Raw genomic sequence first — 57671 nt, forward strand, 5'->3', positions numbered from 1 at the left:
ACGCCGTTGTCAAGTGGCTCGGCTTCGAATGTCACCATGCTGTCATCTGGATTGGTGTCGCCGGGATAGGGAGTGACATTGAATGGCCTGATACTGTCCAACGGTGCACCTTCGAGTGAGAACGGTGATATATACACGTTGTAGCCGGAGATCATCCCCAGTCCGTGAGTCCGCCAGGCGACAGTCATCTTGCCGTACGCCACATCGACATGCAAGTCGTATGGGAGCATCCGTGGTAGCGGGCTTGGCTCCATGTTGAGGGGCGTAAGAACCGTTTTCGGCTTGGGGCCGCATCCGGTATCGAGAAGCAGAAGTGCGAGGAGGACGGCGAATAACGATACACAGGTGTATTTGCAGATCATAGAGTTCCTCTCGATCAGTGTCAGAAGCGCGGCGGAGCGGTAAGCTGACGCGGGCTGAACTGCTGGTAAATGCGGCGGAGGTTTGATTCGTTGGGGCGATTGAAGGTCACAGCCAGCTCGTAGAAATGATCGGCCCGCGTCTGGTACTCGGGCGCGTTTGTCTGGGCGGCGAGCCATTTGTAGTACACCGCGGCGAGCAGACATATGGTGAAGTCAGTCGGATAATACGTGGAGAGCGTATCGACCATAGGCTGACAAGCCCGTAGGTTTGAGGTCGCCAGGAGATAGTGCTTTTCAAGCAAGGCCGCCTTGTTTCGCGGATGGTTCATCAAAAAACGATCGAACGATACCAGCGCGCTGTCCGGCCTCTTCTTATACAACCAATCGACACCTCGTTCGAACTCCGTTTCGACGTAGTTCAAGGCCGATGGATTGCCGAAGAGATTCTCCACCCGCACCAGCGACATGAGGTTGTCGCGAAGCCAGAAATTCTCGATCAGGCGCCCTTTGGCCAGCTCAGGAGACTTTCTCGCGAGCATTTGCCAATCGGTTGCGGTGACGGCCAGATGCGTGACAGGGTACTGCGATAACAGGGCGCGAGTGTCCTGCATGTCGGGTGTAAGGAAAAAGGGAAAGGCCCGAATGTGACTATTGAGTGTGACGGCCGGACCGTACTGGCCGCTGACAACAGCATCCTCGCCCACGATCTCGTGAATCGTCGCATTCGCCTCGGCGATACCGTAGGTTCGATTGGACCACCATTGTTGCACAAGACGGGCGTCGGAGAACACTGACAAGACCAGCGCCGCTGCGATTGTCACTCCGGCAATCCAAGGACCGATGGTCACGGTCCGTCTCCAGAAGAGCGCATATGCTGCCAACGAGAGAAGCAGGGCCGCCGGTAGTGCGTACCACACCAGGCGATAATACTCTGCGGCGTCACCGGTTCTGACCATAAAGAGAACAAGCACGTGGGTAGACGCATACCAAAAGGTCATGAGCAAGAGAAGGAAGCGCCACCAGGCAAGCCGTTTGACCGATCCGATTTTCGTATGTGCCAGATTGGCAAGAAATTCTGCGGCCAGGAGTGACATAGGAACAGCGAGAACGAAAAGATAACGCAGCGGTCGGTAGTTGAATGGCGACAGCACGATGATAGTAGTCGTCAGCCAGCCGAGCATGAATATCGAAGATCTGTCGGGCGGTTGCTCTCTTGAGCTGGAAAGTAGCCGGGAAATCACCGCAAGAAAGGCAAGCCCGCTGATCACCGGCGTCAGACGATGAAGGTCCTTCCTTGCGAACGACATCAGGTTTTCGAAAAACCCAAGCGGCAAACTGAATCCATGCGGTGAGCCGTGTTCTCCGGCCCCGTGTTCCCAAAGAAACGACAGGACCCCTTGCTCGCGATAGAAGGCTACAACAAACAGGAGCGACACCAACAGCGTTGGACCAAACAGCCAAAGAGTACTTCTGAGTCTCTCCCTCTTCTCGGTAACGAGCAGGTACCAGAGCGGGCCGGCGATCAGCAGCAGGCCGAACAGCTTGCCGAGGAATGCACACAGGGCTACTAAGATGCCGACCAGTAGTTTGCCCCAGCGTGCATCGAACCACCGTGTGTAGACCCAGAACGCGAGGGCAGCCAGGAATAACAGGCCGTTCTCGGTGAACGGTTGTCGTCCGTACACCGACACGAGATAGCTGGTACACAGAAAGAACGCTGTAAAGAGTACCGTTTCCGGCCGTTTCACTCTCGACAGAGCGACGATGAAAATCATTAACGCCAGTATATTCAGGATTACCCCGGCCAGATCGGACACCGCACGCGAGACACCATGCGCCTGGAACAGCAAGTAGCTGAGTCCGGACACTAATGACACTTTGAATGCGGTCCAATGGTGATAGCCAAAGGGATTCCAGGTGCCAAAGAGCGCGGCATTCCGAGCATGGAGAGTGAGATAGGCGCCATCGGTGGTGAGGTCCTGGCTGCCGTCGGCAAAATAGGCCGGTGGGTCGGCGCGAAGGTCATAGAGGCGGAGGAATGTGGCAACAGCAAAGAGCGCCAACAGCAACAACGCAAAGCGCGTTTTACTCACAGGCAAAACTCCGATGAACAAAACGCGCCAACATCGGTCATCAGTTCTCAGGTCAAGACGGTGTCAGTCGATCTTCCGCTCCGGCGGACCATCGTATGTGAACGGCATCGGGCCGAGTTTGCGCATCGGTTTCTCGCGAGTCAGCTCTTCATAGGCATGGGCCAGCAGACCGGGTGTGCGAGAGATGATGAAGAACCCCTTGCCCAGCCGCCAGTCGAACCCCATGTCCGAAATGACCGCCGCGATGGCGCCATCGACATTGATCGGAAGCGCCTTGCCGAGTTTCGTGGCCAGCGTTTTTTCCAGAGCTTTGCACAAGTCGATATGTCGTCCACTGTAGCCGTGTCGCGCCGCGATTTCGAACAGTTTGCCCGTACGAGGATCGACATTGTGCAATCGATGGCCGAAGCCGGGCATCCGCTTTTTGGATTGCTCGAGCCAGTCGACTATTTGCGATGCAAGTGTCTCGACTGAGGCGTCTTTCTTTGACCATTCTTGCAGAATTTTCGCAGATTGCTCGATCGCGCCGCCGTGCGTGTCACCAATGACCAGCACACCACCGGCGATAGCGGCATTAAGCGAGTTACCACCGGAGAGAACGGTTCGGGTGCCGAGCACCGATGGCGGCGATGCACCGTGGTCGATAGAGGAAACCAGTATGGCGTTCATCAAAGCCGCCTCAGCTTTGGTCGGCAGTTCCCCTTTCAGAATCAGATATACGGTTTCGGCGTACGATAGATGCTCCATGATGTCGGCGATATCATAACCGCGCACGCGAATCTTGCCGGGACCGATATCGGTGATGGCTGTTTTCCACTCAACGTCTGACATAGACAAACCTTCCCGTTCATGTCTCTAATTGGCAGCGGCCGTGTCTGGCGGCGTGTTCTGCCGTGCAAAATCAACCCACACCGTTTGCAGCGAATCAACCGGTATGTAAAACAACTGCTCGACCATCTGATCGAACGGTTTGTCGGACTCCCACATCGTTTTCAAGCGCGCGGCTCCGTAGTAAGCCAGAATATAAGCTACGAACGAGGCCGCTTCGCCGGACTGTAACCGCTCGGTGTCGCTGTTGACGGCTGTGTCGCCGACCAGTTTCGCAAGCGGGATAAGAGAACTGTCGTCAACGTATCCCGTGGTGGTCTTGTGGTAGTTTTGACCGGAGAAATCAAACAGCGAGCGAATGCCGTGTTTGAGGAACGGAAACGCGGGCTCACGTTTTTCCCAGTACGGCAGGAGCCAGTCGACCAGTGTCGGGCCCAGGAAGCTGGGGAGCCAGAAGTAAATGACATGATCTTTCACGAAAGGGTATTCCTGACCGGTCATATCGCGCCCCTGTCCGTAGCCGGTGTAATAGAAGATAACGATAGTGTCTTTAGGGGGATCCATTCCCAGGAGCGAGCAGATTTTCGTCGTCGCCGTTACGTAATTGGTCGCAATTTCGGGGAATTGACTTTCGAACACATGGTCCGGCGGATAGTAAATCTTGACGTTTTGTAACGTGTATGTTTTCCAGTCAGCATAACTGGGATCATTGAAGACAGATGTCTCGTCCTTTCCCTTGCCGCAACCAACGCCAATAACGACAGCTAAGGTCATCAGAAGTGCGGAAGCCACTAATACCAGACCGAGCCGCTTGCGGTTACCCAACGACAACGCGACGGAGAATCGGACCAAGCCAAATCCTATTTTCTTATAACTCAATAACATATAAGAGCATAATGAGCCGGTGGCAGGCTGTCAACCAGATTCAAATCGTTAATTTTTTCACAATACGGCTTGACTTCACGGACCGGGATGGCGATATTTCCAATGGAGAGAATTAGGACGATATTTGTTCTAATTCGACACTGACATGTTGACCAGTGCTGAGGCTACAGGGACCGACATCGCAGACCTCGGAGAGTCTATGACTGATAATGAGATAACATTCCCGGGTCCAGTTTTCAGCAAGCACGTCATTATCATTGTTGGAGGGTACGGGAGCGGCAAATCGGAGATTTCAGTCAACCTCGCCCGACTTTTGACGAAGACCGGTTCTGGTCCTATCGCAATCGCGGATCTGGATATAGTTAATCCGTATTTTCGATCACGGGAGGCCGCCGCCGAGCTTGAGGCATTCGGGGTCAAGTGCCTGATTCCGGCCGGCGAACAAGTTCATTCGGAACTCCCCATTATCATTCCAGAGATTCGCGCGGCTATCGAAGCGAAGACCGGCACACTGATACTTGACGTTGGTGGTGACGATGTCGGCGCGCGGGTGCTGAGCTCGCTGGCTGATGCGTTCACACGGGGAGAGTACGAGCTTCTGCTGGTACTCAATGAGCGACGCCCGTTCACCGCTGATGTAACCGGCGCGCTGAAGATGATGGCCGATATCGAAACGGCCTGTCGGCTGCAGTTCAGCGGCATCATATCGAACACTCACCTGATGGATGACACTACTGCCGAGACAGTAATGGCGGGGCTACGGCTCGCCCAAAGAGTGAGTGATCAAACCGGTTTGCCGGTTCGATTCCTGAGTGTAACGAAGGAATTGGCTTCTCTATTGAGTGGTTCCGAACTTCAAGTCCCAGTGCTGCTGCTGGACCGCGCACTGACTAAACCCTGGGAGCGGAAAGGGTCCACCTGGACCGATCCAAAACTGAGGATAGATCGCCGATGCCAGGGGTTGTAATAGACAAGAATCATTGCAAGGGGTGCGAGCTCTGCGTGAAAGCATGTCCGCAGAAGATCCTCTCGATGTCCAAGGAAATCACGCTGCGCGGGTATTTCTATGCGCAGATGCATGACCCCTCGCGCTGTATCGGGTGTCGCCTCTGCGCGATTACCTGTCCGGATGCGGCGATTACCGTGCATCACAACGGGCAGATGTACGTGCTGTACGATTATTGAGAGGGGGACGGACGGTTGATATGGCCAAGATTCTGATGAAAGGAAACGAAGCAATCGCCGAGGCCGCGTTGCGCGCCGGAGCGAACAATTACTTTTGCTACCCGATTACCCCTCAAACCGAGGTCGCCGAGTATCTGTCCAAGAGGATGCCTGAAGTTGGCGGCGTGTTCCTTCAGGCAGAGAGTGAAGTGGCAGTCGGCAACATGTTGTACGGCGCTTCAGCCACCGGGAAACGGGTCTTCTCTACCTCATCGAGTCCCGGCATCAGTCTGATGCAGGAGGCAATCTCGTATATCGCAGGCGCGCAATTGCCGGTGGTGTTGATAAATATCATGCGGGGCGGGCCCGGACTGGGTGGCATTCTTCCGGCACAATCCGATTATTTCCAGGCTACCAAAGGGGGGGGGCACGGTGACTACCGAGTATTGGTGCTGGCGCCATCGACCATCCAGGAAGCAGTCGATCTGACCATGCTGGCGTTTCATCTGGCGGACAAGTACCGGAATCCGGTCATGTTGATAGGGGACGGGATGATTGGCCAGATGATGGAACCGGTCGAGTTTCCCGAAACGTACAAGGAATCACCGCTTCCGGAAAAGACCTGGGCGGCGACCGGCGCCAAGGGCAGGCGGCCGTTGATTATCAAATCACTCTTCCTTGATCCGGTCGCACTCGAGAACAACAATATCCAGTTGTTCAAGAAATATGAGCAGATGAAGTCCGAGGAAGTGCGATACGAATTATACAAGGTCAAACCGGACAACCAAATTCTGATTGTGTCGTACGGTACCATGGCCCGCATTTGCCAGACGGCGATTGACGAGCTCGAAGGGGATGGCGTTTCGGTTGGACTGTTCCGTCCCATCTCACTTTTCCCGTATCCGGAGAAAGAGTTGAAGGCGGAGGTTGACCGCGCCAATATCAAAACGGTGCTGACGATCGAGATGAGCATGGGACAGATGCTCGAAGATGTCGAAAAGGCGGTGTGCGGAGCCAAGCCGGTGAAGTTCTTCGGCCGCACCGGCGGCATTGTGCCATCGCCGGAAGAAGTTAAAGAGCAGATTCTCAGACTGGTGACCACTGCAAGCGGCAAAGGGTTGCCCACAAGAAGGGGCGGTGAAACGTGGATAAGCTGAAGACGACATTCGAGCGCCCGGAGTCACTGCAGGATGTGGTCACCCATTACTGTCCCGGCTGCACGCACGGAGTGATACACCGGCTGGTCGCGGAATCGCTTGACGAGCTTGGATTGCGTGAGCGTACGGTGGGCGTGGCGCCGGTGGGCTGCTCGGTGCTGGCGTACAATTACTTCAATACGGACTTCCTGGAATCGCCGCACGGACGTGCTCCCGCGCTGGCCACCGGCTTCAAACGTCTGCGACCGGACATGATCGTATTCACATATCAGGGGGACGGGGACCTGGCTTCGATCGGCATGGCGGAAATTGTGCACGCGGCCAATAGGGGTGAAAAATTTACTACCATATTCGTGAACAACGCGATATATGGAATGACCGGCGGCCAGATGGCCCCTACGACAATGCCCGGGCAGATTACGACCACCTGCCCGTTCGGACGGGATGTGGCACAGACAGGTATGCCAATACGCATGTGCGAACTGCTTTCGAGCCTGATGACACCATTGTATCTCGAACGAGTGGCTGTGCACTCCCCCATGCATATCATACAAGCCAAGAAAGCGATCAAGCGGGCGTTTCAATATCAGGCAGAGGGGCGGTGCTTCTCGCTAGTCGAAGTACTCTCCACCTGTCCGACCAACTGGGGGCTGACACCGTCAAGCGCGACCGAATGGGTGAAACAGAATCTGGAGCCGTACTACCCGATTAAACGCTTCAAGACGCCCGACAACTCGGGGGCCGACTGATGCGGCAGTACGAGGTCACTTTGGCCGGATTCGGCGGTCAAGGGATTATGGTCGCCGGGCAGCTTCTCGCCTACGCCGGTATCAAGGAGGGCAAGAACGTGGTCTGGATACCATCGTACGGCCCGGAGATGCGCGGCGGCACGGCCTATTGCACGGTTGTCATTTCCGACAAGCGGATCGGCTCACCGATTATCAATACGCCACAGGCAGTGTGCGTGTTTAACCGGCCATCGTTTGACAAGTTTGTGCCGAGGGTGAAACCGGGCGGGCTGATAATCGTGAACTCCTCCCTCATCAATGTGAAAAGCGACCGGACCGACCTCCAGCAGGTGTACATTCCGGCGAGCCAGATGGCAATCGATGCCGGCAACGGCAAGGCGACCAATATCACGGTCCTCGGAGCGTTCATCGGTGCAACCGGACTGGTTTCGTACGAGACCGTGAAGAAAGTGATTCACGAAAAGCTGGGTGGGAAAAAGACGATCCTCGAGGTGAACCTTACCGTGTTGGAGCAAGGATACAAGTTCGCACAAGAGTCGCTCGGAGTAAAGGCTCGGGCATGAATCACGATCTGAGCAAACTCCCGGAGATTTTCGGCCGCCATCCGCAGAGCGCCGAGTCGCTGATCATGGTGCTTCAGGATATCCAGAAAGAATTTCGGTACCTGCCATGTGAAGCGCTAGTTGCGACGGCGAAGCAGCTCGATGTGTCTCTCAGCAAAGTGTTCTCGGTAGCGACGTTTTATAACGCATTCAGTCTGAATCCCAAGGGGAAGAACGTAGTGCGGATTTGTGTCGGCACGGCTTGTCATATCCGGGGCGCCAAGCTGATTCAGGACCAGATTGAGAACGCCCTCAAGCTCAAAGCCGGGCAAACCAGCGAGGATGGCGAGTTCTCGATTGAGGTAGTGGCCTGTGTCGGCGCCTGCGCCATGGCGCCGGTTGTCATTGTAAACGAAAAGTATCACGGAGGGGTCAATGTCTCCGGCGCCAAACGACTTGTGAAGGTGGACAAGCGTGCGAATTGAGTCGCCCAAAGAGCTGACGCGCCTTCAAAAGGAGTACACGCAAAAGCAGGCTGCGTATCCGCACAAGGTGATTGTCTGTTGCGGCACCGGCTGTCTGGCCAACGGCGCGCGGAAGATTGTTGATGCATTCGAAAAGATTCTAAGCGAACGCAAGGTGAAGGACTTTTCGGTCGAGGCGGTAAAGGAAACCGGCTGCCATGGGTTCTGCGAGCAGGGGCCGCTGGTGGTGATTGAACCGGAAGGAATATTCTACACGCGAGTCAAGGCCAAGGATGTGCCGGCGATAGTTGAGAAGTCGATTGAGGGGCGGGAGATTATCGACAGCCTGTTGTATGCCGATCCCACTAACGGCCACAAGATAGAACACTATCCCGATGTCAAATTCTTCTCTCATCAGAAACGGATTGCGCTGCGGAATCTGGGGAAGATTGCCGCCAACAGCATTTACGAATATATCGCGGTTGACGGCTATCAGGCGCTGGCGAAAGTTCTACTGCAAATGACACCGGACCAGGTGATAGATCAGATCTCGAAATCAGAGTTGCGCGGACGCGGCGGCGGCGGATTCCCGGCCGGCAAAAAGTGGCGCACGTGCCGTGACGTGAAGTCGGACGTGCACTATGTCATCTGCAATGGCGACGAAGGGGACCCGGGCGCATTTATGGACCGGAGCATCATGGAGGGGGACCCGCACGCGGTGCTGGAAGGGATGATGATTGCGGCGTTCGCGGTCGGGGCCCGACAGGGGTATATATATGTGCGCGAAGAATACCCGCTGGCGGTGATTCACTTGCAGAAAGCGATCAGTGACTGCCGCGAGGTGGGGCTGCTCGGGGCGAATATCCTTGGAACTGATTTTACATTCGATGTCAGGATTGCCCGTGGTGCGGGCGCGTTCGTATGCGGGGAATCATCGGCACTGATGAAATCGGTGGCAGGTGAAGTGGGCGAGCCGCGCGCCAAGTATGTTCGCTCGGTGGTCAAGGGGCTGTATGACCAGCCTACCGTGCTTAACAACGTTGAAACGTATGCCAATGTCCCCCTGATAATCCGCCACGGCGCAGACTGGTTTCGCAAAATTGGCTCCCCCAAAAACACCGGCACCAAAGTTTTCTCCCTTGTCGGGAAAGTGCGCAACACCGGCCTGATCGAAGTGGAAATGGGGACAACTCTCCGCGAGATTATATTCGATATCGGAGGCGGAATTATCGATGGCCGACCGTTCAAGGCGGTGCAAACCGGCGGGCCATCGGGAGGGTGTTTACCCTCATCCAAACTTGATCTGCCGGTTGATTTCGATTCGCTGACCGCGGTCGGCTCGATGATGGGGTCCGGCGGTATGATTGTCATGGACGACAAGACCTGCATGGTGGATGTCGCCCGATATTTCCTCCATTTCCTTGTTGCCGAATCATGCGGCAAATGCACGCCGTGCCGCGAGGGGTTGTATCAACTGCACGCACTTACCGAGAAGGTCTGCAACGGCGAAGGGACAGAGGCGGACCTGGAAAAGATGGAGCAACTCTCCAAGATGGTGGTGGTGGGTTCGCTATGCGGGCTGGGCAAGTCGGGGCCGAACCCGCTTATGTCGACAATCCAGTATTTCCGCGATGAATACCTCGCGCATATTCGAGACAAACGTTGTCCGGCGGGGGTCTGCCGCGCGCTGATCAAGTACGAAGTTATCGAAGACAAATGCACCGGCTGTGTCGCCTGTATTACCGCCTGCGCCTACAATGCGATCACGGGCGAAAAGAAAAAGCCGCACTTCATCCACCAGGACAAGTGCGAGAAATGCGGCGCCTGCGTGGCGGTCTGCAAACATGACGCGATTCTGGTTTCGTAGGATGACACTATGGTCACGGTGACGATAAACGGCAAATTAGTGAAGGCGACCGACGGCGAAATGCTTCTGACGTTGCTTCGCCGCGAGAAGATCGATATCCCGGCGCTCTGCCAGCACGACGCGGTGGAGCCGTATGGTGCGTGCCGGTTGTGCATGGTAGAGATCACCAAACCGGAATGGAAAGGCTGGAGCGACTATGTCACCTCCTGCCTCTACCCTGTCGCCGACGGCTTGATCGTGCATACCCACTCCCCCATTGTGATCGAACTGCGCAAGACGATTCTGGATTTGATGCTGGCGCGCAACCCGCAGACGCCGCTCGTGCAAAAGCTGGCCGCCGATTATGGCGTGATGAAGACCAGCTATCAGGAAGTACCGGAGCCGAATGATTGCATCCTGTGCGGTCTCTGTACGCGTATCTGTGACACGATGGGGTTCAAGGCGATTTCGGCGGTCAACCGGGGTCATGGCAAAGAGATCGCCCCGCCGCTCAAGCAGGCCCCGCCCGACTGCGTGGGGTGTCTGGCGTGCGCGCTGAACTGCCCGACGAAGTATATCAAGTTCACCGACAACGGCACGACGCGTGTGATCTGGGAGAAGTCGTTCCAATTGATCAAAGACGCCAAAACCGGCCAGCCGACAATCACACGCGAATTCGCCGATTATCTGATCGCACATCGGAATATCCAGGCTGACTATTTCGATATCAATGATGAGTCACATCGCAAAGAGACGGCGCTCAACATGGGCAAGATCGCACAGTGGCAGCGGGAGGAACAGTCGTGAACTACCGCTTTATCGTGACGCCGGTCCTTTGCACTGGTTGCCGAACCTGCGAGCTTGCCTGTTCATTTACGCACGCGATAGATGGCAAGCCCGGCCGAAGCCGCATCTATCCGCTCGCGGCAGGATTCAAGGATCTGTACGTGCCGGTGGTCTGTTTCCAGTGCGAAGACCCGGCCTGTGTCAAGTCATGCCTCGTGAACGCGATCTCACTTGACGAAGCGACCGGCGCTTACGAGATCAATCACGACAAGTGCGTGAAATGCATGGCGTGTATCGCGGCCTGTCCGTTTGGTTGTTCGCTGTTCGACAAGCAGCATGATTTAGTGATCAAGTGCGATCTGTGCGGTGGCGACCCCGCCTGCGCCCACTTCTGCCCCACCAAAGCGCTGACCTGGACAGAAATCCCGGCAGCGAAGGTGAAGGTGGCGGGGTAAAGGGCTTGATGGGTACCGCACAGCTTGCTGTGCGATAGCTTCGATCCGAATACATACCGTCAGTGACTTTGCATGACAGTCCCACAGCAAGCTGTGGGGCACCCGCGCTTACTGGACGATGTAAAGTGCATCGAACGGTCTAAGCTCTCTGCTCTCGCGACGACGCTGTTCCTCGCGGCCTAACCCTAACCGGTACGAACTTCACTTCGACTCGCTGATCGAAGGCAGCAGCGATCCGCTGAAGCATGTTGAGGGAGTGACCGGGATAGTCGGCGCTTTCCAAACGGGAAATGACCGATGGGGTGGTCCTCACCATCCGGGCAAGCTGACTTTGGGTGAGTCCATGCTTCGCGCGAAGCTGGTAGATATCCCGGGCAATTTTGGCGTTCACCCGTTCCCGCTCCAGTGAGGCCTGGCGCTTCGGATTATCCTTATAGTAGCGGTTATGTAGAATCTGAACCGCGTCGGTCTTTCTTTTCTTCATCGTCATGACTCCTTATACGTGTGGTGATGCGGCAATTGTCGGTAATTGGTCCGGCGACGAATCGCCAGCTTCATTTCAGTGTCCGGTACTTTCGCCTGCTGCTTTGAAAACCCGTGTGACAACACCACCAACTGCCGCCCGTGGAAAAAGTAAAGTACCCTGTAGTTGACAGCCTGTGCTTTCACGCGCAGCTCGTAAATGTCATCACTCAAGTAATCGGCCTCCGGCCGTCGAAGTTCATGACCAAGCTCCCTGAGCCGTTCGAGTCGGACAGTGATCTTGTCTTGAGCCTTCTCCGTCAGTCTTTCAAACCACTCCAGGAATGGTGTTTTACCGTTGGCCTCACAGTAGAAAACTATTTGTGTTCTCGGCATCTATAACCCCAATCTTCAGAAGAAAGTTCGCAATTTTGCGAAGTTTGTCAAGAGAACTGTTGTCGGGCAGTATCCACTCCGGCGGCATTTTAGTCAACAGGCGTCAACTTCGTCATCACGAGTCGAGAGCCGCATGGCCACTTTCCCCTTGACTTTTTCTCCAACGGCAAGCTGATTAACAAGTTAGCGGAATCGCGGGGGTGGCCGGCGGAAACCGTCACTCAGGGAAACTTGCCTCTCGCATCCCGCGTACTGAAAACTAACCCCTTGCTGGAGGCGGATGCTATGAAACTGAGCGACCGGGTTCAGGACGGAGTCGTGGTGCTCGAACCCAAAGGAAAAATCATGGGGGGACCCGACGCCAGCCTGCTGCACGATAAACTGTATGACTATATCAAGCAGAACAAAAAGAAAGTGGTGGTGGACCTGGCCCAGGTGGACTGGATGAACTCCACCGGCCTCGGCATCCTGATCTCCGGGTACACGACCCTTCGCAACAACGACGGCATGCTGAAGCTGGCCAACGTGACCGACAAGATTCAGTCGCTTTTGACCATCACCAAGCTCATCAGCGTGTTTGATGCATACGATTCGGTTGACGACGCTATCAGCGCGTTCAAGTAACCGATGCGCCGAAACTGAGAATAATGCACTGGACATAACAGGTAGGCGCGGCAGCGTCTGCCTGTTTTTTTTGGAGTCAACAACAGCATGGGCAAACCAATCATCTCCGGGGATTCGATCATCGTCCCCTCCAGCCTGGAACACCTGGCCGATGTTGATCTGTTCATCGAGGGGACGCTTCGCGGCTACGGCGTGGGGGAATCGCTGATCGCCGATATCGCAATCTCAGTCTCCGAACTGGTCAACAACGCGATTCTCCACGGCAACAAGGCCTCGCCCGAGAAAACGGTTTCTGTCCGGATCGGGCTGGCCGATCACAAGGTGCGGATTGCCGTAGCCGACCAGGGGAACGGTTTTAATCCCGACACTATCGCCAACCCCATTGATGAGGCAAATCTGCTCAAAGAGGTCGGGCGCGGCATATTCATTGTCCGTTCGCTGATGGACTCGGTCGATATCGAGGCCACCTCGCACGGCACGACCATCACCATAACGAAAGCCATCTGACATACCGTATGGCTCACTCGTCTGCACTCCATGGATACTGAACTGATCACAACCTTGGTGTCGCTTCTGGCCGGCGGACTTCTGCTCTACCTGGCCATCACCATCACCCGCGACAATTTCGAGAACCGGCTCAACCGGGTGACCGGCTCGATGTTGTTTTTCGCGGGGCTGGCGCCGTTGTTTCTGGCGCTCGGTTCAATCGTTCAGCAGCCGGAGGCAGGCGTCACGACTTTGCCCGATTCGCCGCTTTATCAACTGCACACGATCTGGGAGCTGTTCTTCCCCACCCTTCTGCTATTTGCCATGCTGTTTCCGGTGGACAGGCTGCGGGAGTTCAAGCAAAGCCGCCTTCGGACACTCGTCTTCGTGCCGCAGATCATGCACCTGATCATCATGCTGTTTTTCGGCAACATCAACCGCATGCTGGCGATGGTGGAACTGGATCCGAGCCGCGAGGGGTTCACGACCATCGTCCTCAAGCCGTTCTCGTATTTGTTCACCGGCGTTCTGCTGCTGATCGGGTTTATCCGCTCGTACGAGCAAGTGATTTTTGATGTCGTCAATCTTCTGTATGTGGGGATAGCGGTATACTTTCTGGAGACCGGCAGCCGATATCTGCGAGAGCCTCGCCTGCTTAATCAGACCAGAACGGTCCTCTGGGGGACACGCCTAGCTCTTGGCCTGTATTCGGCTGCGGTGGTGATGGTGCACCTGTTTTCTAAGGAGATTGCGCCACAATATATCGCCGCGACGCAGCTGGGTTCGGTGGTGGCGGGGGTGGCGATATTCGGCTATGCAATTATCAGGCATCAGTTCCTCGATGTCCAGTTGGTGTTCCGCCAGTCGTTCATCTACACGATCGCCATGGCCATCCTGGTGGGTGGGTATGTGGTGATGGGAATGCAGGCGAAGGAGATGTTGACGCCGTTGTTCGGCGCTCGGGCCGAACTGGTCAGCTACGTATTCCTGATCTTCGTCCTCTTGCTGTTTCAGCCGATCTCGAGCTGGCTCGACAATTTGATCAGGTCGATGTTCATTCGCACGCGCACCGACTACCGCGCGATCATCGAGCGATTCTCGCGGCAGGTGATCTCCGTGTTCGATCCGCACCAGTTGCGACAAACGATCGAGGAAACGCTCAAAACGGCGCTGCTGGTAGAGAACGTATATTTCGTTCTCTACGACGACAGCGTGGGCGAATATACGCTTCTGCCGGACGAACTTTCGTCACATCGGGTCATAATCGACCGTGATGACCTGATGCTCCGCGGCATCAACCTGCTCGATGCCCCCACCCATTACAGCCTGCTGAACGAATACGAGGAGAGTTCGAAACTGGCCGAGCTGCTTAAGGAGCGGAAGGTAAAGTTGATCCTGACGATGAAGGACGCGCAACACTTGCTGGGATTCCTCGCTGTAACACAGAAGGCGGCCGGCTATCGCTATTCCGCGGAAGACTTCAACCTGCTGGGGGTGCTTTCAAATCAAATGGTCACCGCCCTGACCAACGCCCGGCTCTATGTGGAATCCCTCGAGCGGCTGCGATTGCAGGAAGAAGTCAACATGGCGCGGCAGATCCAGCTCGATCTGCTGCCGTCAAGCCCGCCGGACCTCCCCTGTTCCGTCATCTGTGCCAGCTCAATTCCCTCGCGCACGGTCGGAGGAGACTTCTATGATTTCGTGCCGACGCGCGACGGCAAGCGGATGGGGATTGTCATCGCCGACGCTTCCGGTAAAGGGATGCCTGCGGCGCTCATGATGGCCCAGATACAAGCAATGATACGGAGCGAAGTCTCCAACGGCACGCCGATCCCGACAATGATGAGCAATATGAACCAGCAGGTGACACACTCGACTTCGGCAGAGAAATATGTGACGTTGTTCTACGGCGAACTGGATAAGGAGACCGGGACGTTTGAATTCGCCAACGCCGGTCATAACTACCCGGTCCTGGTGCGGGAGAATGGCCAGATCGAACTGCTCGAAGCGGGCGGCCCGATCATTGGGGCGTTCAGTTTCGTTTCGTATACGAGCGCCTCGGTTCAGTTGCGCCCGAAAGACCTGCTCTTTTTCTTTACCGACGGACTATCCGAGGCGATGGATGCGCAAGGAACCGAATACGGCGAGGAGCGGATTCGCAAGTTTGTCTCCGAGCGACGCAACGAGGCGCCGAACGCGATCATGCAGATGATACTCGACGATGTGCGGACTCATGACCCAAGCCAGCCGCCACAGGATGACACGACCATCATCGCCCTCAAGATGCATGACCATCCCGGAGTCTTGCGATGAACCAGAAGCACGACCGGTTCGATTCCGAGAAACTGTTCGAACGGAAGAAGCACAATTGCGGCTTTCGATATTGCCCGCTCTGTAGCGGTACACTCGTCGAGGCGGTTATCGACGGCCATCATCGACTGAAATGCTCAAGTGACACCTGCGACTACGTGTTTTACCAAAATCCGGTACCGGCAGCCGGAGCGATCATCGTCAAAGATGATAGCATACTTCTGGTCAAGCGGGCGCACCCGCCGCGTATCGGCTGGTGGTGTATACCGGCCGGCTTCATGGAGTGGGACGAACACCCAACCCAGACTGCCGTACGGGAACTTGATGAAGAGACGGGACTGAAAGTCCGTTTGACCAGTTTCTTTGAGGTCTACAGCGGCAGCGACGACCCGCGTGCCAACGCCCTGTTGATTCTCTATCTGGCCGAAGTTGTCGGCGGCGAGATGCATGCCTCGGATGATGCACTGGAGGTCCGGTATTTTCCATTTGATGCGATACCATCAGACATTGCGTTCCAGGCGCATCGTCAGGCCCTGGCAGACTATGATGCACGGTTCCGGCGGAAGTTGTGAGGGCATAGCGTTATGGCAGCCAGTTTTCGCGGTCGGCTCTTCCGGCTATTCCTGATGTTCGCGTTGATACCCTCGGTCATACTGGCAACAGTTGGCGCGTATCTGATATTCTCTTCGCAGCGACCGGTCAGGCCATTGACCGACACCACTTCCTCTGACCTGGTTGCGTATTACAACCAACTCTTGTTCGAGCGGATCGAGCGCCAGTTGGACTTGTACGCGGCCACAGGCGGTGCCAGCTCGTTCGCGGTTGACTTCCTGTTTGTCGCCGAAGGGGACAGCGCCGAGCGGATCATAGGAACACAAGAACAACTGTCCCGAGAGAGCATTGATGAGATAGCCCGTGCCTCTCGCGACCGTGAGCGCGGTTTTGTCCTGACCGGCGGCCGGTTATTTCAATTCGCCAAACGGGCAATGCCGGAGAATCGCACCGTGTATGGCGTGCTCATCCACGACCCACGTCTGGCCGGGCTGTTGCAGTCAGCCGGGGTCGATGCCGCCAGCCGGTCATTGGAACGAGAGTTGCACACACCATATCTATATTTTCTGGCCGCCTTGGTGGCACTCTTGCTCATCGCAACTCTCGTGATCGCCTTCCTGCTTTCGGCGCGGCTGTCGCGGTCCGTGGCGCAGCCGCTTTCCGAGTTGAGCGAGGCCTCGATGAGGATCGCGGGCGGCGACTTCAAACAGTCAGTGCCGCTCGGGGGAACCGCCGAGATGCGTACGTTGATAGGCAATTTCAACACCATGGCGACAAAACTCGACCAGACAACCGCTATGCTCTCGCAGACGCAGCGAGTCGCCGCATGGCGACAGGTGGCACGGCGGTTCGCTCACGAACTGAAAAATCCGTTGCAGCCGATTCTGGTCTCTCTATACCGAATCGAGAAGCAGCTCATGGACACCGAGGCGTACGACAAGATCTATGAGCCACTCAAGGCGGCTGCCGATGAAGTGAAACATCTGACACTGCTGGCTGACCGATTCTCACAATTGGCCAAGCTACCGGAACCATCGATGCAGCAGGTCGACCTGAATGACCTGGCACATTCTGTAATCGAATTGTACCGGGAGAAGCTGGCTGCCTATCGTTTCACCGTATCGCTTCCGGACAGGCCGATCGTCATCGATACCGATGAAGGGTACGTTCGGGAGGCGCTCCACAATCTGTTTCAGAATGCGCTCGACGCCACGGATGAAGGAGGCCGAATTCATCTGGAGATCGCCGGAAGCGGCGATCACGTTCGGCTATCGGTGGCTGATAGCGGCATCGGGATGGACGATACAACGCTGGCGTCGGCACGTCTCCCCTATTTCACCACCAAGGACCATGGTAGCGGCCTCGGTCTGGCGATAGTCGAACGGGCGGTAACGGAACTGTCAGGTCAGATGGCGATTGAATCTGCCAGAGGACAGGGCACCCGCGTCACACTGACCATTCCGGTAAGGCGCTGAGCATGCCCTCGCGGATTCTCATCATTGACGACGAGCCGACAATCACCAGGGCTTTCTCTGCGTTGCTGCAAGATCATGGATATGAGACAGCCGCAGCCGGCTCGGTGGGCGAAGCGCTCGTTCTCGTTCGCCGTCGCCGTTTCGATCTGACGCTCCTCGATCTGCAATTGCCTGATCAGTCCGGGGTTGAATTCCTTCGCCGAACGCGCGAATTGACCCCATCGATGGTGACGGTGGTGGTCTCCGGTCAAGCTGACATACCCAAGGCCGTGGAAACAATCAAACTGGGCGCAGTAGATTTCCTCGAAAAACCGGTCTCGCCCGAACGATTGATCGCAACGGTTCGGACCGCACTGATGTTATCTGCGGCCAATCGCCAGCGCGAACAACTGGTGACTGACCTTGACGCACACAATCAGATTGTGGGAAGATCGTCGGCCATCCGTAAACTCCTTGAGGTGATCATGCAGGTTGCCCCTGCCGACACCGCGGTGCTCATCACAGGGGAGAACGGCACAGGGAAAGAACTGGTCGCATCACGACTGTATCTTGAGGGCAGCCGCCGGGACAAGCCGTTCATCAAGGTCAATTGTCCCGGCATTCCGGAGACGTTGTTCGAATCGGAGCTATTCGGCCACCTCAAAGGGGCGTTTACCGGTGCGGTGCGAGACTACCCCGGAAAATTCGTGCAGGCCGATGGCGGTACGTTGTTTTTGGATGAGATCGGCGACCTGCCGATGGCATCGCAGGCCAAGCTTCTCCGCGTACTGGAGACGGGCGAGGTGGAAACCTTGGGCGCCACGCAGACACGCGTGGTTGATGTCCGGGTTATCTGTGCCACGAATCGACCGCTTGAGAAGTTGATCGCAGAGGGCGCGTTCCGCCAGGACCTGTACTACCGAATATCCGTATTTTGTATCCCGGTCCCTTCGCTCGCGGAACGGCGTGACGACATTCCGCTCCTCATCGGCGGATTCCTGGCGCGATTCGATCCGGCGGGCAGTACCCGCCTTGCCCCCGAAGCGGTTGCGTATCTGACGACACTCGCTCTGCCCGGCAATGTGCGTCAACTCAAGAACATCATCGAGCGACTCTGCATACTCTGTCGCGGGCGGATGGTGTCCATCGACGATGTCGTTGCCCAGAGTGGGACACGGGCAACAACCCCCGTCCGCACACCTGAGGAAAGTTCGCTCGGAGATCGGATGGCTCTCTTCGAGCGGAACATGATCCAGGCAACACTGGAGTCTGTCGGCGGCAATATCTCGGAGGCGGCTCGTCTCTTGAAAGTTGATCGGGCGCAACTATCCCGCAAGGTCAGCGAATTTGGGCTCAAGGAAGCTTGATGAGTTTCTGTGCGAAGGTGTGTCGACTTGACACGCCCGTTCTTCCGACCATACCCTAACTCCTTATCCACACACAGCTTGACTTGCCGGCATAAAACTTGTTCTATCCTTGGCGAAAAACGGAGGATGTATGCGACGCATTTGGAGCCGACCCATTCTAATATCGTTCATGTGCTGTTTAGCGGTAGCAGTCGAGGCGGTCGAACCGCAGTACAAAGAGTATACGGCACCGGTTACGCGTGTTGTCTATTTTGAGATCTCGTTCGATGAGCGCTTTATCACTATCGGCGTCCCGCATGATACAACTTTCGCTTCCCTCTCTTTCGCTCGGCAGAATTTGAGGCTGTTTCAGGATAGTGTCGTTCTGTCAGCAGTTGCAACCGGTGACTATGCCACCTTTCGCCGCGAAGGCTTACTGGTCGGGGATTCGCTCTATCGGTACGACCGCATCTCGGATATGGACATTCGCTTCGAGAGCGGCGAGACATTCATTACGTGCTATACGCGCAAGACGACAGACTCCGGCGCTGTGGCTCGCCGCGGCAACCGCATAAGTTTCGATGATCGCGTACGGGTTGCGGAAGGAGCATTTGTCCGCGGCATGATCTTCACCGTGAAAGGAAGCGTGACTGTCGATGGCGAAGTGAATCGCGCTATCGTGTCCCTGTTTGGCGATATCGACATTGGACCTACCGCAACCGTTCGGGGGGACCTGGCCTCGATAACGGGCGTCATCGATGCCTCCCGTGATGCGGCCGTCTACGGCGATGTCTATTCCGGAGCCAAAAAAGGCGCACCACGCAAGCACCGGTTTGTCCGGCGGGAAAAAGGGGTCGAACTGATCGGGACGTTTCGGTACGACCGGGTGGACGGCGCGGCGCCGTATGTCGGCCTCAAGTTCACGGACCAGGATTCATTGCTGCCGTCGGTGTGGGGAGAAATAGGACACGGGTTCGCCTCCAAGCGGTGGCGCTACGAAGCCGGCATGGAACAGATTGTCTGGAGGAAGATCCCGATCGCCGTGGGTGGGTCTTACCATCGACGGTTGGCATCCGGCGATGACTGGATTATCCGCAATACGGAGAATCTGGCATTCACGCTTTTGGCCAAAGAAGACTTCAAGGACTACTATGAAGCTGAGGGTGGGACCGTGTATGTCAAAGCCAGGCCTGTTCCGAAGCTCGAATTCGAAACTCGCTACCGGAATGAGGATCTGCGCTGGTTGAAAGCGCACCGCAATCTCTGGTCCCTTTTCGGCGGCGACAAGCAGTTCCGGGATAATTTCAGCACGGTTTCGGAGCCGTTCCACACCCAGGGAATTGCCGATATCGACTCCGCCACACGGGCGGTCCTTAGTTTCAAGGTCGATTATGACACCAGGAGTGCTGAGGACCTGTTCAAGCACTCGGCGTGGGCGCTGACCGGAGAACTGGACTGGTCCACAAAGGATCTGAACTCCAGTTTCGACTACCGCCGATACACGCTCAGCTTCCGCCGCTACCAGAGGATCAATCGCTATACCATGTTACTGGGACGACTCATGTATGGCGGCAGTGACGGTTATCTTCCGATGTACGACCGGTTCTTCGTGGGGGGCTTGGGTACGATGGCGGGATACTACCATAAGGAATACATGGGGACGCGATTCTGGATTACGAATGCCGAGTACCGAGTTGGCTTCCCGCATTCCGATCTGGCTTTTTCGATCTTGTGGGACATGGCCCAGATTGCCAATGAGCAGAAGCTGAACGGCGATGTGGAAGTGAAGCACTCGCTGGGCGCGGCAATGTACATCGGCGACGAATTCAAGTTGAGCCTCGCCAAGCGATTGGATCGCTCGTATCGCGATAATCCGAAGTTTTACGTGCGCCTCGATCATGTATTCTGAGGCGCCGTGCCGCCGAACGTGACAAGGGATGATCTGGCGCGTAATTTCGCCTGTAGTGGCCCTGGTGCTGGTTGGGTTTCAGTCGATAGCTGCTGATGCCGAGCCGCCGGTGGGATATCAGTTGCTCGTTCGGCATGGCTGGGTTGTCGCCATGCCTGACCTAAGCCCGCTGCTGACGAGCGAAAACGTCAGTCGTCTCAAAGGGGGCATCGGCCTCGTCTTCGATTATCGACTTTCGCTGAAAACTCCACGCCGTCTCTTCGGTGCTCGAACCGTTGCCGAAGCATCATCCGCTCTGCAAATATCCTACCGACTGCTTACCGACGAGTTCTTAATTTGTCGCCCGACAAACCCAGCCGACAGCGGCCGAACATGTGGTGCTCTGGAGGCGCTGGCCGATTACCTTGCCGACTCCCTTGTCGCACGGATGGCGAATATAGACTCTTTGAGTGAGAACAACGTGTATCGACTGGACCTCGACGTGACATCTATCTTGTTAACTGACATAAGGTTAATAGCAGGGGGCGGGACCCGGGAAGAGGACCATGAGCCACTCGAGTATCTGTTTCGTCAGTTCCTGAGTCTGACAGGCTACGGCCAGGAAGAGTGGCACTTTCAGTCCCGCCAGTTCCACCTGTCCGATCTCGCCCGCGAACCCTAAGCAAATCCGCTACTTAGACACGTACTCCCACCTTCCGACGGCTAAACTGCATTGCCGGTTGGTCGATATTATGAGTGAATCCGACAGCTCACAACAGTGCAGGTGCTATGAATCGAACGGCGGAAGAAAAGACGATCAAAGTGACGGCGGGGGGCGCGTCGGCACAATCTCCTCGAGAAATGAACGAAAGCGCCAAGATGGCGCTGGATCTGTTCAACGATCTCGAGGCGACCCTCCAGCACGTGGCCGAAACCAATCCCCGTATCGCCGGCGCTACCGAAGAACACAACGGCGTGCGGACGTCGGATGTACAGGCACTCCTCGAGGTCTCGCTGGCGATCAACTCGTCGCTGGTGCTCGATGACGTTCTTCAGGTCGTTATGCAGAAGGCGATCGAGCTGATGCAGGCCGAACGGGGCCTGATCATGCTTCTGGATGAACAGGGCGAGCTCCAGGTCAAGTCCGCCTACAATCTCTGCCGTGAAGAGATCATGGAAGAGGACTTCCGCGTCTCCAACAGCATCACGTACCGGGTGGCCCAGTCCGGCAAATCGATCTACACGTCCGACGCCATGGCCGACGACCGCTACGCCCAGCAGCAATCGGTGGTCGAGTTGCATCTTCGCAGCATCATGTGCGTGCCGCTCAAGCTCAAGGAGAAGGTCATCGGTGTTTTCTACCTGGACAATTCCAACCAGGCGCGCATGTTCCTCAAGTCGGACCTGTACCTGTTCGAGCTGTACGCTCAGATGGCCTCCAACGCGCTACACAATGCCGAGATGTATGATTCACTCCTGAGTCTGAAACGGTACCATGAGTCGGTCGTGACCAACACGCCGATCGGAATTGTCGTGCTCGACGGCTTGGGGCGTATCGCCACCATCAACCCGGTCGGTCTCGAGATCTTCGACCTCAACAAGAACGATGTCACCGTGCTCGGCTCCGAGCAGCCGTCCACCATTTTCATAGACAAGCTGCCGCAGCTCGAGCGCCCACGCTGGCAGAAAATGATCAATCAGGTGCTGGCCACCAAGCAGGAGCTTTCGGATCCGAGGTATTTCCACAACACCGGGTATGTGGAGAAAGTGCTCTCGATCAAGATCTCGCCGGTGGCGGAACTCCCCAGCGGCGCCAACGGTCTCACGATGGCCATCGAAGATGTTACCGAGAAAGTGCTGATGGAGAAGTACGTCATCCTCTCTGAGAAACTGGTGGCTCGGGGTGAGATGGCCGCCTCGGTAGCGCACGAGCTCAACAATTACCTGTCGATCATCTCGAACAACGCTGAGCTGATGCAGCTCAATATCGATCGGGAGAAGTACGACAAGGTCAAGTTTAACAGCAAGTCGATCGTCGAGAATATCTTCAAGATCAAACGGTTCGTCGACAGCCTGATGGATTTCTCCAAACCGGAACCGGAGTACCTGCACTACGACATCAAGCATCTTATCGACGATTTGCTGTTCTCGCTGCGGATACAGCCGCGCTTCAAGCTTATCCACTTTACGGTCGATCTGGCTACTGATATCCCCACGATCGAGATCGATGTCGGCCAGGTGCAGCAGGTGCTCATGAATCTGTTGAACAACGCAGCCGACGCCATCGAGGAGCAGGCCCTGCAATATCAGAACGAAGGAAAGCCGTTTACGCGGCAGATCGGTATCACCGCGTTCTTCGACAAGAATCGCGACGAGCTCGCCCTTGAGATTTCGGACAACGGTACCGGCATGTCCGAGGAGACGCTGGCGAAGATCTTCAATCTGCACTTCACCACCAAGAAGCACGGCCACGGCCTTGGTCTGCACAACTGCAAGAAGATCGTCGAGCAGCACAACGGACAACTGACAGTCAGCTCCAAGCAAGGTGAGGGGACGATCTTTAAGATTTCCCTGAGGCGCCTGCAGCCGAAACGCCAACCCACGACCTAAATGAATGTCGCCGACGACCCCCGCTTTCGAAGCCTTCGTCCGCTCGGCCGGGGTGGCACAGCCGAGGTCCTGCGGGCGTATGTAGTCGACCGGGAAATCGACGCCGCGCTCAAGTTCCCATTAGCCATTGCCACCGCTCCGGCGGTCGACTTCGCCACTCTGGCTGATCGTGAATATCACCTCATCGGCGACCTGACGTTCCCGGGTCTGGTACGTCTCCTGGAGCCACCGCACCATTCGCCGAACTATCTTCTTCTCGAATTCTGTGCCGGACCTACGCTGGACAAACTAGGGCGGGTGGCGGACATTTCGAAGGCGCTTGAGCTCATCTCAGCCGTTGCCGTCAATCTGGAGTATCTGCATGCCCATGGCATCATTCACGGCGATCTGAAGCCGCAGAATATCTTCCTGCCGTCCGATTGGCGATCGTACAACCACGGACAGTTCTTTTTCGTCAAAATATCCGATTTCTCGCTGGGGCGTTTCTCCGACGAACCTGAGGCGACGCGGGCCGGTCTCGGCACAGTCGGCTTCATGGCGCCGGAGACGATCGCGTCATCGCGTACCAGTAATCGCTCCGATCTGTTTGCGCTGGGTGTGATCGCCTATCAGCTTCTAAGCGGACATCACCCTTTCATGGACGAAGATACTGACCCGGTCCGCGTCAACGCGCGCATTGCGGAAGATTCGCCCGAACCGATCGGGCAGTTATGTCCCGGGCTTGATCCTGCCGTAGCCGAAATCGTACATCAATTACTGGCCAGGGAAGAATCCGGTCGGCCGGGATCGGCCGTTGCGGTGTGCGGGATACTGGAAAAGGCAGGTTGCCGGTATCCGTTCCGCGCGGCGCTTCATCCAAAGTGGTTCCTGATGAAGCGAGCGTTTTGGCAGCAAGGTATCGAACGCTGGCTGCGTGCGGACAGCGCCGTCCTTGAGCGAGTCAGACAGTTGACCGACGAGGACCCGACAAACCTTCACCTGCTGCTTTCGACCAACTATCGTCTCGGACGGCTGGTCTACGCAGAGGGGAAATTCAAATTTACTCAATCTCCGTACTGGCCTTCACGAATGCGCAGGTATGCACTGCGGAGATTCGCCTCCGGGTCGTTCGAGTTCAAGCGCAACGTGGTCACGGCAGCTGTCGTGTGGAACGCAGCAGAGGCACAGACTTTCGGAGTAGTACGGCCAGAGACAGAGACTCGGCATGACGGATCGCTGGTGTTGCTGCTCCCCTCACTTCTTCGCGCAGCCACGGTACGTCGACTGTCGCGTTCGTATGCCCGCCGAGCAGAACATGCAGACCATTTCGCATACGCCTCGCGACTCTGGGTGCAGGCGGGTGATCTGGAAGGCGCAGAACGGTGCGCCTATCAGGCAGCATATCAGTTGCGGCGCGACAGCAGAAATCAGGATGCCCTCACGATACTACGGCATGTAATCATCTATGCGGACATGAACGACCGCGGGTGGGAGGTACGTCAGCTTATCATGCTCGCGGGAGACCTGCATAAGGAGAACGGTGAGGCGGAGCAATCGCTCATCTGCTATCGGCGCATCGTCGACCTCTATGCGAATCACCCGCCGGACAAGCTGCTGGCGGAGACGTATAAAGACCTTGGAGACATCCACAAGATCAAGCAGGACTTTCAGGCAGGCCTCGAAGCGTTGCAGAGGGCGCTTGAGATATATCGTGAACTTCGTGATGATCTGGAAATCTCGCATTCTCTCAATAATATAGGAAACATCTACTGGCTCACAGGCGATGTCCGCCAGGCGCTCACCAGGTATCGCATGGCGCTGCGGATTCAACGAAGACTGGCGATCACCGCAGATGTAGCGTCGACTCTAAACAACATCGGAGCCATATATGGTACAACTGGGCGATTCAGCCGTGGGATTCGGATACTCAGGCTCTCTCTCGGGCTTAAACGAGAGATTGGCCATAAAGGAGAAATCGCACGGACTCTCAACAACCTAGGGTATATTCTGCATTTGAGCGGCCATTCGGCGCAGGCCGTCGCGCTCCTCGATGAATCCCTATCTATCAATCGTGAGATTGGTAGTAGAAAAGAGGTTTTGTTCAATCTGGAGAATCTCACGGCTGTTATGATCACCGCAGGAAAACTGGGTGAGTCATTGCAGTACATTGGAGAAGGGATGCAGATGTCCGAGGAACTGACGGACAAGCCGCATCTCGGGATTTTTTGCCAGAGCATGGCGTCTGTGTTGACCCGAATGGGTCGATACTCCGAAGCGGTCCATTACCTGGAACAGGGGGCTCAAATACTTGAGCAGATTGATGACGCTGCACTGGCTGTGCTGGTGCAGATTCAGCGAGCGGAAATTAAATACCAACTGGGCAACAGTGAGGCAGCTTTCGAACTGGCACTGGCGGGGCTTTCCATGGCGACAGAGAAAGACAACGCCCTCAGTCGTGTAGCCGCACTATTACTCCTTACTCGCCTTTCATCCGAGGAGCATTTTTGGAGAGAAGCCGAAGCATTGGTTCACGAACTTCAATTGGTGCGCGAAACTAGGTTGCTGCAATTCAATCGGCTTGAATTCCTGCTGCGTCACGAACGATGGTACAAAGCAACGGATGGCGTGGACGACCTGATGCGCATCGCCAATCAATTCACCGATGATTTGGAATTGCCGCGGATACGAATCCTGCTCGCCGAAATCCTGCTCAAAATGGACGATCACGATTCCGCTCGTGTACAATTGGATCTCGTTCGAGCCGATCAGATCGATGAATTGGCCCCGGAAGCAATGATGACTGCCATACTGCAAGGCAAGATTGCGGCCTCCATGGGGGATTTTGAAGGCTGCTTCTCGAAGTACCAACTGGGCCTCCGACTGTGTAAACAGATCGCTGAAACGATCGAGGATAAGATTGACCGCGGTCGGTACCAGACAAAACCAGATGTAGTCTTCCTGGTCGGCGAGATCCGTCGACTTGGAGCCAGACTAGGACAAAAACAAAGGGCAGGATCAGGGCCTGCCCTTAAGAAATCGTAAGGCCGCTGGCCTCTCGTGATTACTGGCCGCCCAGACTGATTCCGACCGGTGCGACACGGGTCTCGAGGACCTCGACCTTGAGAGTGTACTTCATTCACTCACCTCCTTCACGTGTGTGTGTGTATGTTCTCCTCCCCGTCGTGGGAGGATTTTGCTCTTGGATGCCCTCTACAGATTTCTACGCGCAATATATCGATCCTGTTGCGTGCGTCAAGGCCCAATGGCGATATGCTCAGTCTTCATTCCGTATCCCACGGAAAAAGACTCACACATCGGGAAAACATTTCCGATGCGAGCTCCCTCTGTTGCTTTCCTGTCGGGTCTTTCCTCCTTGAGCCCCACGCTCAGGTGCGGTGTGTCCCTCACACGTGACTCCTGAGTGCGTCTCACACGCAAGATAATGCGGCATCATTGCTTGTCAAGTGAAAAATGGAGTTCCCCTTTAAGTCCACACCTGCGCGGAAAGCGCTCACCACCAGGACCAGAACTCGACCCGCAGCGCCGACAGCAGTTTTCGGAACGCCCAGTTGGCGATTGAGGTCTCCCCCACTTCGATCTTCGCGTAGCCGGTCATCCCCTGGGAAAGCAGGTTTTCCTGATTGTCGACCACGACTGAGACCGGAAAGTACGCGCGGTCCTTAAATGGCGCGGTGAACGTAGGGACACGCACAACGATTCCGGCGAAAACGCGGCTGGGGTACGGTCGCACTTTGATCCTTGCCGTTTGGCCCTTGGCAACGAGTTTGATATCGAAATCAGACACCGGTACCAGCATCTCTACCTGCTGGTTGTAGCAGACGGTCAGCACCGTGTCGGCGCGTCGATTGGCTCCAGCCACGCCTGAGATCGGGGTGGTCACGGTCTGCGCGTCCGCCTGCCCTTTGAAATAGTCGAGCGTCGCACGCTGTTTTTCGATATCCCGCTGGAGTACGTCTTCCTCTTCCTTCCTCGGCGGGGATTTGAGCAGCGCCAGTGATGAGCGCTTCTGGTTGAGGTCCGCTTTGGCGACATCCATCGCCGAACGCGCTGACTCGAGTTTGTCCTTGGCTTCAAGTCCCTTGGCGTACAGACCATCGATCCGTTTGAAATCTCGCTCCGATTGGTCGAAAGTCGCCTTGGCGGCGTTGACCGCCGCCGTGGCTTCTGCGATCTGCTCTTTCTTCTTGGGGGCGCGAAGCAGCGCCAGCTCTCCCTCCAATCGCTGCAACTCTTTCTCAGCCGCTGCGAGGGCCTGGACGCTTTCGTTGGAGCGGACGACCACCAGCGTGTCACCGGCCTTTATGACTTGTCCGTCGCGCACGATCGGCTGAACGTTAAGCGCAGCAAGATCCATCGACATCATCTTCAGGAAACTGGACTTCCGGTCCGGCGTTTCGCCGCCAAGGCGAAGCGTGCTTTCCAACAATCCAAGATTAGTCAGCGACAGTGTGAATTGCGACAGCGGTTCAACCTCCACCTCCCCCGAAACCCGATGCGGGAACCACGGCACAAATAACCCGACCAGCATGACGATCAGGAGTAAAACGTAAATGGACAGACGGATCGGTTTGTGCACCAGGGCTCTCATATATTTGAAATGCTGCAGCATTCCCTTGCCCGTGTCGGCCAGGGGCTGCCTCATAATAACGGCCAGCGCCGCTATCAACAAGAGTATTCCCCTCCCCCCCCACTGCTCATAGGCAAACCGCCCCAGCACCCACACGAAATACACGACGAGAAACGTGGAATACGCCAGTGCCAGAGTGGCATAGAGTGAATAGATTCGCCGTTCGCGATGAGTGACACTCACCGGCTCAATGGGCCACCCCAGAACGACACGCTGGAAAAAATTTCCGAGATACGCAAACGCCTTGCGCCGCAGATTGGGGACCTCAAGGTAGTCTGAAAGGAGATAATAGCCATCGAGCTTTATCAGCGGATTGAAATTGAACAGGAACGTCACCCAGCAGACGATTGCTGTCACGCGAGCGAGCTCATTGACGAACAGACCCGGCACCGTGAGTCGCCACAGGATCACGCTGACCGCCAGCAGGAGAAACTGGAAGTACGGTCCCGCCCAGGTGACCGCGAGTCGCTGTGATTTGCGAGGAAACAACCAGGCATCAGAGACATCTGAGTAGAAGCACGGCGTAAAATACATGATGAGGATCCCCATCTCTTGGACCTGCCCCCCGTGATACCGACAGATGACGGCATGCGCGAATTCGTGAAGCGTCACCAGCAAGAAGAAGGCGACCAGCAAGGTCGCAACTGAAGCCACCGACCACAGCGATGACAGGTTGACCGTAAATTCTGCGACATTGGCAAGCAGCAGACCCAGGCCGGTAAGTATGATCAAACTCTCCACCAGTATCCAGCCGGGGCGATGGAATGGCTTGTACATGGTCGTAAGTACATCGAGCAGCCGTCCGGGTCTGAACGCCTTGAGTTTGATGTACAGAAGGCGCGCTGCCAGCGAGTGGTGGCGCTGAGCGGCACGCGCCGCACGCATCAACTCCTGTTCGCTTCGTCCATCCTCGATCAGGAAAAGAGACCTTAACTGACCGACAAATTGCTCGATGTCAGTGGCGCCGATCTCCAGCTCAAATTTCGCTGCAAACGCAGCCGCGAGCATATCGGCCGTGGCTGTTCCATCCAGATGCTGTGCCAGCCAGTGCTCCGGCGCACGCAGGCGGATGTAGTTGCCGGTGACGGGATCCTTGAGTGTGTACACGCGTTCGGACCCTTCAGTGGATTCCGCCGTGACCAAGTCGGATCGGAGTTTCGGCAGGACAGCCATGCGGTTAACCTACGGAAACTCAAAGTGAGGCGCAAGCAACTCGCACCCCATCATGAGACGAGGGTGACGTCGTGGCTGTATCGGATCGTAGGTCTACGTAAACATCGAATGTGATTGACCTGACGAGGCCAGCCAGTATATTAGCGACATCAGAGCCGGATGCAGACAACGCGATCCGGTGTCAAGCAGTGTATAATATGCAGTCAGAAAGGAGAGCGCCCTATGGGACAGCCAGTAGTACACTTCGAGATCGGCGCACGCAACGAGAAGAAGGCGTATCAGTTTTACACCGACCTGTTCGGTTGGAAGATCGATGCCGACAAGATGCCCGGTTACGGCCTGGTGAGCAACGAAGGAGAGAGGAGCATTGGGGTGGGATATTCAAAGCGACCGGCGAGATTCCGCCGTACGTGACTATCTACGTTATGGTAGATGATCTGCAGGCGTATCTGGACAAAGCGGTCAAGCTTGGCGGCTCGGTGGTAGTACCTCCTACCCCTATTCCCGGCGTCGGCGCGTTCGCCATGTTCAAAGACCTTGACGGAAATTGCCTTGGCTTGTTCCGAAACGGTTGAGTTCACCGAACAAGAAGAGCATGACCTCGGTGGTGAAACGCAACCGAGGTCCGTTCATTTGCGACATCTCGCCGAACATGCTGACATTCAAGACAATACGCGTGCCGACAAGTTCCCCCAAAAAGACGGATACGGCTTGACAAAGTTAGTCTGTTGTGTACCTTAGTGAAAAAGTTCACGTTCGGTACTGAAGGCAAGGTCGAGGATATACCATGCGGACACGAGCCGATGCTGTCATCGTTGGCGGGGGGATTATTGGCGTCGCCGTGGCGTTCTATCTGGCGCGCCAGAAATTCGGCCAGATCGTTATTCTGGAGAAGGAGCCATTCCTCGGCGCCGGGTCAACGAGCAAAGCTGCCGGAGGCATCAGAGCCCAGTTCTCGAACAAGGTCAACATCGAAATGTCCATGCTCTCCGAAGAGCGGTTCGCGAGATTCAAGGACGAAACAGGTTACGACGCGCTGTATGATCAGGTTGGGTATCTCTTCCTGCTGACCGAAGACAGCGATGTCAAAGAGTACTCCGCGCACTGCGCGTTGCAGCGTTCGCTCGGGCTCAAAGCGGAACTGCTGAAACCGCACGATATCCCGCAATACGCACCGCACGTGCGGCTTGACGATGTCAAACTGGCCACATTCTGCCATGACGATGGCCTTGGCGACCCCAACGAGTTTCTGTCGGGCTACGAGCACGCCTGTCGTGATATGGGCGTGGAGATATGTCTGGAATCTGCCGTAACCGGCATGTCGGTGAATGGCTCGAAAGTAACCACTGTTAAGACTTCCAAGGGGGAGATCAGTTGCCCGCTGGTCATCAATGCCGCGGGCGCCTGGGCCGGTGAGATCGCCAAGATGGCGGGTGCCGAACTGGCCGTGCTGCCGTATCGCCGCCAGATCGTCACCACCGGCGAGCTGGACTTTGTCAAACCGTACTTCCCGATGGTGGTTGATGTGCGATCCGGCCTCTATTGCCACAAAGAATCCAAAGGGATGCTGCTTGGCTGGGCAGACAAAGCGGTCAAGCCATCGTTCGACATTTCGCTTGATCCGGATTATACGGATTCCATCCTGGAACGTGCCCTCGACCGCATTCCGCAACTCGAAACCGCCGAGATCGCCAACAAGTGGGCGGGGCTTTACGAAACAACCCCGGATCATCGGGCGATCATCGGGTGGGAACCGACGGTGACTGGGATGTTGCATGTCGCCGGATTCTCCGGTCACGGTTTCATGCATGCGCCCGCCGCCGGCATCGTCACCGCCGAGATGGCGACCGGCAAAGAAACAACTATCGACATTTCTACGCTCAGCCCCGAGCGGTTTGCCAAAGGGGTGATAGTCGAAGAAACCAATGTCATTTGAAACCACGCAAATAGTTTACCTCAGGAGAGAGAAGACATGCGCATCATCCGGGCTCTGTTGATCCTCACGCTGGTCGCTGCAACCGTGCACGGCCAGACCTGCCCTTCAAGCAAGGCCGCCAAGGCCGGCATCTCACCGTTCGAGACATTTCATGTAATCATGCATCCGGCCTGGCACACGGCGTATCCGGCCAAGGATTACGCCGCGCTTGTGACCGCGGCGCCGGAATTCGAGAAGGCCTTTGTCGCCATTGCCGAGCTAGAAGCAAAAATGAAAAACCCGGTCCGCAAGGCCTCGTTTCTCGAAAATCGGGAGGCTTTTGCTTCGTTCGTGAAGCAATATGCCGAGGCCGCCAAAACCGGAGATTCACTCAAAGTATATGAGATCATGCCCAAACTGCACGAGTCGTTCGAAATGACTGCCTCTGCCTGCCTTCCGACTCCATATCCCGAACTCGAAGCGTTAACCGTCACCACCCACATTATCGTGGAAAAACACCTTCCGGCGGACAATACCGAGGGAATTACGGGATCGACTGAGACGCTGGTCACGAAAGTCCAGGCGTTGACGCAAAAGAGCTTGCCGGAGAGTCTGAAAACCAAGAAGGGAGAGATTCTGCCGCTGTTCACCGGATGGGGGAAGATCGCTGCCCAGTTGAAGGAGTGCTGCGACAAGAAGGACATGACCAACTATAAGAAGCTGGTCGATGACCTGAGCAGCCAGATCGACGGTTTTAGTGAGAAGTATCTTTAGGTTCTGGTTGGTGGATTGAAGAATTGACGGCGCCCTGATGGGCGCCGTTCTTGTATAAATCTCCTGTAGAGTTGTTCGTGAAACAACGGAGGTCAGTATGACGCGAATCCTGGTCGTCGTGGCGGTTTTGTCCCAAGCCATGGCCACCACTTGTGCAACCACGCCAGCCACCACGCCGCCCACTACCGAGGAGCGTATGGTGGTGCTCGACGACTCGTTGAAGCTGTGGGCGAACCTGATGCAGGACACGGCACAGACCAAAGAGCCGCTGGTGGTTCTCCTGCACATGCTGGGACGGAACCACGAAAGTTATCAGCCGTTCATCGATGCCCTTCTCAGGTCGGCCGCGACTGATTCGCTGCACCGGTCGCTCCCCACGATTTTGAATCTCGACTTGCGCGGACACGGCCGCTCCGGCGCACGTGGATTGAGCTCATTGAGTTACCAGTCAATGGCCGAGGCTGAATTCCGCAAGATTCCGGGCGATGTCAAGGCGATGGTGGAGCACCTCAAGCTGGACACAGCGCTCAAGGTCGACTGGGATAATATCACGGTCGTTGGCGCCTCGATCGGGGCCAACTCGGCGGCGCTGTTGAGCCAGATGATGCCGCAGGTGAAGCGGATCGTGTTGCTTTCTCCCGGCCTTTCCTATCGGAGCCTAGAGCCGCTGGATGCAGTGCGAAAATTCACCGGCAAGATCCTGATCTATGCCTCGAAAGGGGACGAGTATTCGCGGAAGTCATCGGAGGAACTGGCAGAAGCGAACAAAGCGCATGCAGTCCTTCGCTGGTTCGGCGCCAATCAACACGGTACTGACATCATCAACGAAGATAGAGCCGCTATGGATGAACTGGTACGCTGGGTGATGTCGAATTGATGATCAGAGTTCGAGCTTAGTCCTCATCGGACAGGTCGAGCATGCTGGTTCCCTCGGTGTACTCGGCCGAGCGGGCACTGGTCAGCCGAAGCAGCCGCTGGGTGACATCTTTGATCTTGAGCGCCGAGGCCTCGATCACGCGAAGTTTGGCTACAAGGTCGTCATCAAGATCCTGGCGTTTCAGCAGCAATAATTGCACGTTGCCAAGAATGGCGGTCAGCGGATTATTGATTTCATGGTTAACCGTCACGGCCGTCTCCTGAATGGCGGATAACCGGGCTTTGTCGCGAAGGTCGCTGGGAAGGGATTCTGCTTGGCTAATATCCGAGACCACAACGTTCAACGCGATGGCGGCGCTGAGTGCCTCCAGAAAATAGTCCTGGGGGATGAGCCGGGTAGGTCCTTCCGAGATTCCCAGAACCGCGCCGAATACGCGGTCGCCGTGCTGGAGTGGAAGCGTAAATGCGTTCAGAGGCGGCTTCCCCGAAAACGTCATGTACGCCGCCACCAGTTGTCGCTCTTTCCGAAGACCAGCCAGCAATTCTTGCTCCAGGCTTGCCAGCCGCTCGCCTGAACTTTCCGAAGTCGCGTGACTGACGGAGAGGCGCGGTTTGCTTCGGTCGTCCCACAGGTAGATCGCTGCTGCCGATAGACCGACCAGTGATGAGGCTAACTGGAGCGCCACAGATACGGCGCCCTGAAGCTGTTCGCCCCGGACTCCGGCCAGGGCCAGGCCTCGCAACACCTCGAATTGATTCTTGTCGACTGGTTCCATGTGGTTATTCAATACTCAGCATATGCCGAGCAAATTGGGTGCACGCTGAGCGTCCGACCCCTGCCTTCACGAAGTAAGTATGCAGTACATCGTAACATACCGAAATCACGGCCACTTATCCAGCCATTTCGACTGCTCATCTTTTGCGCAAATAGGTGTCGGGAACCAGCCACCTGCAACGCGGTTCATATTGTTCTCTGCGGCGATGGAAAGGTGTTGACTTGGCTCCACCTTGAGGATAGCTTAGCTCCCTTTCTGAACCGGGAAAGACAGGATGAGACGAACATGGCTGAAGAGATGATCCACGATCAGTGCGGGATTTTCGGCATTTTCGGCAATAATCGAGCGGCCGAACTGACCTATCTTGGACTTTACGCACTCCAGCACCGGGGACATGAGTCCTCCGGGATCGTCACCTCCGATTCCGGTCGGATCCGGTTGCACAAAGGGATGGGTCAGGTGTCGGACGTCTTCGCCTCGCGGGAATCGATCGACAAACTCAAAGGGACGTTGGCTATCGGTCACAACCGGTACAGCACCACCGGTGCGTCATCGCTGATCAACATCCAGCCTTTTCTGATCACCAACCGGTCAAGCAGCCTGGCTATCGCGCACAACGGCAACCTGACCAACGCCACCGAGCTGCGCAAGCGACTCGATAGCCGCGGCTCGATATTTCAGACGACATCCGATACCGAAATCTTCCTGCACCTGGCGGCGACCTCCAAAAAGACCACCCGGCTCGGGCGGATCTGTGATGCACTCGCGACGGTCAAGGGCGCGTTCTCGGTTCTATTCCTGACTGAGGACTCGATAATCGCCGCCCGCGATGCCTACGGCTTCCGCCCGCTGGCACTGGGCAAGTTTCATTCCTCTTATATCGTCGCCTCGGAAACCTGCGCGTTCGACATCATAGGCGCCAAGTATATTCGCGATGTCGAACCGGGTGAAGTACTCGAGATCAGCAGGAAGGGGCTCCGCTCGGTGTTCCCGCTCAAGGTCGCGAAGCAGGCCTCGTGCATTTTTGAATACATCTACTTCGCCCGGCCGGACTCGAAGATATTCGGAGAGAATGTCGACAAAGTGCGCCGCCGTCTCGGACGGCTTCTAGCCAGGGAACACCCTGTCGATGCCGACATTGTGATCGGCGTGCCGGACTCCGCCAACACGGCAACACTGGGATTCGCCGAGGAATCGGGCATCCGGTTCGAAATAGGGTTCATTCGAAACCACTATGTGGGGCGGACGTTTATCGATCCGGCGCAGAATATCAGGGACCTTGATGTAAAAGTGAAGTTCAACCCGGTCAAAGGTGTCATCAACGGACGACGGGTAGTGATCGTAGATGATTCCATCGTGCGCGGTACCACTTCCAAAAAGTTGGTTAAAATGATCCGTGAGGCTGGTGCCAAAGAGGTACATTTCAGGGTCTCCTCTCCGCCAATAATCTCTCCCTGTTTCTTTGGTATAGATATGCCGACTCGCAAGGAGTTGATCGGTGCAAATATGTCAGTGGCCGAGATCGAGAAATTCCTTGAAGTGGATTCGCTCCGCTATCTTTCGTTGGAGGGGATGTTGTCCATGCCTTCGCTCCCCCCGACCAGCTTCTGCTCCGGCTGTTTCTCCGGAAAGTACCCGATCAAGGTACCTCCCATCAATGGGAAGCTGCGGCTCGGATAGGCGCAGAGTCTGCTGTTTAGTCAACTTAACCTCTTGGGGCGGAAGCCGATATTCCTGTAGACGTATAACTTGTTGACAAAGTGGCAATTAGCCGTATATTTGGGTTGATACTCGCTCGGTCGTTTCGGCCTTGATGCGTAACACTGTCAGCCTTAACCTATCCAGGAGGGATAATGTCTCGGCGTGCTGCATTAGCTTTCTTTGGTGTACTCCTCACGCTCGGCCTCGGCTTCTGGTTCGCTCTTGAAAGTCAGGTCTTTGCGGCCCAACTGGCCGGAACGGATTCAGCCGGTCTGGAGAAACGTGTCCTTCCGATCAAACCGACCCTCACCACTATTGACCCCTCCGCCAAAGGTGGCATGGTCGTGGTGAAATTCGTCGATGAGCCAAGGGTTCGACTCAAAGGGAACCGGCTCATATCGATGCAGAGCATATCTACAAAGGAGATTGAAGCTGTTTTGTCTCCGTACCTCGGGCAGCGGATTGAGCGCCTGTTTAAGAGCCAGTCCGAAATGGCGCTCGACAAACATAAGGAACAGCTTGAGATCAGGATAAAACGGCAGTTCGCCGATCTGAACAGCTACTACCAGGTCGAGATTCAGTCGCTGGCGGAAGCCGAGCGTTTGGTAAACGACCTCAACCGGCTCGACATGGTTGAGATCGCCTACTACGAGCCGGCGCCCGAACCGGCCGGAGATATTGCACCTCCCACCCCGAACTACAAACCGTTTCAGGGATATCGTACTGCCGCTCCAGCCGGTGTCGATGCTGACTACGCCAATCTTCTGGCAGGCGGCGATGGTACCGGTGTGAAGATCATCGATATCGAGGGGGGCTGGCAGACTACGCATGAAGACCTGGACAAAGCGGTGGGCGGACTTATCGCCGGCGAGATGATAAACGATGCCTCCTGGATAAATCACGGCACCGCGGTGCTTGGCGAGATGATCGCCGGCGACAACGGCTATGGCGTTTCCGGTATCTGCCCCGGGGCCGATGTCGGGATGATCTCGATCGGGACCCTGTCGACGGCCGATGCGCTCTACACGGCGGTGGCGAACCTGACACCCGGCGATCTCATTCTCATCGAGCTTCACGCTCCAGGGCCGCACTACAATTTCCAGTCTCGACCGGACCAGCTCGGCTACGTCTGCATGGAATATTGGCAAGCCAATTTTGATGCTATTCAGTATGCCTGGGCCAACGGCATCACGGTTATTGAGGCAGCAGGGAACGGTGCGGAAAATTTCGATGACCAGACACTATACGCCCAGTTGTTCGATACGACCTATCGCAATTCACATGCCATTATCGCCGGCGCGGGGTATCCCAATACCTCGGGGCTGGACCTTCAGCGCCAGAGTTTCTCCAACTATGGCGAGCGCGTGAACTTGCAGGGTTATGGAAGTGGCGTCTATACCACCGGCTACGGTGACCTGTTCACCGGCGGCGGCGACCAGAACCAGTACTATACATCGGGATTCTCCGGGACGTCGTCGGCCTCACCGATCGTCACCGGCGCAGTAGCGTGCCTTCAAGGGCGTTACATGGCTGCCTACGGTACTTTTCTCACAGCCGATCAGATCCGAACCGCTCTTGTTTCCACCGGGACGGCTCAGCTTGGGGATCTCTCCAAACACATCGGTCCTCGCCCTGACCTGCAGGCCGCTATCGGCGGCTTCACGGCGCCCCCCTCGCTGTATACGTCACCGCTGGCCATCGACACGACGGTACTTCAAGGTGCCGTTGTTGTCCGTCCTGTCTGGCTGCATAATCGTTCGACGACCACCGCCGTGGCGTTTACCGCAGTCGGTAATGACAGTCTGGCGCGCAACAAAATGCCCAACTGGCTGACCGTTGCACCCGCCAGCGGCTCGGTGAATCCATCCGATTCACTTCAATTGAACGTGACGATGGATGCAAGCGTGCTGGCGCAACAGATCGCGGACTACAAGGGAATAGTGGAAGTCAACTGGGGGCCGGTCCCGCAGCCGCTCGATTCCCTGAGTGTCGTGCCGGTGTTCTTTGCGGTTCTGTGTAACGACACGACCTATCAGGCACTCTCATCGAACGATCTCGGCGGCCCAACATTCAGTTGGATCCCCGCGCTGACCATCGGAAGCAAGCTCGGCAATGGTTCGTTCTATAACCCGAGCCTGAACCCCCTCGATGACGGCACCGCCGGCCCGCTGCCGATCGGTTTCGCGTTCCCGTTCTTCGATTCGTTGTACACCCAGTTCTGGGTCAGTCCGAACGGCGCGATCTCGTTCACGAATTCGACTCTCAATTTCGGCGGATATTATTCGAGCACCTCGGTGCCCGGTTCGCCGTTCACCTCGTTTCTGCCGGCCTTCTGGAACGACCTCATCATCGACAGCGCTCAGGTGCCGCAGGCCGGTGTCTACATCTATCGAAGCGCTACCAATGATACCCTGGTCATCGAGTGGTATCGGCTGGCAAACTTTGTGAATTTCGATACGCAGACGGATTTCGAGATGGTGCTCACTTCCGACGGCAAAATGCTCTATCAATATCTGAACGTTGACGCCGGCGGGCTGAATCAAACCGCGCTTATCGGTCTGTCGCAAGTCGAATGCCAGGCGCTCAGTTACTACAATAACGGCACACCGGCGGCCAACGAAGTACATGACGGCATAGCGGTGCTGCTCTCATCAAGCGTGGTACAACATCAGGTCATGGCCGGAAATGTCGACGGACAGGGCGGCATAGATATCAGCGACCTTACCTACCTCGTTGAGTATCTGTTCTTCGGCGGAGCTGCCCCGATCCCGATGGAATCCGGCGACCTTGATTGCAGCGGTGCAGTGGACATCAGCGATTTGACTTACATGGTGGAGTATCTGTTCTTTGGCGGCCCTGACCCCTGTTCGTACTGGGAAGTCCTCTAATCGCCGCTTAGCAGAAAACGATAGGAGGCCGCTGCACCGGCCTCCTTTTTCTTTTCTGTCTTTTTTCGGACTTACATGAGCGCGAAGAAGGCGCTTCGGGAAAGTTCGAGAATTCTGTCCGGGAATAATCCCAACCCCAGCGTGCCGATCGCCGCTACTACAAGCACCAGGAATAACGCGGGTGTAACAGCCGCCGGTTTTGGATTTTCGGCAGGCTGGTCAAAGTAGCTCACTTTCACGACCCGAAGGTAGTAGTAAACCGAGACGAAAGAGTTCATGACGCCGATGACCGTCAACCAGATGAACCCGCCATTCACGGCGGCCGCAAAGATATAGAATTTGCCGAGGAAACCAACGGTTGGCGGGAATCCCGAAAGCGCAAACATGAACAGCGCCAGTACCGCCGTTAGATACGGGTTAGTCTTCGACAGACCGGTCAGCTCGGAGAAATCTGACCTGCAGCCAGTGCGCTGCTCCAGAAGAGTCACCACCGCAAAGCCACCAAGGTTGAACAGGGTATATGCTATCAGATAGAACATCGCCGCGGAGACTGCCTCGCTGCCGCCGGCCGTGAGCGCCACCAGAATGTATCCCGCGTGCGAGATCGATGAATAGGCCAGCATCCGCTTGACGTTATCCTGCCGGAGAGCGAGGATATTCCCCACCGACATGGTCAGCGCCGCCAGCACCCACAGGACCGGCACCATGGCATCAAGATCGGCCAGGCCAAAATTGAAGATGCGCAGCAGCGCGGCAAAACCAGCCGCTTTCGGTGCCACGGAGAAGAACGCCGTCACGGGGGTGGGCGCCCCCTGATACACGTCCGGGACCCAGCTATGGAACGGCACCGCAGCCACCTTAAAACCAAAGCCGATCAGGAGCAGCCCTGCGCCGGCGTACAGATATGTCTTGGCGTTGCCTGAGACGTAGGCGAAATCAGTGACAATTCTTCGGAGGTTGGTCGTTTCGGCGGCACCATAGATAAACGCGATCCCCATGAGCAGAAAGCCGGTGGCAAATGCCCCCATGATGAAATATTTGATACCGGCCTCGTTTGATTCAAGCGAGCGCCTTGCCAGCCCGGCCATGACATACAGCGGCAGCGACATGATCTCGAGTCCCAGGAAGATCACCACCAGATCGGTGCTGGTGGCCATCACCATCATGCCCATAGTCGATATGAGCAGGAGAGCGTAGAATTCCGGATGATTTATCTTGTTTGACTCCAGGTAGCGCAGAGCGATGGCGAGCGAGAGAAGCGAGGCGAACGCAAACAGCACTTTGAACAAGGCGCCAAACGGGTCAACCGTCACCATCCCCGCAAATCCGCCCTTCTGTGTATTGAGCTGCGCCAACGCTGTCAGCAGCGCTGCCCCCAGACCTATGACGCCGATAAGCGGCGAGAGCCGCGACAAGCGACGCATGAAGGCCACCATGAGGATTACTGACGCCGCTATCAGCAGAAGCAGTTCGGGCAGGATAAGCCCGAAATCGATTGACAGTGTCGAAATATAGTCGATCATACACCCTTGTGCGGCGACCACCGCACCATGTTAGAACCCTCAGCCGCCGCCGAATCCGAGTTTGACTTCGCCCTTCTCAACGATCACCGGCACGATACGCTTGCCGCCGGACAGCTTCAGCACCTTCTCTTTTTCATCTGGTTTCTCCGTCACATTGATCTCCGAAAACGGGATCCCGCTGTCGGTGTAATGCTTCTTGGCCGCGGCACAGTACGGGCAGCCGGTCTTGGTATAGATGATCACCTCTGCCATCTCTCTTCACCTTTCTCCGAAGCCCCGATAAGGACCTTGGGAATATCGTCTTGTGCCCGGGGAGTTATTTGAAAATGTTCGTCGATCTGCGCGTTCTTCGCCTGACCCACCTGTGTCAGCACTTGTTTGATGGCCGGCTCCAGCCGCTCGAAAAACGGCTTGGGATAGATGCCGATCCAGAATATCAGCACCACCAATGGTGTGAGGATGACTTTTTCGCGAACACTGAGGTCCCGAAGTCCCTCATTTTCCTTCCTGGTGACGGTTCCAAATATAACCCGCTGATACATCCAGAGCATATAGCAGGCGGCTAGAACTACGCCGCTGGCGGCGAGTATGGCGTATGTCTGGTTGCTTCTGAACGTGCCGAGCAGAATGAGGAATTCACCAACGAACCCATTAGTGAACGGCAGACCTATTGAGGACAGCGCGACGATCATGAAAAACGTCGAGAAGATCGGCATCACTTTGGCCAGACCGCCGAAGTCCTCGATCATGCGGGTGTGCCGCCGCTCGTAGATCATGCCGACGATTAGAAATAGTGCCCCCGTCGACACGCCGTGGTTGATCATTTGAATGATCGAGCCCTGCATCCCCTGAAAATTGAGGGCGAACATCCCCAGCATGACAAACCCCATGTGCGAAACCGAAGAAAACGCGATCAGCGATTTGACATCCTTCTGCACCATTGATACCAGAGCGCCGTAAATGATCGCAATGATCGCAAGCACGCTGATATACGGCAGATAAGCGATCGTGGCGTCGGGAAACAGCGGCAGGCAGAAGCGGATGAAACCGTAGGTCCCCATCTTCAGGAGCACTCCCGCCAGAATAACCGAGCCGGCGGTCGGGGCCTCGACATGAGCGTCCGGCAGCCAGGTATGGAACGGGAACAGCGGGACCTTTATAGCGAACGCCAGTGCAAACGCACCGAACAACCAAAGCTGAGGCTGATAGGCCAACTTCATCTGCATGATGCGGGTCAGGTCGAAACTGTATTCGCCGGCAAAGGTGTGGTATTGGAAATACAGATACAGGATTGCTACCAGCATCAACACTGAGCCGAACATGGTGAACAGAACGAATTTTATCGCTGCATAAACCCGGCGCGGGCCTCCCCAGACCCCTATGATGAAATACATCGGTATCAGCATCACTTCCCAGAAGACATAGAACAGGAACAGATCAAGCGCGCAGAACACACCGATCATGCCGCTTGTCAGCACCAGCATCGAAATGAAATACCCCTTCACTCCCTGGGTGATGTTGTTCCAGGAGGCCAGTACGCACAGAAGTGTCAGGATGGTGGTCAGGAGTATGAGAAGCAGCGATATCCCGTCAATGCCCATGTGATAGCTGATCCCCAGCGACTGCACCCAGGGGAAATTCACCTCGAACTGCCAGCCACTGGAAACAGGGTCGTACAGAAAATACAACACGAAAGAGATCAGCATGGTCACAAAGGCAATGATCAGGCTTACCCCCTTGATGGTGTCATGTCGATTCGGCGGCACCAGGAGGAGAAGCGCTGCGCCCAGTAGCGGGAAAAACGTCACCAGTGTGAGTATATCAACGTTCATAGCATCATCCCGCCAGCAGATAACCCATCAGCACCACGACACCGATCACGAATAGTGTGGCGTAACCGCGTACCCGACCGGACTGGACATAACGGATCGTGTCGGACAGTTCTTTGGCCAGCCAGGCCAGACCGTTCATGAACCCGTCAATGATGAGCACGTCGAATATTTTCCACAAAAACACTGAGCCATATACAAGCGGACGCACGATTACTGCCCCGTAGAGTTCATCAACATAGTATTTGTTCAACAGGATAGTGTGAACGCCGGCGAGCTTCTCGCGAAGCGACGTCATGGCCTGCAAATTCCTGTTGTAATAGTACCTGGCCAGCCAAATTGCGCCAAGCACCAAAAGTACCGAGAGGACCATGAGCAATAATTCCATCTCCGGACTGCCGCCGTGCGCGGCGCGCGCGAGTTCGATCGTCGATCCATGCTCCGGGGCCATCACCGGCTCGAGCCATTTCTCGAAATAGTTCGTGGCCCCGAACACGTGCGGCATACCGACAAAGCCCCCGATAATCGAGAGCACGGCCAGTATCATAAGCGGCACGGTCATGGTGCGCGGTGATTCGTGGATATGGTGCTTGGTTTCCGCGTCCATCCGCTCGGCCCCGAAAAACGTCACGTACACGAGCCGAAACATGTAGAATGCCGTCAACCCCGCCGTGATGAAACCGATCAGCCAGAGGACCGGGTGACCATGGTCGGATGAAAACGCTTTCCAGAGGATCTCGTCCTTCGAGAAGAACCCGGAAAGAAGCGGGATTCCGGCGATGGCCAGCGTAGCGACCAGGAATGTCCGGTAGGTAACCGGAAGGTATTTGCTCAGCCCTCCCATCTTTCGGATATCCTGCTCATTGGACATGGCGTGAATGACCGAGCCGGCCCCAAGAAACAGGAGTGCCTTGAAGAAGGCGTGCGTCATTAGGTGGAATATGCCGGCCGAAAACGCCGCCACGCCGCAGGCCAGGAACATATAGCCGAGTTGACTGACTGTGGAGTATGCAAGCACCCGCTTGATATCGTTTTGCACGAGACCGATAGTGGCCGCAAAAATAGCGGTCGCTGCGCCCACAATCGCCACCACCAGGAGCGCCGTCGGCGACATCGTGTACAACACGCTTGAACGAGCGATCATATACACGCCGGCAGTGACCATCGTAGCGGCATGTATGAGCGCCGACACGGGCGTAGGACCCTCCATGGCATCGGGGAGCCAGACATAGAGCGGTATCTGTGCGGACTTGCCTATGGCGCCAACAAACAGTAGCAGGCCGATCGCTGTGATCAAACCGCCGCCGACCACGAATACCGTGGGTGCCTGGTGCATGACGGCGCGGAAATCCAGCGAGCCGACATTCCAGAACAACAGAAACAGCGCGATCAGAAATCCAAAGTCGCCGATCCGGTTGACAATAAACGCCTTTTTGCCGGCATCCGAGGCCGACTTCTTGTGAAACCAGAACCCGATCAACAAATACGAGCAGAGCCCTACCCCTTCCCAGCCCACGAACATGAGCAGGTAGTTGTTCGCCAGAACCAGAGTGAGCATGGAGAAAGTGAACAGATTCAAATAAGCAAAGTAGCGTCCATACCCCGGATCATGGTGCATGTATCCGACCGAGTAGACATGAATCAGGAAACCGACGCCGGTGACGACCAGAATCATCACGGCCGACAGTGGGTCCAGAAGCCAGGCGATCTCGACATGAAACTCTCCTGAGGAAATCCAACTGAAGAGGGTCTGTTCAATCACCCGAGCTTCAGACGGCATCCCCTTCAGTTCGAAAAACAACAGAATCGAGAGCGCCAGCGAGAGCCCGACCGACAGGCAACCGACCATCGAGATCACCGTCCGAGGCAGCTTGCCTATCAAGAGCCCGTTGATCAGAAACCCGATCAGCGGGAAGAGCGGGATCAAGTACAGATACTCAGCCATGCTCAGACTACCACTTCATCATGTTGAACCGGTCGATATTGATCGTCTCCCGGTTCCGGTAGATGGTAATGATCATGGCCAGACCAACCGCTGCCTCGGCCGCCGCCACCGTCAGCACCAGGAACACGATGACGTGTCCGTCGACTATATTCAGCGCCCGCGAGAACGCAATCAGGGCGAGATTGGCAGCGTTCAACATGAGCTCGATCGACATCAAGAGCACGATCACATTGCGCGACATCATCACGCCAATCGTGCCAATACCGAACAGCACCGCTGCCAGAGTCAGGTATGCCGAGATCGGGATCATCCTATCGCACCGCCTGTTTCGGTTCCTGCGACTCTGCCAGCGTTACCTGCGGCGACTGATCTTCCTCATCATGGCGTGAACGCCGCGCCACCACCACCGCCCCCACCACCGCGACCAGCAGCAATACGCCGGTCAGTTCGAACGGATAGAGGTACTTGGTGAACAGTTGCATCGCGACTGACCTGACCGAACCGAACTGGTCCGGTGTTGTTGTCATGATACCTGGCCGCGGCCCCCCCAGGAACACCCCGCGAATAGCGAAAACCAACTCCGCCAGCAGCAGCACGGCAAACAGATACTTTACGAACCGGCTGCCTGGGTGCGAATGTTCGCCGAGATCTTCGGTGCCGCGAAGGTTCAACAGCATGATGACGAACAAAAACAGCACCATGATCGCCCCGGCATACACGATCACCAGAATGGCGCCGAGGAACAAAGCCCCCAACTGGATATACAGTACCGCCTGCGCCACCAGTGAGAGAATGAGATAGAGCACCGAGGCGACCGGGTTGCGCTGCACGATCATCATGGTTGCGCCCAGCACAGCTACAGCAGCTGAAATGACAAAGATGATCAGATCCAGGCTCATCGGGTGGCGTCCTGCACTCCGTAGACCCGGCGCACGCGGCGGATCATCCGCTTGAACGGATTGTCCTTACGCGGATACGGCACCAACATGTCTTCTTTGGTCCAGATGAACGAATTGCGGTCGAAATTGGAGAATTCATACTCCTGCCCCAGGAAGATTGCTTCTTCGGGACACGCTTCCTCGCAGAAACCGCAGAAGATGCACCGCAACAGATTGATCTCGTACACTTTCGCTTTCCGCTCGCCGGTCTCCGTCTCTTCCGGCTCCATATAAATGGCGTCGGCCGGGCAGGATGCGGCGCACAACCCGCAGCAGACACACCGCTCGGTACCGTCATCGTAGCGCTCCAGGTAATGCCGCCCCCGGTAGCGAGGCGCCATCGGCTTCTTTTCACGAGGATAATCGAGCGTCACCGGCTTCTTGAACAGGTGCTTGAACGTCACGCCCAGTCCCTGCGGCATCCTGACGAACACATGTCCGAGCGCTTTGATGATCTCCTTCATAACCGCCTGACCTTTACACCAGCCCGCCCATCGTTCACCACAACACCACCAGCGCGGTGATGAGAATATTCACAATCGCCAACGGAAACAGCACCTTCCACCCGAAACTCATCAGTTGGTCGTAGCGGAAACGCGGAAAGGTGCCGCGCAGCCAGATATAAAAGAACATCATGAAAAACACTTTGATAAAAAACCACAGGAAGGACAGTCCCGCCGGAAGCCATGGCCCCTGCCAGCCGCCGAGAAACAACGTCGTGGCCACGCTCGACACGGCGATCATATTGGCATACTCGCCTACGAAGAACATCCCAAACCGAAACGACGAGTACTCCGTGTGGTAGCCCCCCACCAGTTCCGATTCGGCTTCCGGCAGATCGAACGGCGCCCGGTTGGTCTCGGCAATCGCGCAGGTCAGATACAGAAGAAATCCCAGCGGCTGTTTCCAGATGAACCAGTCCGCCACGGTCGCCTGCTTCTCCACCAGTTCCCGCATGGACAGGGTGTTGGCGATTAGAATGACGCCGATAATCGACAGCCCGTAGCTGATCTCATAGGAAATCATCTGCGCCGACGAACGCAGGCCGCCCATGAGCGAGTACTTTGAACCCGAAGACCATCCGGCCAGGCAGATGCCATAGACGCCAAGCGAAGTTATTGCAAATATGAAGACGATACCGATGTTCAGATCCGAAATGACACCCGTGATCTCGCGACCGGCCAGCGAGAAATCGGCCGAGAACGGAACCACGGCGAACGACAAGAGCGACGGCACAAACGCGAGGATCGGCGCCAGACTGTAGGTAAGCCGTTCGACACGGTCCGGAACCACGTCCTCTTTGAACGCCATTTTGATGGCATCGGCGACCGGCTGAAGCAGGCCGTAGGGCCCGGCATAGCTCGGCCCGATCCGATGCTGCAAATACGCCAGCACCTTTCGCTCCAGATAGGTTGCCCAGGCGCAGCCCGTCAACACGGCGACGATCACGATGATCACCTTGAGCGACGATATAATGGCGGTCTCGAGCATATCAATCAACCGCCTTGCTTATTCTGATCCGGTCGACCCGCTTCGAGCGGGATTGCAGGGCATTCACCTTGGCGGCGGAGAAATTGCGCGGCATAAAGACCACGTCATTATCCAAATGATCCGATATTTTTGCAGTCACCACCACTTTGCCCGTGGCTGATTCCACACGGACCGGTGTGCCGACCTCGATGTCCAGCTTCTCGGCCAGCTCACGCGAAAGTTCAATATAGGCCTCGCCGCAGAAGTTTACAAGCGACGCGGCTTTCTCGGTCACATACCCGCGATGATGCGGGTCATCACCCACTATCAATGCGTACGGGTACTGCTTGTCCGTTTTTTCCGGCGACGGTTTCACTTCGAGAAACTGATCAGGCCACTCCAGACGTCGCTGTAATGCCAACAGGCTGTCGATCTCCTTCTGTCTGTCGGCATCGGACGCAAAGAGCCGTCGATCGGCCAGATCGGCGAGCGCCTCGATAATGACATAGCCTGGTCGCACGTCGAAACGCGGCTTAATGCCCTGCCCGACTGTCTGCACGCGCCATTCGAAATTCACGTATGCCCCGCCATATTCGGCCCAGGCCGCCAGTGGAAGTACCACGTCGGCGAGTGCGCTTGTTTCTGTCTCGAACAAATCGCACACCACCAGAAAGTCGAGCTTCTCGATCGCTTCGGTGACAAACGTGCGGTCGGGATACATCATGATCGGATTCGCGGCAACAACAAGAAACGCATCGAGTTCGTTTCGCAGCATCTGTTCGAGCATATGGTCCGTGGACAGTGTCGGCGACTCCGGATAGCTACGCCAGATAGATGACAGTTCTGTTCTGACGGCAGTTGCCGGGCTCGGCAATGCGCCGAGCATTTCGGCGCCGACAGAATTGGCATGCTGAGCCAGCACCGCGACCTGGCCGCGTTGGTTCAGACCGAGGAGTCGCACCAGATTACAGAGCGACGCTGCAATAACATCTCTCTGCTTCGATCGCGTTACCTGCTCGCCAATAACGAACGTAAGTTTCCTGGACTCTGATAATGCCTTGGCCAGATGTTTCAGGTCAGTCGACGCCACCCCACAGAGTGCAGCGGCTTCGGCTAATGTCAATGGAGCGATGCTCTTCTTCAACTGGGCACACAACTGACTATCGGCCAGATTCTGTTCGATAGCGGCCAGGCAGAGACCGTTGACAAACGCCTCGTCGGTGCCCACGGCGTAGGTCAACTCGAGGTCGGCAACGTCAGCCGATTTGACCGCGAACGCATTGACGGAATAGATCTTTGGATTACTGAAATTGCGGGCTTTTCGGATCCTCAGGTACTCGTTGGGATGCTCATTTACCAGGTCGCTGCCAAACACGACAATCAGATCGGACAGGTCGATGTCAGCGATCGTGAACGGCTGCATCGCCAGCACCGCATATGGGGATTGCGGGTCCGTGGGCAGAGACCGGTATTCGGAGCGGAAATCGACCGCATTCGTACCGATAACTGTCCGCAGGTACTTGTTGAAGCTATAGAGCGTGGCGTTGTCCTGATTCGGACCGATCAATCCACCTACGCATGCTGCGCCACGTGCATCACGAATGTCCCTTAGTTTCCTGGCTACGAGCGCCAGGGCTTCGTCCCAACTCGCCGGTGCCTGCTTGCCGTTCTTCTTGATAAGCGGCGTTTGCAGCCGATCGGGCGAATGGACGATCTGATACCCGTAGCGGGTGACATCGGCCAGCCAGCCATCGTCGATGGCATCGTTCCGCCGAGACGTAGTGCGGAAGATCTTCTTCTGATGGTCTTCCTTGTAGAACGTGATGTTCGTTCCTGACGACGTGAAATTGCAAATCGATTGAGCCTGTTGCGTGAGCCAGACCCGGATCTTGTATCGCCAGTCGGTGTTGGTAAGCGCCCCCACCGGGCAGATCTCGACCAGATTCCCCGAGAACGGATTATCGACAAGTTCTCCTGGCGCTGCGTTGATCTCAGTGATATTGCCCCGCTCGTAAGCACCCAGGTCGTATTCGCCGAACGCCTCTTTATTGGAGCGGACACATTTGTAACACAGGATACACCGATTCCGATTGAGTATGATCTCAGGACCGATCCGCAGATCGTCGAACGTGCTCTTGACCCCTTCAGGAATATGGCGTCGCTTGTAGAACTCGAATCGGCTGTCGTCGAAACCGTGAGCGAACGTCAGATTCTGAAGGTCGCATTCCCCCCCTTTGTCGCAGGTGGGGCAATCCAAGGGGTGATTGGTTAACAGGAATTCGATCACCGCCTTGCGTCCCCGTTTCACCTGGTCGGAGTCGGTGTGCACCACCATCCCCTCCGTGGCCTCCGTGGCGCACGACACCTGCAGCTTGGGCATCCTTTCGATCTCGACATAACACATCCGGCAGGCCCCTACCGGTTTGAGCTTCGGATGCCAGCAGAATGTGGGAATGGCAATCCCCATATCCAGGGCCGCCTGCAATACCGTGGTTCCCTTCGGGACGGTCGTCGTGCGGCCGTCGATAGTGAAGGTGACCGTTTTCACGACAGCGACTTGTTCTGTTGTCTTCACGACATCAGCCATAGCTTGTGCTACCTGAATTCAAAATGTGTCTTGACCAGACAATGCTGGTGGTCAACATGATACTGCCATTCGTCCCGCCAGTGTTTGAGGGCGGATTGGATCGGCATAACTGCGGCATCGCCAAGCGGGCAGATTGTCCGCCCCAGGATGTTGCCGCACAGGTCCTCAATTTTTTCAATATCGTCAGGCTTTCCACCGCCATGCTCGATGCGGTAAATGATCTGCTCCAACCAACCGGTACCATCGCGGCAGGGAGTGCATTTGCCGCAAGATTCGTGACGGAAGAAATGTATCAATTTCAGGATCGCCCACACGATACAAGTATCCTCATTGAACACGATCACGGCTCCCGAACCGAGCATTGAGCCTGCTGCAGCCATTGATTCGAAATCCAGGCCGACGTCGATCATATCCGGGGTGAGAAACGGTGTCGAGGCTCCTCCTGGGATCACCCCTTTTAGTTTCTTCCCACTGGGGATACCGTTACCGTATGCCGGATCGTAGATGAGTTTCTTAAGATTGAACCCGAGCTCTACTTCGTAGTTACCGGGGCGATTCACATGGCCGGATAGAGAGAATATCTTTGTGCCCGGTGATTTCTCCGTCCCCATTTTTTTGTACCAGGATGCGCCGTTTTTGATGATGTGTGGTACCGTTGCCAGCGTCTCAACATTGTTCACAATTGTCGGAGACGCATACAGTCCCTCCACGGCAGGAAACGGTGGACGGATGCGCGAGAGCCCTTTCTCACCCTCAAGCGAGTTAAGCAGTGCCGTCTCCTCGCCGCAGATATACGCTCCGCCGCCGGTATGAATCACCAGGTCGAGATCATAGCCGGAGCCATAGATGTTCTTGCCAAGGTGACCGCCGGCGTACGCTTCGTTCCGCGCTTGTTCCATGCGGGCAATGCTATGCCCGAACTCGCCGCGGATATAACAAAACATCTGATGGCTGCGTATCGCGAATGCGGCTATCGCCATGCCCTCAATCACCGCGTGCGGGTCCCGTTCGAGGAGTACCCGGTCCTTGCAGGTCCCAGGCTCGGACTCATCGGCGTTGCAGACAAGATATCTCGGCTTGGGGGAATCTTTGGGAACAAAACTCCATTTCATACCGGTAGGAAATCCGGCCCCGCCTCGGCCCCGAAGGCCCGAGGCCTTCACCTCGGCAATCACATCTTCGGACTTCATGCCGGTCACCACTTTTCGCCACGACTGGTAGCCGCCGTGGGAAACGAAAGTCGCCAGTGTGTGCTGACTGGGATCTTCCACATGTCGGAAGAGGTGGAACTTCTCGCTCTTGGCCACTTCGGGCGCGTTGGTGACGACCGGGGAATAGAACATCAACCTTTTGCCCTCAGATCAGCCAGAATCTTGTCAACTTTCTCGCGGGTGAGATTCTCATAATAGTCATTGTTGATTTGCATCATGGGTGCGGTGGCGCACGAGCCCAGACACTCCACCGAAATCAGCGTGAACAAGTTGTCCTTCGTGGTCTCCCCTTTCTTGATCGCTAGCTTCCCTTCGAGATACCCGACCAGGTTGTCCGCCCCAAGTAGGGCGCACGAGATGTTGTGACACACCTGTATCAAATACTTGCCGACCGGCTGCTTGGGGAAAAGGGTATAAAACGTAGCCGCCTCCGCGACCTCGACCATCGGGAGATTCAAAGCGTGGCCAATCTCGCGATATATCTGGTCGTTCAAGTGCCCGACCTGGTGACACGCGATGGTCAGCGCGGGCAGAATAGCCGATTTGCGTCTCGGATACTCGGTCGCTTTCTGTTTGATCTTCTCGATTGATTCGCGCGTCAGTATCATCGATCCACCTCACCGAGCACCGGGTCAATCGTCCCGATTGCGACTATCACATCGGCCAGCAGTCCCCCCTCGACCAGCGTTGGGAGTGCACCTAAGTTTATGAACGATGGTGGCCGCACCCGGACACGCCTCGGGCGGTTGCTGCCGTCGCCGGCCAGATAAAATCCGATCTCCCCTTTGGGGGACTCGATCGCCTGATAAACGCCGCCTCGCGGCGCATTGAATCCTTCGGTGATTATCTTGAAGTGGAAAATCATCGATTCCATCTTATGCAGCACATCTTCCTTTGGCGGCAGCACCACCCCCGGGACATGGGCGCGATACGGCCCCTCCGGCATGCCGTCGATTGCCTGCTGGATAATCCGCAGCGATTGCCGAATCTCCTCAAGCCGCAGTTTGTACCGGTCGTAGGCATCGCCATTCGCACCGATCGGTACCTCGAAATCGAATTTTTCGTACGCGCTGTAGGGGTTGTCCCTGCGAAGGTCATGTTTGACGCCGCTGCCACGGAGCATTGGCCCTGACAGCGACAGATTGATGGCGTCCTCGGCTGAGATGACCGCCACCCCGCGCGTCCTGTTGATGAATATCTCATTCTCAGTCAGCAGTTTTTCGTAATCGCGAAGCGCCTCCGGCATCCGTTTGAGCACTTTCCGGACTTTCTTGTCAAAATCTGACGGCAGCTCGTCCGAGAGTCCACCGATCCGGATATAGGAGGTCATCATCCGCTGTCCCCCGCATGCTTCGTAGATATCCACGATCATCTCTCGTTCGCGGAAGGTATAGAGAAGCATGGTCATAGCGCCAATGTCGGTGGCGTGCGTGCCAAGCCAGACCAGATGCGATTTGATACGGGTGAGCTCCGCAAGACAGACCCGCGCCCATTTCACTTTTTCCGGGACATCGACATCCATCAGTTTCTCGACCGCCAGACAGTACGCCAGATTGTTGGACATCGGCGCCAGATAATCCATCCTGTCGGTGCACGGCAGCGCCTTGTAATACAGCTTGGACTCCATGGTCTTCTCGATGCCGGTGTGCAAATACCCGATCACAGGAGTCGCCTTGACAACCGTTTCGCCGTCCAGTTCGAGTTCCACCCGGAGCACGCCGTGGGTCGCCGGATGCTGCGGTCCCATGTTGATGGTTGTGAACTTCCGCTCGGCCATTACTTGATAACCTCCGGCGGAAGGTCCTTATTCCAGGTGAACTGCGGCTCCTCGTAGGTGAGCGGATAATCCCGTCGCAGCGGATGCCCTTCCAGATCGTCGGGCGTGAGGATCTTCGTCAAGTTAGGATGCCCGGCAAACACGATCCCCATCAGGTCCCACACCTCGCGCTCCATCATCTCCGCCCCTTTCCAAATCGGGGTGACGCTGGGGAGCTCTGGCTGATCGGCCTGAAGAACCGCTTTGAGGAAAAACCGGTGCTTGTGGGTCAGAGAGTAAAGGTTGTATATGACTTCAAACCGTCCTCCCATCTCCGCCTCGAACCCAAGCCAGTCCACTGAAGTCAGGTCTGCGAGGTAGCGAACATCGAGTTCGCCGTTCTCGTGGAGCGCATGGCAGATGTGCAATATGTCATCCGGCTTGACATAGAACGACTGATCCCCGCGAAATCCATCTTCCCGAAGAATGGCGTCGCTAAACCGGCCGTTCAGAAATTCTCGAATCCGCTCTCTGATGTCCATACTTTGTACTATTTTTCACAAGCACCATTCAGCGAACGGCTTGGCGCAGAGTTCTTCTTGATCGTCACTATTGATCAGCCGGCCTTGCGGCCCCATTCGTCACGCTGATCCTTCACGGACTCCCTGTCGATCTTTTCCTGGAGCTTGAGAATGCCATCCATCAGCTGTTCCGGACGAGGCGGGCAGCCAGGTACATACACATCGACCGGAATGATCCGATCTACGCCTTGAACGATAGCATAATTGTTAAATACACCGCCGCACGACGCGCAGGCCCCCATGGAAATCACCCACTTGGGATTCGGCATCTGATCGTAGAGCGTCCGGATCACCGGCGCCATTTTCACCGAAACCCTGCCGGCGACAATCATCAGATCTGCCTGACGCGGCGATGGCCGCATCACTTCCATACCGTACCGCGCAAGATCGAAATGCGCCGCAAACGTGGAGATCATCTCAATTGCGCAACACGCGAGACCAAATCCAAGCGGCCACATCGACCGCTTGTGCGCCCAATTGACCATCTTGTCGACGGTCGTAAGTATGACCGAATCCGGGATTTTTTCTTCTAATCCCACTTTAGCGCTCCCCGGCCCAATTCATAGATATAGCCGATAAGAATCAGGGCAATGAATATCAAAACGGAGAAGAAACCGAAAAGGCCAAGATCGCGAGCGACAATAGCCCAGGGAAGCAGGAAGATCACCTCTATGTCAAAGAGGATAAAAGAGATGGCGATCAAAAAGAACTTGATAGGCACCGGGTCTTTGGTGGTCCCAACAGGCTCGATACCGCATTCATACGGCTGCCCTTTCCGCCCAAGCTTGGTCCGCTTGCCGAAAAAGATCGAAAGAAACGTCAGTAGCAAGGCAAGAAAGACGGCAAACACGAACAGAAAGAGAATCGGGTAAAAGGTCTCAAACATTTCTGCGCCAACACCTTCGCACGTGCCAAAAACGGTTCGTCAACTTTACCGCTTGACCGGGGTAAAGTCAACTGCTTTTTATGGACAACTTCGCTATGGTAACTCCGGTTTGCACCATACATATGAGTCAGTAACTACACAATATTCGGCTGTCATATAAGAAGTTAGAACAATCGATAACGAGAGCTGGTTCCGACTGCATATTGCGGGCTTGCGACTCTCGTCACGAACTCGAAACTGAGTTCAGGCTCCAAATCTTACCTTGAATCCCGTAAGTAGGGTCTGGACTTTGAGCCATTGCTTGAGCGAAGATTGGTCGAATGAGCCGTACGCTTTGGATGATCCGGATACACGGATCCCCTTGGCATTCGTATCAATCTCCAGGTGACCGCCCCCTTCGACCCGATACCCGTTGTCGGAGAACTCGACGCGATCCTTACCGCGGTGCCAACGATACTTGAGGTGATTATTCACTGAAAATCGCTCGACAAGATTGGCGTGGTATGGGTATTCTTTTACCGCCCCATACACGAACCAGCGTTGCTCGCCATTCGTGATGATAACAAATTTGCAGTCGGTGGATGTCGATGCGGGGCTTGGTTTCGCCAAGAGCTCGGCCGAGAAATTGATAATCTCGAAATTGGGCGCGGTTACTTTCACTGGCCTATCCGTATGTGGTTGGAGAATATCCATCCTCGCTTCCATTTCCATGTTTCTACTCGATACAAACCGGGTTCGTTCACACGGTACGTTGCCCGCGAGTCAGTAACTTCATATATCGGTCTGCCGTTCCGCAAAACCTTAATACGGGCGCGCGCTGGAAGTATGATCTCCAGCACTGTATCGTTCCGGAACTCTACCTGACCGCCCGACACCGCCGATTCCGAGCCGTTCTGCGCTGAGAAATCGAACCCATCGGCGTCCCCCCATCGCAAATTGGCGAAGAACAGACGGCAGTCCCGTATCGCGTCGTAGAGCTGCTGCTTGGCGGTTGCAAAATCGCGGGACATCGGTTCCCGCAGTAGAACATACGTCCGCAACGAACGAAAATGCACTTTGTACGGGAATATCTCCACCCGCAACGGCCCGATCTGTATCGGGAAGGCATGGGCATCGACCGCGGCGATTCCAGCGCATTTCCTCCTGAGATTGATCTCGTCCCACCGCTGGAGTGTAGTTCTTGGCGGGCCAACCATTGATTTACGAGGCGAGAATGCCATTATCAGCTTGTTATATGGTCTCAGCCGCTCCATCCATTCGGACATCTGATTCCAGAGCTCGATGCCGGTGAACTTATCGCACGACCAGTCTGTCCACGGGAACGGCGGGTACTTCCCCAGCCGGTCGCGAATTTCATCGGGATGCGCTATAATCCCCACAGCCCTGTCCTCAGCTCCGGCCGCTACAACCTGCGAGGCGGTGAAGTCCGGCGGATACACACTCGGAGAATCAAACAGGAGATAGTGATTGTTATCCTCGGCGTCGTTGTGTTCGTAGCCAACTGTGACCAACGTATTGCCGTAAAACCCCTCTTTACCGTTTTCCTTGTTGGAGAGAGTCATATGGTCGGTGAACATCATGAAATCGAGCCCCACCTCCTGTCCAATCGCCGCCACTTCTTCTATGGTCTTCGTGCCATCGGACTCGGTAGTGTGGACATGGATCACACCCGAGTAGCAATGCCAGTTGCCTACGTTGTTAGCCATGACTGAGCTTCTGCGTGTGCGGCACTTTTCTGAAGATGAACAGCCCGATCAACACCATAGCGGCCAGCGACAGCACGCCCATCTTATACGGGAGTTTGGCGGCATCCGTGCTCGTGAGATGAAGAAACTCCGCTACGCGGCTGCCCAACGCGCGCTCGGGATGAAAGAGATACACCATGCCGGTCCAGACGAGTGGCCCCACAATCGCAGCAGCCCGACCCGACAGCGAGAAGATACCGAAGAACCGACCCAATTGGTCGTGCGACACCAGTTCCGCCAGCATCGGACGAGTGGTGGTCCAAAGTCCGCCGAGGAAAATGCCAACCATCGATCCAAGCAGCCAAATGACAGCCATATTGTCAACCAGCACAAACATGAGAAGCGCCACAACCCACCCGGTGAAAATCACGACGAGCAGCTTCTTGAGCGACCATCGCTCTGCAATTTTACCTATGACAAACGAGCCGATCACCGCTGAGATGGTCGATATGATCAGGAACAACGATATCTGGCTTTCAGCCAACCCAAGCACGACAGAGCAATACAGCCCGATATTCAGAATCACGGTGGCGACGGCATCCTCCACGAAATAATCGGCGATCAGAAAACGAAGAACACCCGGATACTGGCGTGTGTTCCTGAGTCCATCCCAAACCTCACGATAGGCGGTTGCTATTGGTACTCTCTGCGGCTGATGTCCTTTTCGCTCGCGCACCCAGAAATAGAGCGGTAGCGCGAAAACCAAAAACAGGAACGCTGTCGGTAAAAATGCGCCAGCCTTGCCGGAGCCATCGACATACGGAATCTCGACTGAAAAGAGCGAACCGGTGACAAACGGCAACACCAGGATCATGCCAATTATAGAGCCGATATAGCCAAACGCCACGCCAACGCCCGAAACAAACCGTGCCTGTTTTCCCTCGGCGACCGAATATAGTAGCGCGTTGTAGAACGGCATGCCCCCTTCATAGCTGAAATTCGCGATAACAAACAAGACGATGAGTCCCAGTATCGGGCCGGTCGCCGCCACCGACATGGCGCCCACAGACAGACAACAAGTCACGGTGAACAGAAGCAGAAACAGTTTCTTCTTGGCGGAATGGTCCGACAGCGCCCCCAGCGCGGGAAGCAGTGCCGCAGCAATCACCATCGATACGGCGAACGCAATGTCGAAATAGTGATCGCTGTAGTGCAGGTCTTCGACAATGTATCGCTTCAAATAGAGTGAAACGATATTCATCGAATAGATCGTGTTGGCGAAATCGTACAGCGACCAGGCGATGACGTCTTTCCGCCAGACAGAACGCAGTTTGGTCATGAACTAAATACCAAGCTGGCCGGAGATGGTCATCATGCCGTCGCGGACCAGAAGCAGGAATTTTTCGAGGTCCAGTCCGAGGTTGGAGCAGGCAGCCATGTTCTCGCGGGTAGCGCCCGCGGCAAACCGTTTCTCTTTGAATCGCCGCAGCATGAACTCGGCATCAATAGGAGCAAGCTTCTTCTCCGGGTGCATCAGCGCACAGGCCACGATGAATCCGGTGGTGGGGTCAACCGAATAAAGCGCCCAATCCAGTTTGCTCTTACAAGGGACATGCCCCGGATGGGCGTGGATGGCGTAGATCATGTCGGCCGGTAGCTCGTATTTGGCCAACCACTCTTCGGTTAGGTACGTGTGACGGGGTGCGTCATCTTTGGTCTCGTTGTAGTCGAGGTCATGCACCAAACCTACCAGCCCCCAGTAATCCGGGTCTTCACCAAGCTCCACTGCCAGCCGCCGCATGCCGGCCTCTACCGCCAAGATGTGTTTGAGCAGATTGTTGACGCCGATTTTCTCGACGACCAATTGATATGCGGATTCACGGGTAAGATTGAGATTCATGGTGGGGTCAATAAACGCCCGAACGTGGAGTAAGTCAAGAAATGGGTTCAGGACTCCAGCGCGCCCTACTTCCCAGCCTTCTTCTTGCTCACGTACAGCATATCCAGATACCCCACGCCGCGAGAGCCAAAATACGATTCCTGTTTCGCATACACCGGGTCCCGAAGTGCCGAGCCGAGCGTCACAAACGAGTATCCCTCATCCTCAAGCGCCGTCAACATATCGTCGAGATACGTTGCGTTCAGACGGTTGGCGCGGAGCCGAAGGATCTGCTTTACCGGACGCCCGACCAGTTGCTCCGCCAAATCCTCAGAACGCTCAATCTGGTCAATAACATGATTAACATACTCATTAAGCAACCGCTCGTACTGCGCGCTGTCTGGGACTTTGCCGAATTTCTGCATCGCCAGGTCGTAGGTAAAATCATCCGGCACGACAGAAGCGTGCGCTACCACGTTGCCAACACCGGCCAGGTAATCCCGTATCTTGGTTTTTGTCTTTGGGTCCGTGCCATAATGCAGGAACGGATACCGGAAATACCGGGCCTTCTGTCCGAACCCCACGAGCATCTCCTCGATTTCGCGCTGGCCGGACTGTATCTCCTGCATGAATTGATCCGTGCTGAGTCCCTCGATATCCTGATTGGAATAGGTCATCGTCCCAAGGCCATGCCCCTCGTTCAGCCAGTCCCCCAGCAGGTCGTACTGTCCATCGATGTTCAGCCCTACCACAAATCCGGTCGCTGTGATCTCATGCTTCCGGAGTGCTTCGAGTATCATATACGTGATCGCGTTGGCATCGACCTCGCCAAACGACAGCGCTGCCGGCAGTTCATCGAACGTGATCGCGATCTGCTTTCCTGTGCTGGGCTTTGCGGGCTTCTGATCCTGTGCCTTGGAATCGGCCGGACCGGTGAGCACAGTCAACAGAGCAATCACAAAGGCGAGTCTCTTTGCGGATGATATCGCTGAACCTGACTGCCGTGTCATGGTCATCTCACCTGATGGAACATCATGAAATTGGTTGGTGCCGTGGAGCCAAACGGCGCCCCGCCGGTGATAACCACCGTCTCCCCTTTGGCGCCCAGCGAATACTTGGCACATAGTTCGTCCACCACGGCCAGCATATCGGCAAACGATTTCGGTTGCTTGATCTGTATCGGGTACACCGA

Annotated in this window: 54 protein-coding genes and 1 pseudogene (2 of these 55 running past the window's edge); 26 read left to right on the top strand and 29 right to left on the bottom strand. The window is 55.9% G+C overall.

Features of this window, described 5'->3' with window-relative positions:
- The 4 genes from AB1644_03560 to AB1644_03575 all read right to left on the bottom strand — a co-directional run.
- On the bottom strand, nt 1-362 hold the 5' portion of the coding sequence (locus AB1644_03560; GenBank protein MEW6050122.1) for a fibronectin type III domain-containing protein. The gene continues 499 nt to the left of window position 1, outside the view; 362 of the gene's 861 nt are visible here — the first part of the coding sequence; its start codon is at nt 360-362; its stop codon lies beyond the left edge, outside the window.
- Nucleotides 363-382: 20 nt separating this feature from the next.
- Nucleotides 383-2455, bottom strand: coding sequence for a hypothetical protein (locus AB1644_03565; protein MEW6050123.1), 2073 nt, complete (start codon nt 2453-2455; stop codon nt 383-385).
- A gap of 63 nt (nt 2456-2518) precedes the next feature.
- Nucleotides 2519-3286 (bottom strand): citryl-CoA lyase, encoded by a 768-nt coding sequence (locus AB1644_03570; GenBank protein MEW6050124.1) that lies wholly within the window; start codon nt 3284-3286, stop codon nt 2519-2521.
- A gap of 24 nt (nt 3287-3310) precedes the next feature.
- Nucleotides 3311-4135: a hypothetical protein gene (locus tag AB1644_03575; GenBank protein ID MEW6050125.1), complete on the bottom strand. Its 825-nt coding sequence runs from the start codon at nt 4133-4135 to the stop codon at nt 3311-3313.
- Between the two features lie 232 nt (nt 4136-4367).
- On the opposite strand from AB1644_03575, the gene AB1644_03580 reads away from it, so the two are divergent.
- From AB1644_03580 to AB1644_03620, 9 genes are read left to right on the top strand one after another with little or no spacing between them, the layout of a single operon-like run.
- A complete protein-coding gene (locus AB1644_03580) occupies nt 4368-5135 on the top strand; it encodes a cobalamin biosynthesis protein CbiA (GenBank protein ID MEW6050126.1) in 768 nt (255 codons plus the stop codon).
- Nucleotides 5120-5353 carry a 4Fe-4S binding protein gene (locus AB1644_03585; protein MEW6050127.1) on the top strand — a complete coding sequence of 78 codons (234 nt, stop codon included), beginning with the start codon at nt 5120-5122 and terminating at the stop codon, nt 5351-5353. Before AB1644_03580 ends, AB1644_03585 begins: the two co-directional genes overlap by 16 nt.
- Before the next feature lie 20 nt (nt 5354-5373).
- Nucleotides 5374-6489 (top strand): 3-methyl-2-oxobutanoate dehydrogenase subunit VorB, encoded by a 1116-nt coding sequence (gene vorB / locus AB1644_03590; protein ID MEW6050128.1) that lies wholly within the window; start codon nt 5374-5376, stop codon nt 6487-6489.
- On the top strand, nt 6486-7238 hold the full coding sequence (locus AB1644_03595; protein ID MEW6050129.1) for a thiamine pyrophosphate-dependent enzyme: 753 nt from the start codon (nt 6486-6488) through the stop codon (nt 7236-7238). The genes vorB and AB1644_03595 overlap by 4 nt, the downstream gene beginning before the upstream one ends.
- Nucleotides 7238-7801 carry a 2-oxoacid:acceptor oxidoreductase family protein gene (locus tag AB1644_03600; protein MEW6050130.1) on the top strand — a complete coding sequence of 188 codons (564 nt, stop codon included), beginning with the start codon at nt 7238-7240 and terminating at the stop codon, nt 7799-7801. The genes AB1644_03595 and AB1644_03600 overlap by 1 nt, the downstream gene beginning before the upstream one ends.
- A complete protein-coding gene (locus tag AB1644_03605) occupies nt 7798-8265 on the top strand; it encodes an NAD(P)H-dependent oxidoreductase subunit E (protein MEW6050131.1) in 468 nt (155 codons plus the stop codon). Before AB1644_03600 ends, AB1644_03605 begins: the two co-directional genes overlap by 4 nt.
- A gap of 13 nt (nt 8266-8278) precedes the next feature.
- Nucleotides 8279-10111 (top strand): NADH-ubiquinone oxidoreductase-F iron-sulfur binding region domain-containing protein, encoded by a 1833-nt coding sequence (locus AB1644_03610; protein MEW6050132.1) that lies wholly within the window; start codon nt 8279-8281, stop codon nt 10109-10111.
- Between the two features lie 9 nt (nt 10112-10120).
- A complete protein-coding gene (locus AB1644_03615) occupies nt 10121-10897 on the top strand; it encodes a 2Fe-2S iron-sulfur cluster-binding protein (protein ID MEW6050133.1) in 777 nt (258 codons plus the stop codon).
- Nucleotides 10894-11331: a 4Fe-4S dicluster domain-containing protein gene (locus AB1644_03620; protein MEW6050134.1), complete on the top strand. Its 438-nt coding sequence runs from the start codon at nt 10894-10896 to the stop codon at nt 11329-11331. The genes AB1644_03615 and AB1644_03620 overlap by 4 nt, the downstream gene beginning before the upstream one ends.
- Nucleotides 11332-11470: 139 nt before the next feature.
- Here the strand turns inward: AB1644_03620 and AB1644_03625 are convergent, their stop codons facing one another.
- Together AB1644_03625 and AB1644_03630 are read right to left on the bottom strand one after the other, a co-directional pair.
- On the bottom strand, nt 11471-11815 hold the full coding sequence (locus AB1644_03625) for a helix-turn-helix transcriptional regulator (protein MEW6050135.1): 345 nt from the start codon (nt 11813-11815) through the stop codon (nt 11471-11473).
- 2 nt (nt 11816-11817) lie between these two features.
- On the bottom strand, nt 11818-12189 hold the full coding sequence (locus tag AB1644_03630) for a type II toxin-antitoxin system RelE/ParE family toxin (protein MEW6050136.1): 372 nt from the start codon (nt 12187-12189) through the stop codon (nt 11818-11820).
- A gap of 285 nt (nt 12190-12474) precedes the next feature.
- Between AB1644_03630 and AB1644_03635 the strand changes: the two genes are divergently transcribed.
- The 10 genes from AB1644_03635 to AB1644_03680 all read left to right on the top strand — a co-directional run bounded on the left by AB1644_03635 (nt 12475) and on the right by AB1644_03680 (nt 26480).
- Nucleotides 12475-12813: an STAS domain-containing protein gene (locus AB1644_03635; protein ID MEW6050137.1), complete on the top strand. Its 339-nt coding sequence runs from the start codon at nt 12475-12477 to the stop codon at nt 12811-12813.
- Nucleotides 12814-12900: 87 nt separating this feature from the next.
- Nucleotides 12901-13320 carry an ATP-binding protein gene (locus tag AB1644_03640; protein MEW6050138.1) on the top strand — a complete coding sequence of 140 codons (420 nt, stop codon included), beginning with the start codon at nt 12901-12903 and terminating at the stop codon, nt 13318-13320.
- Nucleotides 13321-13350: 30 nt separating this feature from the next.
- Complete coding sequence (locus AB1644_03645) at nt 13351-15612, top strand: PP2C family protein-serine/threonine phosphatase (GenBank protein MEW6050139.1); 2262 nt, start codon at nt 13351-13353, stop codon at nt 15610-15612.
- Nucleotides 15609-16181: an NUDIX hydrolase gene (locus AB1644_03650; GenBank protein MEW6050140.1), complete on the top strand. Its 573-nt coding sequence runs from the start codon at nt 15609-15611 to the stop codon at nt 16179-16181. The genes AB1644_03645 and AB1644_03650 overlap by 4 nt, the downstream gene beginning before the upstream one ends.
- 12 nt (nt 16182-16193) lie before the next feature.
- Nucleotides 16194-17636 (top strand): ATP-binding protein, encoded by a 1443-nt coding sequence (locus tag AB1644_03655; protein ID MEW6050141.1) that lies wholly within the window; start codon nt 16194-16196, stop codon nt 17634-17636.
- A gap of 2 nt (nt 17637-17638) precedes the next feature.
- Nucleotides 17639-18982 carry a sigma-54 dependent transcriptional regulator gene (locus AB1644_03660; GenBank protein ID MEW6050142.1) on the top strand — a complete coding sequence of 448 codons (1344 nt, stop codon included), beginning with the start codon at nt 17639-17641 and terminating at the stop codon, nt 18980-18982.
- Nucleotides 18983-19112: 130 nt separating this feature from the next.
- On the top strand, nt 19113-20870 hold the full coding sequence (locus AB1644_03665; GenBank protein ID MEW6050143.1) for a BamA/TamA family outer membrane protein: 1758 nt from the start codon (nt 19113-19115) through the stop codon (nt 20868-20870).
- A 28-nt stretch (nt 20871-20898) separates the two neighbouring features.
- Nucleotides 20899-21531: a DUF4390 domain-containing protein gene (locus AB1644_03670; protein ID MEW6050144.1), complete on the top strand. Its 633-nt coding sequence runs from the start codon at nt 20899-20901 to the stop codon at nt 21529-21531.
- A 107-nt stretch (nt 21532-21638) separates the two neighbouring features.
- Entirely contained in the window at nt 21639-23459 is a 1821-nt protein-coding gene (locus AB1644_03675; protein ID MEW6050145.1) for an ATP-binding protein, read from the top strand.
- Nucleotides 23460-26480: a serine/threonine-protein kinase gene (locus AB1644_03680; protein ID MEW6050146.1), complete on the top strand. Its 3021-nt coding sequence runs from the start codon at nt 23460-23462 to the stop codon at nt 26478-26480.
- Between the two features lie 469 nt (nt 26481-26949).
- Here AB1644_03680 and AB1644_03685 read toward each other — a convergent pair whose 3' ends face one another.
- Nucleotides 26950-29259 (bottom strand): site-2 protease family protein, encoded by a 2310-nt coding sequence (locus tag AB1644_03685; GenBank protein MEW6050147.1) that lies wholly within the window; start codon nt 29257-29259, stop codon nt 26950-26952.
- A 222-nt stretch (nt 29260-29481) separates the two neighbouring features.
- Here AB1644_03685 and AB1644_03690 point away from each other — a divergent pair, with 222 nt between their 5' ends.
- From AB1644_03690 to AB1644_03710, 5 genes are all read left to right on the top strand, one after another.
- Entirely contained in the window at nt 29482-29673 is a 192-nt protein-coding gene (locus AB1644_03690; protein MEW6050148.1) for a hypothetical protein, read from the top strand.
- Nucleotides 29670-29834 carry a VOC family protein gene (locus AB1644_03695; GenBank protein ID MEW6050149.1) on the top strand — a complete coding sequence of 55 codons (165 nt, stop codon included), beginning with the start codon at nt 29670-29672 and terminating at the stop codon, nt 29832-29834. Before AB1644_03690 ends, AB1644_03695 begins: the two co-directional genes overlap by 4 nt.
- A gap of 212 nt (nt 29835-30046) precedes the next feature.
- Entirely contained in the window at nt 30047-31195 is a 1149-nt protein-coding gene (locus AB1644_03700) for an FAD-binding oxidoreductase (protein MEW6050150.1), read from the top strand.
- A gap of 36 nt (nt 31196-31231) precedes the next feature.
- On the top strand, nt 31232-31948 hold the full coding sequence (locus AB1644_03705; GenBank protein MEW6050151.1) for a hypothetical protein: 717 nt from the start codon (nt 31232-31234) through the stop codon (nt 31946-31948).
- Between the two features lie 97 nt (nt 31949-32045).
- Nucleotides 32046-32825, top strand: coding sequence for an alpha/beta fold hydrolase (locus AB1644_03710; protein MEW6050152.1), 780 nt, complete (start codon nt 32046-32048; stop codon nt 32823-32825).
- A gap of 16 nt (nt 32826-32841) precedes the next feature.
- On the opposite strand, the gene AB1644_03715 is transcribed toward AB1644_03710, so the two are convergent.
- A complete protein-coding gene (locus AB1644_03715) occupies nt 32842-33600 on the bottom strand; it encodes a histidine kinase dimerization/phospho-acceptor domain-containing protein (protein ID MEW6050153.1) in 759 nt (252 codons plus the stop codon).
- Nucleotides 33601-33885: 285 nt separating this feature from the next.
- Between AB1644_03715 and purF the strand changes: the two genes are divergently transcribed.
- Together purF and AB1644_03725 are read left to right on the top strand one after the other, a co-directional pair.
- The gene (gene purF / locus AB1644_03720) at nt 33886-35280 is read left to right on the top strand and encodes an amidophosphoribosyltransferase (GenBank protein ID MEW6050154.1); all 1395 of its coding nucleotides are present in this window, start codon (nt 33886-33888) and stop codon (nt 35278-35280) included.
- A gap of 173 nt (nt 35281-35453) precedes the next feature.
- On the top strand, nt 35454-38189 hold the full coding sequence (locus tag AB1644_03725) for a S8 family serine peptidase (protein ID MEW6050155.1): 2736 nt from the start codon (nt 35454-35456) through the stop codon (nt 38187-38189).
- A gap of 71 nt (nt 38190-38260) precedes the next feature.
- Here AB1644_03725 and AB1644_03730 read toward each other — a convergent pair whose 3' ends face one another.
- The 21 genes and pseudogenes from AB1644_03730 to pyk form a co-directional block, all read right to left on the bottom strand.
- Nucleotides 38261-39712 carry an NADH-quinone oxidoreductase subunit N gene (locus AB1644_03730; GenBank protein MEW6050156.1) on the bottom strand — a complete coding sequence of 484 codons (1452 nt, stop codon included), beginning with the start codon at nt 39710-39712 and terminating at the stop codon, nt 38261-38263.
- A 39-nt stretch (nt 39713-39751) separates the two neighbouring features.
- Complete coding sequence (locus AB1644_03735; protein ID MEW6050157.1) at nt 39752-39964, bottom strand: Uxx-star family glutaredoxin-like (seleno)protein; 213 nt, start codon at nt 39962-39964, stop codon at nt 39752-39754.
- Nucleotides 39952-41544, bottom strand: a complete 1593-nt coding sequence (locus AB1644_03740) for an NADH-quinone oxidoreductase subunit M (GenBank protein ID MEW6050158.1) — start codon at nt 41542-41544, stop codon at nt 39952-39954. Before AB1644_03740 ends, AB1644_03735 begins: the two co-directional genes overlap by 13 nt.
- Nucleotides 41545-41548: 4 nt before the next feature.
- Nucleotides 41549-43486: an NADH-quinone oxidoreductase subunit L gene (gene nuoL, locus AB1644_03745; GenBank protein ID MEW6050159.1), complete on the bottom strand. Its 1938-nt coding sequence runs from the start codon at nt 43484-43486 to the stop codon at nt 41549-41551.
- Between the two features lie 7 nt (nt 43487-43493).
- Nucleotides 43494-43796 carry an NADH-quinone oxidoreductase subunit NuoK gene (nuoK, locus tag AB1644_03750; GenBank protein MEW6050160.1) on the bottom strand — a complete coding sequence of 101 codons (303 nt, stop codon included), beginning with the start codon at nt 43794-43796 and terminating at the stop codon, nt 43494-43496.
- Nucleotide 43797: 1 nt separating this feature from the next.
- Nucleotides 43798-44385, bottom strand: coding sequence for an NADH-quinone oxidoreductase subunit J (locus AB1644_03755; GenBank protein ID MEW6050161.1), 588 nt, complete (start codon nt 44383-44385; stop codon nt 43798-43800).
- Nucleotides 44382-44888, bottom strand: a complete 507-nt coding sequence (gene nuoI, locus AB1644_03760) for an NADH-quinone oxidoreductase subunit NuoI (GenBank protein ID MEW6050162.1) — start codon at nt 44886-44888, stop codon at nt 44382-44384. Before nuoI ends, AB1644_03755 begins: the two co-directional genes overlap by 4 nt.
- A 34-nt stretch (nt 44889-44922) precedes the next feature.
- Nucleotides 44923-45915 carry an NADH-quinone oxidoreductase subunit NuoH gene (gene nuoH / locus AB1644_03765; GenBank protein ID MEW6050163.1) on the bottom strand — a complete coding sequence of 331 codons (993 nt, stop codon included), beginning with the start codon at nt 45913-45915 and terminating at the stop codon, nt 44923-44925.
- Between the two features lies 1 nt (nt 45916).
- Nucleotides 45917-48481 carry an NADH-quinone oxidoreductase subunit NuoG gene (gene nuoG / locus AB1644_03770; GenBank protein ID MEW6050164.1) on the bottom strand — a complete coding sequence of 855 codons (2565 nt, stop codon included), beginning with the start codon at nt 48479-48481 and terminating at the stop codon, nt 45917-45919.
- An 8-nt stretch (nt 48482-48489) separates the two neighbouring features.
- Nucleotides 48490-49824, bottom strand: coding sequence for an NADH-quinone oxidoreductase subunit NuoF (nuoF, locus tag AB1644_03775; protein MEW6050165.1), 1335 nt, complete (start codon nt 49822-49824; stop codon nt 48490-48492).
- On the bottom strand, nt 49824-50300 hold the full coding sequence (gene nuoE, locus AB1644_03780; GenBank protein ID MEW6050166.1) for an NADH-quinone oxidoreductase subunit NuoE: 477 nt from the start codon (nt 50298-50300) through the stop codon (nt 49824-49826). Before nuoE ends, nuoF begins: the two co-directional genes overlap by 1 nt.
- Nucleotides 50297-51469: an NADH dehydrogenase (quinone) subunit D gene (gene nuoD, locus AB1644_03785; protein ID MEW6050167.1), complete on the bottom strand. Its 1173-nt coding sequence runs from the start codon at nt 51467-51469 to the stop codon at nt 50297-50299. The genes nuoE and nuoD overlap by 4 nt, the downstream gene beginning before the upstream one ends.
- Nucleotides 51469-51990, bottom strand: a complete 522-nt coding sequence (locus AB1644_03790) for an NADH-quinone oxidoreductase subunit C (GenBank protein MEW6050168.1) — start codon at nt 51988-51990, stop codon at nt 51469-51471. The genes nuoD and AB1644_03790 overlap by 1 nt, the downstream gene beginning before the upstream one ends.
- A gap of 101 nt (nt 51991-52091) precedes the next feature.
- Nucleotides 52092-52568 (bottom strand): annotated as a pseudogene (locus AB1644_03795) (NADH-quinone oxidoreductase subunit B family protein).
- Nucleotides 52559-52915 carry an NADH-quinone oxidoreductase subunit A gene (locus tag AB1644_03800; GenBank protein ID MEW6050169.1) on the bottom strand — a complete coding sequence of 119 codons (357 nt, stop codon included), beginning with the start codon at nt 52913-52915 and terminating at the stop codon, nt 52559-52561. Before AB1644_03800 ends, AB1644_03795 begins: the two are co-directional and overlap by 10 nt.
- Nucleotides 52916-53158: 243 nt before the next feature.
- Nucleotides 53159-53575: a hypothetical protein gene (locus AB1644_03805; GenBank protein MEW6050170.1), complete on the bottom strand. Its 417-nt coding sequence runs from the start codon at nt 53573-53575 to the stop codon at nt 53159-53161.
- Entirely contained in the window at nt 53572-54621 is a 1050-nt protein-coding gene (locus AB1644_03810) for a histidinol-phosphatase (protein ID MEW6050171.1), read from the bottom strand. The genes AB1644_03805 and AB1644_03810 overlap by 4 nt, the downstream gene beginning before the upstream one ends.
- Nucleotides 54614-55939: an MFS transporter gene (locus tag AB1644_03815; protein MEW6050172.1), complete on the bottom strand. Its 1326-nt coding sequence runs from the start codon at nt 55937-55939 to the stop codon at nt 54614-54616. The genes AB1644_03810 and AB1644_03815 overlap by 8 nt, the downstream gene beginning before the upstream one ends.
- A 3-nt stretch (nt 55940-55942) precedes the next feature.
- On the bottom strand, nt 55943-56500 hold the full coding sequence (locus tag AB1644_03820; protein MEW6050173.1) for an HDIG domain-containing metalloprotein: 558 nt from the start codon (nt 56498-56500) through the stop codon (nt 55943-55945).
- A gap of 65 nt (nt 56501-56565) precedes the next feature.
- Entirely contained in the window at nt 56566-57489 is a 924-nt protein-coding gene (locus AB1644_03825; protein MEW6050174.1) for a polysaccharide deacetylase family protein, read from the bottom strand.
- Nucleotides 57490-57491: 2 nt separating this feature from the next.
- A protein-coding gene (gene pyk / locus AB1644_03830) for a pyruvate kinase (GenBank protein ID MEW6050175.1) crosses the window boundary here: on the bottom strand, nt 57492-57671 show its 3' end. It continues 1230 nt past the right edge of the window; the window shows 180 of its 1410 coding nt (coding positions 1231-1410); the start codon falls outside the window, past its right edge; its stop codon occupies nt 57492-57494.

It is taken from the genome of Candidatus Zixiibacteriota bacterium, assembly GCA_040753875.1.
GTDB lineage: Bacteria > Zixibacteria > MSB-5A5 > GN15 > FEB-12 > DATKJY01.

Coding starts and splice junctions, on each gene's coding strand:
- AB1644_03570 (MEW6050124.1), bottom strand. CDS start 3,286: ATGTCAGACGTTGAGTGGAAAACAGCCATCACCGATATCGGTCCCGGC.
- AB1644_03580 (MEW6050126.1), top strand. CDS start 4,368: ATGACTGATAATGAGATAACATTCCCGGGTCCAGTTTTCAGCAAGCAC.
- AB1644_03585 (MEW6050127.1), top strand. CDS start 5,120: ATGCCAGGGGTTGTAATAGACAAGAATCATTGCAAGGGGTGCGAGCTC.
- vorB (MEW6050128.1), top strand. CDS start 5,374: ATGGCCAAGATTCTGATGAAAGGAAACGAAGCAATCGCCGAGGCCGCG.
- AB1644_03600 (MEW6050130.1), top strand. CDS start 7,238: ATGCGGCAGTACGAGGTCACTTTGGCCGGATTCGGCGGTCAAGGGATT.
- AB1644_03605 (MEW6050131.1), top strand. CDS start 7,798: ATGAATCACGATCTGAGCAAACTCCCGGAGATTTTCGGCCGCCATCCG.
- AB1644_03615 (MEW6050133.1), top strand. CDS start 10,121: ATGGTCACGGTGACGATAAACGGCAAATTAGTGAAGGCGACCGACGGC.
- AB1644_03625 (MEW6050135.1), bottom strand. CDS start 11,815: ATGAAGAAAAGAAAGACCGACGCGGTTCAGATTCTACATAACCGCTAC.
- AB1644_03630 (MEW6050136.1), bottom strand. CDS start 12,189: ATGCCGAGAACACAAATAGTTTTCTACTGTGAGGCCAACGGTAAAACA.
- AB1644_03635 (MEW6050137.1), top strand. CDS start 12,475: ATGAAACTGAGCGACCGGGTTCAGGACGGAGTCGTGGTGCTCGAACCC.
- AB1644_03640 (MEW6050138.1), top strand. CDS start 12,901: ATGGGCAAACCAATCATCTCCGGGGATTCGATCATCGTCCCCTCCAGC.
- AB1644_03645 (MEW6050139.1), top strand. CDS start 13,351: ATGGATACTGAACTGATCACAACCTTGGTGTCGCTTCTGGCCGGCGGA.
- AB1644_03650 (MEW6050140.1), top strand. CDS start 15,609: ATGAACCAGAAGCACGACCGGTTCGATTCCGAGAAACTGTTCGAACGG.
- AB1644_03655 (MEW6050141.1), top strand. CDS start 16,194: ATGGCAGCCAGTTTTCGCGGTCGGCTCTTCCGGCTATTCCTGATGTTC.
- AB1644_03660 (MEW6050142.1), top strand. CDS start 17,639: ATGCCCTCGCGGATTCTCATCATTGACGACGAGCCGACAATCACCAGG.
- AB1644_03665 (MEW6050143.1), top strand. CDS start 19,113: ATGCGACGCATTTGGAGCCGACCCATTCTAATATCGTTCATGTGCTGT.
- AB1644_03670 (MEW6050144.1), top strand. CDS start 20,899: ATGATCTGGCGCGTAATTTCGCCTGTAGTGGCCCTGGTGCTGGTTGGG.
- AB1644_03675 (MEW6050145.1), top strand. CDS start 21,639: ATGAATCGAACGGCGGAAGAAAAGACGATCAAAGTGACGGCGGGGGGC.
- AB1644_03680 (MEW6050146.1), top strand. CDS start 23,460: ATGAATGTCGCCGACGACCCCCGCTTTCGAAGCCTTCGTCCGCTCGGC.
- AB1644_03685 (MEW6050147.1), bottom strand. CDS start 29,259: ATGGCTGTCCTGCCGAAACTCCGATCCGACTTGGTCACGGCGGAATCC.
- AB1644_03690 (MEW6050148.1), top strand. CDS start 29,482: ATGGGACAGCCAGTAGTACACTTCGAGATCGGCGCACGCAACGAGAAG.
- AB1644_03700 (MEW6050150.1), top strand. CDS start 30,047: ATGCGGACACGAGCCGATGCTGTCATCGTTGGCGGGGGGATTATTGGC.
- AB1644_03705 (MEW6050151.1), top strand. CDS start 31,232: ATGCGCATCATCCGGGCTCTGTTGATCCTCACGCTGGTCGCTGCAACC.
- AB1644_03710 (MEW6050152.1), top strand. CDS start 32,046: ATGACGCGAATCCTGGTCGTCGTGGCGGTTTTGTCCCAAGCCATGGCC.
- AB1644_03715 (MEW6050153.1), bottom strand. CDS start 33,600: ATGGAACCAGTCGACAAGAATCAATTCGAGGTGTTGCGAGGCCTGGCC.
- purF (MEW6050154.1), top strand. CDS start 33,886: ATGGCTGAAGAGATGATCCACGATCAGTGCGGGATTTTCGGCATTTTC.
- AB1644_03725 (MEW6050155.1), top strand. CDS start 35,454: ATGTCTCGGCGTGCTGCATTAGCTTTCTTTGGTGTACTCCTCACGCTC.
- AB1644_03730 (MEW6050156.1), bottom strand. CDS start 39,712: ATGATCGACTATATTTCGACACTGTCAATCGATTTCGGGCTTATCCTG.
- AB1644_03735 (MEW6050157.1), bottom strand. CDS start 39,964: ATGGCAGAGGTGATCATCTATACCAAGACCGGCTGCCCGTACTGTGCC.
- AB1644_03740 (MEW6050158.1), bottom strand. CDS start 41,544: ATGAACGTTGATATACTCACACTGGTGACGTTTTTCCCGCTACTGGGC.
- nuoL (MEW6050159.1), bottom strand. CDS start 43,486: ATGGCTGAGTATCTGTACTTGATCCCGCTCTTCCCGCTGATCGGGTTT.
- nuoK (MEW6050160.1), bottom strand. CDS start 43,796: ATGATCCCGATCTCGGCATACCTGACTCTGGCAGCGGTGCTGTTCGGT.
- AB1644_03755 (MEW6050161.1), bottom strand. CDS start 44,385: ATGAGCCTGGATCTGATCATCTTTGTCATTTCAGCTGCTGTAGCTGTG.
- nuoI (MEW6050162.1), bottom strand. CDS start 44,888: ATGAAGGAGATCATCAAAGCGCTCGGACATGTGTTCGTCAGGATGCCG.
- nuoH (MEW6050163.1), bottom strand. CDS start 45,915: ATGCTCGAGACCGCCATTATATCGTCGCTCAAGGTGATCATCGTGATC.
- nuoG (MEW6050164.1), bottom strand. CDS start 48,481: ATGGCTGATGTCGTGAAGACAACAGAACAAGTCGCTGTCGTGAAAACG.
- nuoF (MEW6050165.1), bottom strand. CDS start 49,824: ATGTTCTATTCCCCGGTCGTCACCAACGCGCCCGAAGTGGCCAAGAGC.
- nuoE (MEW6050166.1), bottom strand. CDS start 50,300: ATGATACTGACGCGCGAATCAATCGAGAAGATCAAACAGAAAGCGACC.
- nuoD (MEW6050167.1), bottom strand. CDS start 51,469: ATGGCCGAGCGGAAGTTCACAACCATCAACATGGGACCGCAGCATCCG.
- AB1644_03790 (MEW6050168.1), bottom strand. CDS start 51,990: ATGGACATCAGAGAGCGGATTCGAGAATTTCTGAACGGCCGGTTTAGC.
- AB1644_03800 (MEW6050169.1), bottom strand. CDS start 52,915: ATGTTTGAGACCTTTTACCCGATTCTCTTTCTGTTCGTGTTTGCCGTC.
- AB1644_03810 (MEW6050171.1), bottom strand. CDS start 54,621: ATGGCTAACAACGTAGGCAACTGGCATTGCTACTCGGGTGTGATCCAT.
- AB1644_03815 (MEW6050172.1), bottom strand. CDS start 55,939: ATGACCAAACTGCGTTCTGTCTGGCGGAAAGACGTCATCGCCTGGTCG.
- AB1644_03820 (MEW6050173.1), bottom strand. CDS start 56,500: ATGAATCTCAATCTTACCCGTGAATCCGCATATCAATTGGTCGTCGAG.
- AB1644_03825 (MEW6050174.1), bottom strand. CDS start 57,489: ATGACACGGCAGTCAGGTTCAGCGATATCATCCGCAAAGAGACTCGCC.